The sequence below is a fragment of the Janthinobacterium sp. GW822-FHT07A03 genome, from assembly GCF_058798815.1.
Genome location: NZ_JBXAKW010000008.1, coordinates 228225 through 284565 on the forward strand (window position 1 = coordinate 228225; position 56341 = coordinate 284565).

The 56341-nt window shown below is 64.1% G+C and carries 49 protein-coding genes and 2 tRNA genes (2 of these 51 only partly in view); 30 read left to right on the forward strand and 21 right to left on the reverse strand.

Features of this window, described 5'->3' with window-relative positions:
- From AC1RJW_RS22810 to fdhD, 3 genes are all read left to right on the forward strand, one after another.
- Positions 1-238: the final stretch of a Ppx/GppA phosphatase family protein gene (locus tag AC1RJW_RS22810; RefSeq protein ID WP_493047083.1), read on the forward strand. Its footprint begins 1220 nt before the window's first position; the window shows 238 of its 1458 coding nt (coding positions 1221-1458); its start codon lies beyond the left edge, outside the window; its stop codon occupies positions 236-238.
- Between the two features lie 93 nt (positions 239-331).
- Positions 332-1003 carry a hypothetical protein gene (locus AC1RJW_RS22815; RefSeq protein WP_493046988.1) on the forward strand — a complete coding sequence of 224 codons (672 nt, stop codon included), beginning with the start codon at positions 332-334 and terminating at the stop codon, positions 1001-1003.
- Positions 1004-1084: 81 nt separating this feature from the next.
- Positions 1085-1912, forward strand: coding sequence for a formate dehydrogenase accessory sulfurtransferase FdhD (gene fdhD / locus AC1RJW_RS22820; protein WP_493046989.1), 828 nt, complete (start codon positions 1085-1087; stop codon positions 1910-1912).
- On the opposite strand, the gene AC1RJW_RS22825 is transcribed toward fdhD, so the two are convergent.
- Positions 1909-4212: an FdhF/YdeP family oxidoreductase gene (locus AC1RJW_RS22825; RefSeq protein WP_493046990.1), complete on the reverse strand. Its 2304-nt coding sequence runs from the start codon at positions 4210-4212 to the stop codon at positions 1909-1911. The two genes, fdhD and AC1RJW_RS22825, sit on opposite strands and share 4 nt — an antisense overlap.
- Before the next feature lie 144 nt (positions 4213-4356).
- Between AC1RJW_RS22825 and AC1RJW_RS22830 the strand changes: the two genes are divergently transcribed.
- Positions 4357-5118 (forward strand): GNAT family N-acetyltransferase, encoded by a 762-nt coding sequence (locus AC1RJW_RS22830; RefSeq protein ID WP_046683713.1) that lies wholly within the window; start codon positions 4357-4359, stop codon positions 5116-5118.
- Here AC1RJW_RS22830 and AC1RJW_RS22835 read toward each other — a convergent pair.
- The 3 genes from AC1RJW_RS22835 to AC1RJW_RS22845 all read right to left on the reverse strand — a co-directional run bounded on the left by AC1RJW_RS22835 (position 5051) and on the right by AC1RJW_RS22845 (position 11979).
- Positions 5051-10528, reverse strand: coding sequence for a CHAT domain-containing protein (locus tag AC1RJW_RS22835; RefSeq protein ID WP_493046991.1), 5478 nt, complete (start codon positions 10526-10528; stop codon positions 5051-5053). The two genes, AC1RJW_RS22830 and AC1RJW_RS22835, sit on opposite strands and share 68 nt — an antisense overlap.
- A gap of 289 nt (positions 10529-10817) precedes the next feature.
- Complete coding sequence (locus tag AC1RJW_RS22840) at positions 10818-11105, reverse strand: hypothetical protein (RefSeq protein WP_034757399.1); 288 nt, start codon at positions 11103-11105, stop codon at positions 10818-10820.
- Between the two features lie 181 nt (positions 11106-11286).
- A complete protein-coding gene (locus tag AC1RJW_RS22845; RefSeq protein WP_034757401.1) occupies positions 11287-11979 on the reverse strand; it encodes an ABC transporter ATP-binding protein in 693 nt (230 codons plus the stop codon).
- 322 nt (positions 11980-12301) lie between these two features.
- On the opposite strand from AC1RJW_RS22845, the gene egtD reads away from it, so the two are divergent.
- A complete protein-coding gene (gene egtD / locus AC1RJW_RS22850) occupies positions 12302-13294 on the forward strand; it encodes an L-histidine N(alpha)-methyltransferase (protein ID WP_493046992.1) in 993 nt (330 codons plus the stop codon).
- A 10-nt stretch (positions 13295-13304) separates the two neighbouring features.
- Positions 13305-14549, forward strand: a complete 1245-nt coding sequence (gene egtB, locus AC1RJW_RS22855; protein WP_493046993.1) for an ergothioneine biosynthesis protein EgtB — start codon at positions 13305-13307, stop codon at positions 14547-14549.
- A gap of 12 nt (positions 14550-14561) precedes the next feature.
- Here the strand turns inward: egtB and AC1RJW_RS22860 are convergent, their stop codons facing one another.
- From AC1RJW_RS22860 to AC1RJW_RS22875, 4 genes are all read right to left on the reverse strand, one after another.
- A complete protein-coding gene (locus tag AC1RJW_RS22860; RefSeq protein ID WP_493046994.1) occupies positions 14562-16166 on the reverse strand; it encodes a methyl-accepting chemotaxis protein in 1605 nt (534 codons plus the stop codon).
- A gap of 167 nt (positions 16167-16333) precedes the next feature.
- Positions 16334-18040 (reverse strand): 2-isopropylmalate synthase, encoded by a 1707-nt coding sequence (gene leuA, locus AC1RJW_RS22865; RefSeq protein WP_493046995.1) that lies wholly within the window; start codon positions 18038-18040, stop codon positions 16334-16336.
- Positions 18041-18392: 352 nt separating this feature from the next.
- A complete protein-coding gene (locus tag AC1RJW_RS22870; protein ID WP_493046996.1) occupies positions 18393-18680 on the reverse strand; it encodes a barstar family protein in 288 nt (95 codons plus the stop codon).
- Positions 18677-19339, reverse strand: a complete 663-nt coding sequence (locus tag AC1RJW_RS22875; protein ID WP_493046997.1) for a hypothetical protein — start codon at positions 19337-19339, stop codon at positions 18677-18679. The genes AC1RJW_RS22870 and AC1RJW_RS22875 overlap by 4 nt, the downstream gene beginning before the upstream one ends.
- A 166-nt stretch (positions 19340-19505) precedes the next feature.
- Here AC1RJW_RS22875 and AC1RJW_RS22880 point away from each other — a divergent pair, with 166 nt between their 5' ends.
- The 6 genes from AC1RJW_RS22880 (at position 19506) to AC1RJW_RS22905 (ending at position 26664) form a co-directional block, all read left to right on the forward strand.
- Positions 19506-20417: a patatin-like phospholipase family protein gene (locus AC1RJW_RS22880; RefSeq protein WP_493046998.1), complete on the forward strand. Its 912-nt coding sequence runs from the start codon at positions 19506-19508 to the stop codon at positions 20415-20417.
- 59 nt (positions 20418-20476) lie between these two features.
- Complete coding sequence (locus tag AC1RJW_RS22885) at positions 20477-20884, forward strand: GlcG/HbpS family heme-binding protein (protein ID WP_070219521.1); 408 nt, start codon at positions 20477-20479, stop codon at positions 20882-20884.
- Positions 20885-21179: 295 nt separating this feature from the next.
- Positions 21180-22358: a glutamine-hydrolyzing carbamoyl-phosphate synthase small subunit gene (gene carA / locus AC1RJW_RS22890; RefSeq protein ID WP_071077946.1), complete on the forward strand. Its 1179-nt coding sequence runs from the start codon at positions 21180-21182 to the stop codon at positions 22356-22358.
- A complete protein-coding gene (carB, locus tag AC1RJW_RS22895; RefSeq protein ID WP_493046999.1) occupies positions 22351-25581 on the forward strand; it encodes a carbamoyl-phosphate synthase large subunit in 3231 nt (1076 codons plus the stop codon). Before carA ends, carB begins: the two co-directional genes overlap by 8 nt.
- A gap of 163 nt (positions 25582-25744) precedes the next feature.
- The gene (gene greA / locus AC1RJW_RS22900) at positions 25745-26221 is read left to right on the forward strand and encodes a transcription elongation factor GreA (RefSeq protein ID WP_493047000.1); all 477 of its coding nucleotides are present in this window, start codon (positions 25745-25747) and stop codon (positions 26219-26221) included.
- Positions 26221-26664, forward strand: a complete 444-nt coding sequence (locus AC1RJW_RS22905) for a DUF4149 domain-containing protein (RefSeq protein ID WP_493047001.1) — start codon at positions 26221-26223, stop codon at positions 26662-26664. The genes greA and AC1RJW_RS22905 overlap by 1 nt, the downstream gene beginning before the upstream one ends.
- Positions 26665-26770: 106 nt before the next feature.
- On the opposite strand, the gene AC1RJW_RS22910 is transcribed toward AC1RJW_RS22905, so the two are convergent.
- Entirely contained in the window at positions 26771-27241 is a 471-nt protein-coding gene (locus tag AC1RJW_RS22910) for a YhbY family RNA-binding protein (protein ID WP_010397237.1), read from the reverse strand.
- Between the two features lie 42 nt (positions 27242-27283).
- On the opposite strand from AC1RJW_RS22910, the gene AC1RJW_RS22915 reads away from it, so the two are divergent.
- The 6 genes from AC1RJW_RS22915 (at position 27284) to AC1RJW_RS22940 (ending at position 32792) form a co-directional block, all read left to right on the forward strand.
- Positions 27284-27967, forward strand: a complete 684-nt coding sequence (locus tag AC1RJW_RS22915) for an RlmE family RNA methyltransferase (RefSeq protein WP_034757436.1) — start codon at positions 27284-27286, stop codon at positions 27965-27967.
- Between the two features lie 200 nt (positions 27968-28167).
- Complete coding sequence (ftsH, locus tag AC1RJW_RS22920; RefSeq protein ID WP_035817778.1) at positions 28168-30048, forward strand: ATP-dependent zinc metalloprotease FtsH; 1881 nt, start codon at positions 28168-28170, stop codon at positions 30046-30048.
- 114 nt (positions 30049-30162) lie between these two features.
- Positions 30163-30996, forward strand: a complete 834-nt coding sequence (folP, locus tag AC1RJW_RS22925) for a dihydropteroate synthase (RefSeq protein WP_493047002.1) — start codon at positions 30163-30165, stop codon at positions 30994-30996.
- 39 nt (positions 30997-31035) lie between these two features.
- Positions 31036-32373 carry a phosphoglucosamine mutase gene (glmM, locus tag AC1RJW_RS22930; RefSeq protein ID WP_493047003.1) on the forward strand — a complete coding sequence of 446 codons (1338 nt, stop codon included), beginning with the start codon at positions 31036-31038 and terminating at the stop codon, positions 32371-32373.
- 173 nt (positions 32374-32546) lie between these two features.
- Positions 32547-32623, forward strand: a tRNA-Pro gene (locus AC1RJW_RS22935).
- A gap of 94 nt (positions 32624-32717) precedes the next feature.
- A tRNA-Arg gene (locus AC1RJW_RS22940) sits at positions 32718-32792 on the forward strand.
- Between the two features lie 85 nt (positions 32793-32877).
- Here the strand turns inward: AC1RJW_RS22940 and AC1RJW_RS22945 are convergent.
- The 3 genes from AC1RJW_RS22945 to AC1RJW_RS22955 form a co-directional block, all read right to left on the reverse strand.
- Positions 32878-33057 carry a hypothetical protein gene (locus tag AC1RJW_RS22945; RefSeq protein ID WP_493047004.1) on the reverse strand — a complete coding sequence of 60 codons (180 nt, stop codon included), beginning with the start codon at positions 33055-33057 and terminating at the stop codon, positions 32878-32880.
- Positions 33058-33229: 172 nt separating this feature from the next.
- Positions 33230-33796 (reverse strand): PEP-CTERM sorting domain-containing protein, encoded by a 567-nt coding sequence (locus AC1RJW_RS22950; protein WP_493047005.1) that lies wholly within the window; start codon positions 33794-33796, stop codon positions 33230-33232.
- 310 nt (positions 33797-34106) lie between these two features.
- Positions 34107-34658 carry a GbsR/MarR family transcriptional regulator gene (locus AC1RJW_RS22955; protein ID WP_175444744.1) on the reverse strand — a complete coding sequence of 184 codons (552 nt, stop codon included), beginning with the start codon at positions 34656-34658 and terminating at the stop codon, positions 34107-34109.
- A gap of 137 nt (positions 34659-34795) precedes the next feature.
- Here AC1RJW_RS22955 and cydD point away from each other — a divergent pair, with 137 nt between their 5' ends.
- The 5 genes from cydD (at position 34796) to cydX (ending at position 41345) form a co-directional block, all read left to right on the forward strand.
- Positions 34796-36496, forward strand: coding sequence for a thiol reductant ABC exporter subunit CydD (cydD, locus tag AC1RJW_RS22960; protein ID WP_493047006.1), 1701 nt, complete (start codon positions 34796-34798; stop codon positions 36494-36496).
- On the forward strand, positions 36493-38175 hold the full coding sequence (locus AC1RJW_RS22965; protein WP_493047007.1) for an amino acid ABC transporter ATP-binding/permease protein: 1683 nt from the start codon (positions 36493-36495) through the stop codon (positions 38173-38175). Before cydD ends, AC1RJW_RS22965 begins: the two co-directional genes overlap by 4 nt.
- A 125-nt stretch (positions 38176-38300) precedes the next feature.
- Complete coding sequence (locus tag AC1RJW_RS22970; protein WP_493047008.1) at positions 38301-39878, forward strand: cytochrome ubiquinol oxidase subunit I; 1578 nt, start codon at positions 38301-38303, stop codon at positions 39876-39878.
- Positions 39879-39891: 13 nt separating this feature from the next.
- Positions 39892-41046, forward strand: coding sequence for a cytochrome d ubiquinol oxidase subunit II (gene cydB, locus AC1RJW_RS22975; protein ID WP_493047009.1), 1155 nt, complete (start codon positions 39892-39894; stop codon positions 41044-41046).
- Between the two features lie 173 nt (positions 41047-41219).
- Complete coding sequence (gene cydX, locus AC1RJW_RS22980; RefSeq protein ID WP_070222085.1) at positions 41220-41345, forward strand: cytochrome bd-I oxidase subunit CydX; 126 nt, start codon at positions 41220-41222, stop codon at positions 41343-41345.
- Here the strand turns inward: cydX and AC1RJW_RS22985 are convergent.
- A complete protein-coding gene (locus AC1RJW_RS22985) occupies positions 41342-41716 on the reverse strand; it encodes a hypothetical protein (RefSeq protein WP_493047010.1) in 375 nt (124 codons plus the stop codon). The genes cydX and AC1RJW_RS22985 overlap by 4 nt on opposite strands.
- A gap of 21 nt (positions 41717-41737) precedes the next feature.
- Between AC1RJW_RS22985 and AC1RJW_RS22990 the strand changes: the two genes are divergently transcribed.
- The gene (locus AC1RJW_RS22990; protein WP_493047011.1) at positions 41738-43306 is read left to right on the forward strand and encodes a methyl-accepting chemotaxis protein; all 1569 of its coding nucleotides are present in this window, start codon (positions 41738-41740) and stop codon (positions 43304-43306) included.
- Between the two features lie 51 nt (positions 43307-43357).
- On the opposite strand, the gene AC1RJW_RS22995 is transcribed toward AC1RJW_RS22990, so the two are convergent.
- Positions 43358-43537, reverse strand: a complete 180-nt coding sequence (locus AC1RJW_RS22995) for a hypothetical protein (protein WP_493047012.1) — start codon at positions 43535-43537, stop codon at positions 43358-43360.
- A 165-nt stretch (positions 43538-43702) separates the two neighbouring features.
- Here AC1RJW_RS22995 and AC1RJW_RS23000 point away from each other — a divergent pair, with 165 nt between their 5' ends.
- Positions 43703-44422, forward strand: coding sequence for a hypothetical protein (locus tag AC1RJW_RS23000; RefSeq protein WP_493047013.1), 720 nt, complete (start codon positions 43703-43705; stop codon positions 44420-44422).
- 2 nt (positions 44423-44424) lie between these two features.
- Here the strand turns inward: AC1RJW_RS23000 and AC1RJW_RS23005 are convergent, their stop codons facing one another.
- On the reverse strand, positions 44425-44796 hold the full coding sequence (locus AC1RJW_RS23005) for a DUF1294 domain-containing protein (RefSeq protein ID WP_493047014.1): 372 nt from the start codon (positions 44794-44796) through the stop codon (positions 44425-44427).
- A gap of 59 nt (positions 44797-44855) precedes the next feature.
- Positions 44856-45422 (reverse strand): methylated-DNA--[protein]-cysteine S-methyltransferase, encoded by a 567-nt coding sequence (locus AC1RJW_RS23010; protein ID WP_493047015.1) that lies wholly within the window; start codon positions 45420-45422, stop codon positions 44856-44858.
- A 95-nt stretch (positions 45423-45517) separates the two neighbouring features.
- Between AC1RJW_RS23010 and AC1RJW_RS23015 the strand changes: the two genes are divergently transcribed.
- Positions 45518-46279, forward strand: coding sequence for a nucleotidyltransferase domain-containing protein (locus AC1RJW_RS23015; RefSeq protein WP_493047016.1), 762 nt, complete (start codon positions 45518-45520; stop codon positions 46277-46279).
- 9 nt (positions 46280-46288) lie between these two features.
- On the opposite strand, the gene AC1RJW_RS23020 is transcribed toward AC1RJW_RS23015, so the two are convergent.
- Complete coding sequence (locus tag AC1RJW_RS23020) at positions 46289-48523, reverse strand: TonB-dependent siderophore receptor (protein ID WP_493047017.1); 2235 nt, start codon at positions 48521-48523, stop codon at positions 46289-46291.
- A gap of 341 nt (positions 48524-48864) precedes the next feature.
- Between AC1RJW_RS23020 and AC1RJW_RS23025 the strand changes: the two genes are divergently transcribed.
- Positions 48865-49734 (forward strand): hypothetical protein, encoded by an 870-nt coding sequence (locus AC1RJW_RS23025; RefSeq protein WP_493047018.1) that lies wholly within the window; start codon positions 48865-48867, stop codon positions 49732-49734.
- 7 nt (positions 49735-49741) lie between these two features.
- Here AC1RJW_RS23025 and AC1RJW_RS23030 read toward each other — a convergent pair whose 3' ends face one another.
- The 4 genes from AC1RJW_RS23030 to AC1RJW_RS23045 all read right to left on the reverse strand — a co-directional run bounded on the left by AC1RJW_RS23030 (position 49742) and on the right by AC1RJW_RS23045 (position 53591).
- The gene (locus AC1RJW_RS23030; protein ID WP_493047019.1) at positions 49742-50140 is read right to left on the reverse strand and encodes a bacteriohemerythrin; all 399 of its coding nucleotides are present in this window, start codon (positions 50138-50140) and stop codon (positions 49742-49744) included.
- A 300-nt stretch (positions 50141-50440) separates the two neighbouring features.
- Positions 50441-50596 carry a hypothetical protein gene (locus AC1RJW_RS23035; RefSeq protein ID WP_175445243.1) on the reverse strand — a complete coding sequence of 52 codons (156 nt, stop codon included), beginning with the start codon at positions 50594-50596 and terminating at the stop codon, positions 50441-50443.
- Positions 50597-50736: 140 nt separating this feature from the next.
- Positions 50737-50922, reverse strand: a complete 186-nt coding sequence (locus AC1RJW_RS23040) for a hypothetical protein (protein WP_070222074.1) — start codon at positions 50920-50922, stop codon at positions 50737-50739.
- Positions 50923-51056: 134 nt separating this feature from the next.
- Positions 51057-53591 carry a PepSY domain-containing protein gene (locus AC1RJW_RS23045; protein ID WP_493047020.1) on the reverse strand — a complete coding sequence of 845 codons (2535 nt, stop codon included), beginning with the start codon at positions 53589-53591 and terminating at the stop codon, positions 51057-51059.
- A 267-nt stretch (positions 53592-53858) separates the two neighbouring features.
- Between AC1RJW_RS23045 and AC1RJW_RS23050 the strand changes: the two genes are divergently transcribed.
- The 3 genes from AC1RJW_RS23050 to AC1RJW_RS23060 form a co-directional block, all read left to right on the forward strand.
- Positions 53859-54371: a sigma-70 family RNA polymerase sigma factor gene (locus AC1RJW_RS23050; RefSeq protein ID WP_493047021.1), complete on the forward strand. Its 513-nt coding sequence runs from the start codon at positions 53859-53861 to the stop codon at positions 54369-54371.
- Entirely contained in the window at positions 54361-55368 is a 1008-nt protein-coding gene (locus tag AC1RJW_RS23055; RefSeq protein WP_493047022.1) for a FecR domain-containing protein, read from the forward strand. The genes AC1RJW_RS23050 and AC1RJW_RS23055 overlap by 11 nt, the downstream gene beginning before the upstream one ends.
- Before the next feature lie 87 nt (positions 55369-55455).
- Positions 55456-56341: the start of a TonB-dependent siderophore receptor gene (locus AC1RJW_RS23060; RefSeq protein WP_493047023.1), read on the forward strand. Its footprint extends 1520 nt past the window's final position; 886 of the gene's 2406 nt are visible here — the first part of the coding sequence; it begins with the start codon at positions 55456-55458; its stop codon lies beyond the right edge, outside the window.

Sequence of the window (56341 nt, forward strand, 5' to 3'; positions counted from 1 at the left end):
GCTGTCCGACCCCGATTTCGCCAAGGCCGTGCTGGCGCTGCGCCTGTCGATTCTGCTCATGCATGCGCGCATCGAGGCCGATTTCAGCGAGCTGCGCCTGCGCATGAAGAACCGTATCGAACTCGATATCAAGCGCGGCTGGGTGGCGCACCATCCCACCGTGTCGTTCTGGATCGAGAAGGAGCAGGAATTCTGGGATGAGGTCGGGGTCGATTTCACCATCCGTGCCAGCGCCTAGAGGGTCATGACATGCGCATGACTTGATGTGCAGCAAGCAAGATTTCAAAAAACAGTATATATTGTTTATATTATTTATTAAATTGGAAAATCCATGACCAAAACCATCCCAGCGAAAAAGGCCGACAGCGCGCCCGTGTCGATGTTCCCTACCAGCGCATCGATCAATGCGGCAGCGGCCAAGGCCGCACCGGCCGCCAAGCCTGCCGCGAAGCCGGCAGCCAAGCCGGTGGCCAAAGCCGCCGTCAAGCCAGTGGCAGCCAAGCCGGCCGCTGCGAAGCCGGCGGCAGCGAAACCTGCTGCCGCCAAGCCTGCCGCTGCCAAGGCGCCGGCTGCCAAGCCGGCGGCCAAGGCCGTCGTGGCCAAGCCTGTCGCCAAGGCGGGAGTAAAAGCCGTTGCCAAGCCAGCGGCCAAGGTTGCCGCGAAGCCTGCCGCCAAGCCGGCAGCGAAAACCGCCGTCAAACCGGCCGCCAAGGCCGCCGCCAAGCCTGCGCCAGCGAAAAAAGCACCGGTCGCCAAGGTTGTCGCCGTCAAGGAAAAAGCCCGCAAGCCGAAACTGGTGCGCGACAGCTTCACTATGCCGGAAGCGGAATACGAGGTATTGGGCCAGGTCAAGAAAGCTTGCCTGAAAGCCGGTTTCGAGATCAAGAAAAGCGAATTGCTGCGCATCGGCGTGGCGCTGATCAGCCAGATCGACCTGGCCACGCTGCAAAACGTGCTGGCTGGCTTGCCGCAGCTGAAAACGGGCCGTCCGAAGAAGGATTGATGGCGCGGGCGGGGCAGTCCTGCATGGACTGCCGCCTGCTTGCCCATTCTGGTTTACCATGGGGCCTGTGATAGTTCCCCCATGGTTGCCATGTCAGAAGATACCCATACCGAACGCGCCGGCTTCGTCGAGCGTTCCATCATCCGCCACCGCGCGGGCGAATCCACTGCCGCCATCGACCACGTCGCCGAGGAAATCCCCGTCGCGCTGGTCTTCAATGGCATTTCCCACGTCGTCATGATGGCCACGCCGCGCGACCTGGAAGCATTTGCGTATGGCTTCGCGCTGACGGAAGGCGTGGTGGCATCGGCTGCCGCCATTTTCGACTGCGAAGTGTTCCTGCGCCCTGATTCCGCCGAAGTGGCCTTGAGCATCGCCCAGGAGGATTTCGTGCGCCTGAAGGACCGGCGGCGCCAGCTGACGGGCCGCACGGGCTGCGGCGTGTGCGGCATCGACAGCATCGACATGCTCGATTTGCGGCCCGCGGCGCTGCCGCCACCCCTGATCCACGTCGACTTGCCCGCCGCACTGGCGCGCGCATCCGCCGGCTTGCGCGAGCATCAGACGCTGATGCGGGAAACGGGCGGCGTGCACGCGGCCGCGTGGTGCACGCCCGACGGCGACATCGTGCACGTGTTCGAGGATGTCGGCCGGCATAACGGCCTGGATAAACTGATCGGCCACCTCGCGCTGAATGGCGCCGACATGCGGCGCGGCTTCGTCTTCCTGTCCAGCCGCGGCAGCTACGAGCTGGCGCGCAAGGCGGCGCGCATGCAGATCCCCTTGCTGGCGACGATTTCCGCCCCCAGTTCGCTGGCCATTTCCATCGCCACGCAGGCGGGCATGAAGCTGGCGGGTTTCTGCCGTCAGGACGCCTTCGTCGATTACACGCCAGGCATCAGCATCTAAGCGGCAGAACGCTGCAGCAGCACCGGCACGGATTTCGACGTGGGCGTGCCGGCGCCGTCGGCCGTGCTGGCCAGCGGCACCAGCGCATTCGTCTCGGGGTAATACGCGCCCAGGCAGCCGCGCGGGATGTCGTAGGCGACCAGGCGGAAACCGTCGGCGCGGCGCGCCACGCCGTCGTCCCAGGCGCCTATGATATCGATCATGTCGCCGTCCTTAAAACCCAGCATGGCGATATCGGCCGCATTGGCGAAGACCACCTTGCGCGTGCCGTACACGCCGCGGTAGCGGTCATCCATGCCGTAGATGGTGGTGTTGTACTGGTCGTGCGAGCGGGTGCTCATCAGCACCATCAGGCGTTCGCCATGGCGCGCGCGGGCGCGGTGCAGCGGGGTATCGAGGTCCAGCGGGGCGACGAGGAAGCTGGCCTTGCCGCTGGCCGTCTTCCACACGCGTTCGCGCGAAGCCACCGTCAGATGAAAACCGCCCGGCTGCGCCACCCTGGCGTTGTAGTCGTAAAAATCGTCGAACACCTTTTCGATATCGTCGCGGATGCGCGCATAGTCGGCTGCGTACGCGCGCCAGTCCACCAGGCCGCTACCCACCGTCGCTTCGGCCATGCCGGCCACGATGGCCACTTCCGAGCGCAGCTGCGGCGAGGCGGGCGCATTGCGGCCGTACGAGATATGCACCATGCTCATCGAGTCTTCCACCGTCACGCCCTGCGCCACGCCGTGCTGCAGGTCGATCTCCGTGCGGCCCAGGGTGGGCAGCAGCAGAGCTTCCCTGCCGATGACCAGGTGGCTGCGATTGAGCTTGGTGGCCACCTGCACCGTCAGCGCGCACTGGCGCAGCGCGGCAAAGGTCAGTGGCGTGTCCGGCGTGGCGGCGGCGAAATTGCCGCCCAGCGCGATGAAGACCTTGACGTCGCCGCGCCGCATGGCTTCGATGGTGGCCACCACGTCGTGGCCGTGCGCGCGCGGCGGAGTAAAACCGTACACCTGGCCCAGGCGGTCGAGGAAGGCGCTGGTGGGCTTTTCCTCGATGCCCACCGTGCGGTCGCCCTGCACGTTGGAGTGGCCGCGCACGGGGCATAATCCGGCGCCCGGCTTGCCGATCTGGCCGCGCAGCATCATCAGGTTCGACAGCATGCGGATGGCCGCCACGCTGTGCTTGTGCTGCGTCAGCCCCATGCCCCAGGTGGCGATGATGCGCTGGCCCTTGACGACAATGTCCGTTAATGCCTCGATCTGCGCGCGCGCCACGCCCGACTCCCGCAGCAGCAGTTCCCAGCTTTCTGCACGCAGGTCGTTGCGGAAAGCGTCGAAGCCGCTGCAGTGTTCAGCGATGAAAGCGTGGTCGATGACGGCGGGCGCGCCGGCAGCCTGCGCCGCGTCGTCATGCTCGACGACGCGCTTGGCGACGGCCTTGATCAGGGCAAAGTCGCCGCCCAGGGTGGGCTGCACGAACAGGCCGGCCAGGCGCGTGCTGCCCAGGGTCGCCATTTCCAGCGCGCTTTGCGGGTCCATGAAGCGCTGCAAGCCCCGCTCGCGCAGGGGATTGATGGAGACGATGCCGCCGCCGCGGCGCGCGCAGTCGCGCAGTTCGCCCAGCATGCGCGGGTGGTTGGTGGCGGGATTCTGGCCGAAGATGAGGATGGTATCGGCCAGTTCGAAGTCGGCCAAAGTCACCGTGCCCTTGCCGATGCCGACGGTGGCCGGCAGCCCGCGGCTGGTCGCCTCGTGGCACATGTTGGAGCAGTCGGGGAAGTTATTGGTGCCGTACAGGCGCGCCATCAGCTGGTACAAAAAGGCCGCTTCGTTGCTGGCGCGGCCCGAGGTGTAGAACGCGGCCTGGTTGGCATCGGGCAGGGCGCGCAGGTGGCGCCCCACGAGGGCGTAGGCTTCTTCCCAGGCGATGGGCACGTAACGGTCGCTGGCTGCGTCGTACACCATCGGCTCGGTCAGGCGGCCGTGCTGCTCGAGCGCGTAGTCCGACTGTTCCAGCAGCTGCGTGACGGTGTGGCTGGCAAACAGTTCCGGGCCGGCGCGGCGGCTGGTCGCTTCCGCGGCGACGGCCTTGGCGCCGTTTTCGCAAAAGGCGAACGTGGACGCGTGGTTGCGGTCGGGCCAGGCGCAGCCGGGGCAATCGAAGCCGTCCGGCTGGTTTTGCGCCAGCAGCGCCTTCAGATTCCCGGGCGCGACCCGCTCCTGGCGCAGGCTGATGGCCGCGTGTTTCAAGGCGTCCCAGCTGGCGGCCGGCTTGGTGTAGGGCGTGATGTGGACGGCGTCGGTGTCTTTCATGGGCTCTTTCGGCTGGGCGAGTGTGGTAATTATGCATGATCCCCGCATGGCATTGACTTGCGTCATGGAAATGACATTCGGCTGTCATTTTCCTGACATATTAGGCAAGTACGCTGGAGTCGTCTTGATCACAGGGATGAAACCATGCAAAACATAATCGCATCAAACGAAGCCAAGGCCCGGCCGGTCCAACTGGTGCTGAGCCAGGCCACTACAGCGGCGGAATTGCGCGAAGTCCAGCGTTTGCGTTACAAGGTGTTTATCGAGACCATGGGGCTGACGTCGCTGGCAAACGCCGATGGCCTCGACAGCGACGAATTCGACGCGCACTGCGATCACCTGATCGTGCGCGACGCCGATACCCTGAAAGTGGTGGGCACCTATCGCGTGCTGAGCGCGGCCAAGGCAGCCAAGATCGGCCGGCTGTATTCGGAAAACGAGTTCGACCTGAGCCGCCTGAAGAACCTGCGCGGCCGCATGGTCGAAGCGGGCCGCGCCTGCATCCACCCGAAATACCGGGGCGGCAGCGTGATCATGCTGCTGTGGTCGGGCCTGGCCGAGTACATGCGCCGCGAGCGCTGCGACTACCTGGTCGGCTGCGCCAGCATCAGCCTGGCCGATGGCGGCCATAACGCCGTCGCCGTGTACCAGGCGCTGGCCGAAAAGCACATGGCCCCCAGCGAATACCGCGTCACGCCGCACCTGCCTTTCCCCATCCACCAGGTGGAAGCGGCGCACAAGCCGCAAGTGCCGCCGCTGATCAAGGGCTATCTGCGTTCGGGTGCCTGGATTTGCGGCGAACCGGCCTGGGATCCTGATTTTGAAAGCGCCGACATGTTCATGATGATGCCGCTGGCGAATCTGGACGAGCGCTATGCGCGTCATTACGGGGTAGTGCCAGGCTAACGCTGCCAGGACTCATGCCGGGCAGCGAGGCTTGCAGCTGGCTGGCCAGCGCCTGCACGGCGCAGCGCAAGCCGCCGTCCGGGCTGTCGGACGGCAGCAGTTCGAGCAGGAAGTGCAGCGGCGCCGTGATCGTTTCGGGTTCGCCGATGCTGCCGTGGCGCCGCACGGCGTCCTGGTACAGCGCCAGGAAGGCGGCGCGCGCGGGCGTGTCGAAGGGCTGGCCGTCCGGCACCTGCCACAAGGCCGCCAGCAGGGCGGCGCGCACGGGGGCGCCGGCGTCGATGGCGCGGTGTTCGTCCGCGTGGCGCTGGCGCGCATAGGCGATGGCGTCGTGCAGCAAGTCGCCCAGCTGCGGATCGAGAGCGCGCCAGACGCCGCCGTCGCCATGGGCTTTCAGCAGCAGGGCGCCCGCCAGCACCTGGAAAATCAGGTCGCAGTCGGCCGCGCCGCTGCGCCGCCGCGCTTCTTCCAGCGCGGCCAGGCAGGCATCCGTCATGGCGCGCAGGGCCGGCGCGCCGGAGCTTCCCTCGCGGCAGGCCAGGCGTGCCTGCAAGGCCCAGTAGCGCCCCAGCAGGGCCAGGCGCTGCGCCGTGGGCGCCAGCGCCACCAGCAGGTCGATATGCTGTTTTCCATCCTGCAGCAACTGGCGTCCCTGGGCCGGGTCGGGCACGGCAGGCACCTCGATGCCGGCGCCCGCATCGAGGCCGCACAGGGCCGCGCCCTGGCGTATTTCCAGTTCTGCCCAGTGTGCCAGCGCGCGCAAGCCCACCTTGCCGTCGGCCGCGCTGTGCGCCGCCCGGTAATGTTCGATGGCGCGCAGGGTATTCTCCAGTCCCCCCAGGCCGGCGCGCGTGGCGGCCATGTTTTCGCGGATGTCGGCGCAGCCGAAGAAGCGCGCCCGCACGGCTTCCTCGATGCTGTCCAGCTTTTCCTCGATGGATGCGCGGCGCGCAGGATCGGCGCCCGCCAGGCGCGCGTGCAGGGTTTCCAGGTCGGCCAGCAGGTGGCCGTGGTAGTGGTAATCGGGCGCTTGCCAGGGCCGGCTCTGGGTGTTCGGGAAGCGGTAGCGGTCGTCGCCATACGCCTGGTAGGCGCCCCAGGTGTTCGAAGCGGGGAACTGCAGATAGGCCGCCTCGCGCGCCAGGCGCACGGCGTCGCCGAAGTATTCGCCGCTCAGCATGGCGTGATAGAAGCTGTGCGCGAAGATGCTGGCCGCCTGGTCGTCGATGCGCCAGCCGGCCGCGATCACGGCCTGCGAGCCCATTTCAATGAAGGCCGTGGCCAGGCTGGCGGCCAGTTTCGACCATGGCGCGATGGCGTCCGGGCGCATGTCGCCCAGGTGGCAGCAATTGATGAAGACGAATTGCGGCACGCGTTTTAATTTCCCCACCTGCACCGCCGTCAGCCGCGTCTTCGGTCCCAGCACCAGGCCCGTATGCGCGATGCCGGGGCCGGCCACTTCGCCATGGCCGGCCAGATGGATGGCGAAATAGCGCTCGTCGAACAGGTGTACCAGCACGCGCTGCGCCTGCGGGCGCAGCAGCTCGCGCACCTGGTAGCCGTACGCGCTGAACATGCGCGCCACGTCCTGCGCCTCGGCCTGCGCGGCGGGCAGCTCGGGCAGGCCGGAATCGGTGTCGCCGATCACCAGCACGCTGTTGCTGGGCGGGCTGACGGCGGACGGCTGCTCGCGCAGGCTGGCCAGCTGGCGCACCATGCCGATGCGCGTCGACAGCGGGCTTTCTTCGCTGCCTGCCTCGTCGCGCATCAGTTCCCACGGATAGATGGCGGCGCTCTGGTCGACGGCCAGGATCAGGCCGCGCATCTCGGGGATGGCCGCCTTCAGGCCATTGGGCAGCATCAGTTCGTACAGCGCGCGCGACAGGCCCGGCTGGTCGGTGGTGTTGTCGGTGGCATCCATGATCAGGCCATCGACGGCTTGCCGCTGGTTCGGCTCCTCGTCGACGCTGTTGTGGGCGCGGTCCGTCAGCACCGTGAAGCGCAGGGCGCCGGACAGATCGGCGGCGACGATCTGCACGCGGCGCCAGCCGTTGTCGCCGCTCAGGCTGGGCAGGATGCGCCGGTAGCCGCCGGGACTGTGGCGGATGCGCCGCTCGAACGTGAAGCTGCCCTGGTAGCGCGCTTCGGCCATGATCTGTTCGATGGCCACGGCGGCGGCGATGGCGCGCGCCTCGGACTGTTCGTAGATGGCGATGTGGCCGATGCGGCACGCCATGCCCGCGTCTTCCAGGCGCCGGTTGGCGCTGCGCGCGCCGTCGATCAGAGCCCGCGCGCACAGGGCGATGCTCAAGCCGCCGTAACCGGAACCGGACAGCAGGCTGGCCACGCGCAAGCCGTGTTCTCCCATCGGCGGCGCGGCCACGTGGCCGGCGGCGCGCACCTGCAGGCAGACGCACGCGTATTCGAGCAGGCCGCCGGCAAAGGCGCGCGCCAGTTCGCCCGGCGTCAGCTCGCCCAGCGCGCCCAGGCCGATGACGATGGCGCCGCCGGGCCGGCGCGCCGCATCGGGCTGCAGCACCACCAGGGCGGAGTCGGGGCGTTGCGGAAAGCGCCCGAGCGCGTGGATTTCCTGCAGCTTGCCCGCCAGCAGACGGTCGAGAAAACTCATGCTGCCGCGCAGCGATTCTGAGGCGTAGCAGCCGCTCATGACGGGCGCATCGGCCGAGGCCATGCTGCCGTGGATGACCGATAGGCTCAGCTGCGGCGCGCGGCTCTCCGGCGCGCTGGCGGGGCCGGTGGCGCCGATGGCCGCGTCGAGCAATTCCTGCGGCTGCGGGTACAGCGGCGTGGCGTCGGGCACGTAGGGATGGAAGCGGGGCGGGGCGCCGCCGGGCACGTGCGGCGGGTGCCGGGGCAGGGCGGCGCCCTGGCCGCCGTCGAGCAGCTGCGCGATGGCCGGGTAGTATTCCTTTTGCAGCAGCAGGTCGCCATGCGCCACCGGCAGGTAGCAGGCCGCCACGCCGTCCGGTACCGCGCCTTGCCAGGCCGTGCGGCCATCGCCGTCCGGCGACCAGGCCGTCTCGATGGCGCCGTCGCGCAGGCGCAGCGCCACCGGCGTGTCGGCGCAGCCGGCCAGGTAGCTGCAATGGCGCGCGTCGAGCGGGGCCGCTTCCAGCAAGGCCACGGTGGCGCGCGCCGCGGCCAGCGCCGGCGCCTCGGGCGCCTGCCAGCCGCCGGGCAGGTTCGCTTGCGCGTCGCCGGCGGCCAGCTGCGCCCAGGCGCCGGCGTCGAAATAATCGATGCCGCCCGCCTGCGGCCACGGCAGCATGTCGAGCACGCCGGGAAAGGCGCGCACGAAGCCGAGAAACTGGCGCCGCGTGTGCTTCCAGCCGATCCAGCAGGCCAGCATCTGCACCAGCCGGTCGCGCCCCAGCAGCACTTGCACCATCGCCTGCGTGCCCCGGTTGGCCGTGCCCACCTGCAGCAATCGGCTGCCGGGCAGGGCGCCGAAGCGTTGCCAGCGGTCTTTCAGGGCCAGGCGCGCCACCAGTCCGCCCATGCCGTGGGCAACGATGCGCAAGGGCTGGCCGCGCTGTTCGGCGTCGCGCATGGCGTCGTCGAGCACGGGCAGGAAGGCGCGGCACGACTCCTGCAGCGACAGACGCCAGTCATAGGTAAAGGGCCGCACTTCCTGGCTTTGCGCGAGAAAGCGGGCAAACGGTTCATAGCAGGACTCGAGCCAGCCGGCGCTGACGATGTGCGGCTGGCCCACGGCCAGGCGTTCGATGCGCCCTTCGACCAGGTTGACGGGGTCGAACCAGATGCGGTTGCTGCCCACTTGCAGGTGGCTGCCCATGATGTCGGGCAGCAGCAGCGCGATGGGCGCGTGCGCGCGCCGTTTCGGCACTTCGCCGCCGCGCGCCAGCGGGCCGTGCTCGATGCCGGGCAGCGGCTGGTAGGCGCTCTCGTCGCCGGCGAGCGCCTGCACGGCGGCCTGGCTCGATGGCGCGCGCTCGAAGTAGCTCAGGTGGTGCGTGTGCGGCCCGCGCAGCAACAGTTGCCGCACGGGCGTGCTGCGCGTGGCGCCGCCCGCCATCGAGGCGCAATTGACCACCAGGTCGTTCTGCCCGCCGTACAGCTGGTCGTCGAGGCAGTCGCCCAGCCAGCCCAGCAGGCCGTCGCCGCTGCACGCGCCGGCCAGCACGTGCAGGGGGCTGGCCACGCGCACGTCGGGTGCGTTGAGCAGCGCCACCAGGGGCGAGTCGGGCATCATCGCTTCCAGGCCCGGCAGGATGCGCGCATCGCAGCGCTGCTGCACCACGGCCAGCAGGAAGGCCATGGCGCCATCGGGAACGCCGCCGTGCAGCAGCAGGTTGAACATCACGCTGGCCCAGCGGTCCAGACGGCCCGACATCAGGGTGGTGCCGCGCGCGGGGCAAGCCACGCGCACGAAGCGGGCGATGCGGATGGCGCGCGTTTTCAGTTCCACGCTCAATTCGCGCAGGCGCGCCGCATCCGCGTCGTAGCCGCCGCGTCCGCCCAGCCGTGCCTGCGCCGTGAAGTGCTCGATATCGTGGCTGTTGAACGCTTCGCCGCCCACCGTGTTTTCGCTCAGCCGTTCCAGGCCGTCGCCGGCCAGGTCGACGGCGCCGCGGCTGTCGATGCGCTGCGCCCGGGCCAGCAATTCGCCCACCAGGCCGCCGCGCGAATGGGTCAGCAGGTGCAGCACGGCGCCGTGCGCCAGCTGGCGCACGAGGGCCAGCGCGTTCTCGATGGGGCTGTCGCTGAGGCTGCGGTGCTCGTAGCCGTAGATGCGGTTGCCGTACTGCGCCGCCAGCTGCGGCGCCAGGCCGTTGCGCCACAGGCCGGCAAAGCTGCGCTGGGTCGACGAGGCCGTGCCGTGCAACAACAGCAGCACCGGTTCCGGCCCGGCGGGCAGGCTGGCGACGGCCGTCATGCTGCCCGCTTCGATGCCGCAGCGGTACAGGCCCAGCCGTTGTTCCAGCTGGCGGTCCTGGAAGGCGCCCGCCGCCGCCAGCGCCGTCATGGCGGCGGCGCCGCAGCGGTACACGCGCACGGCCCGCAGCATCCAGGCGCCCAGGCCGTCGCGGCTGGCGCCGGGCGGCTGGCGTGCCGCCTGCGGGCGCAGGGCCAGCCCCACTTCGATGCTGGCGGGCGCGCCGTCGCGTGCCAGCGTGGCCGGCCCCAGGTAGCGTGGCAGATCCAGGCTGCCTGCCAGCAGCGAGCTGCCGTCGCACAGCAGCAGCTGCACCACGTCGGCCGGGCCGATATCGAGGGCGATGCGGCAGCTGCCGATGCCGCGCGCGCTCGACAGCACGTGGGTTTCGCTGTGCCAGCCGGGCGCGGCGGGGCAGTCGCCGGCGCTGGCGAGGGGATCGCGCGTGAGCGTCAGGCGCAGCACGGGCGGCGCAAGGGGGGCGCTGGACATGCGGTTGAGATCACTGGTTAAAAGCTGACCTTGATGCCTGCGGGGACTATGCGTGTTGTGTCAGATCAAGTATGCGTGGAAATGCTGGCTGGCAGGGGCAATGCAGGGGGAAGACGGGGAGGGTAGCGCTGGAGCGGAAGGGCAGAGAAACGGTCAGCATGGTTTGGGCTGGGTCTCTTCGCTATCGTGCTCGGATGTTGTGCGGTGAGCGAACTACGCGAATTGTATGGCAAAAGTTCATGGCGCCGGGGACCTGGGTGCCTGGCATGGCATTACAACAGCGGGTGCTTCAATGGACTGGCGTGGCGGACAGTTCCTTCAGTTCGCGGATGGTGATGTCCGATTTTTCATGCATGCGCAATAAAATCGTTGCACCGACCGACAGTTTGCCGTGTCGAATCTTGCTGATGATGGGAGGCTGAACTTCCAGGACACGGCACAGTTCCGCATCATTTTTCAAGTTCAACTTCTCGATCAGCGTATCGAGCAGCTTGTTGGGCACAAAACTCGATGGTTCGAGCGCGCGCGCCCGGTTCATCGCTTCAATCATTTCCAGCTTCTTTTGCCGAACGTTCATTTACTCCTCCTTCAGGTTATGCAAGGGACGAGACCACTTTAGGCGGTCCCGGCTATAGTTCGTCATCGCAGTACGGCTGTCTGGGTGACGTAGTACAACATTCGCGTTACAACATTGATAACCAGGCAAGTGTTTTCAATAATACTACGATAACAAAACTTGTGACAGATGGTCAGTTAAATTAACTGATTGTTTGATCAATTTGGTTGACGATTGTTGTATTTTGTAAGCCGCTTTTCGTCAGGATCATGGTCCGGTCCGCCATTTCGGCGGCGGCCAGCGAATGCGTGACCATGATCGCGCAGCTGCCGTTGGCCTTGATTTCGGCGCGCAGCAATTGCAGGATGCTGTGCGCCGTGTCCGGGTCGAGGTTGCCGGTGGGCTCGTCGGCCAGCACCAGCGCCGGCTTGTGCACGAGCGCGCGGGCAATCGCCACGCGCTGCATTTCGCCGCCGGACAGTTGCTGCGGAAAGTCGCCGCCGCGTCCGCCCAGGCCGACCGCCTCGAGCATGCTGGCGGCACGCTCCTGGGGCAGCCCGTTGAGCAGCAGCGGCAGGGCCACGTTTTGCAGCAGGGTCAGGTGCGGCAAGACGTGGAAGGCCTGGAAGATAAAGCCCATGCGGGCGCGACGCAGCCGGGTCGCGGCGGCGTCATCGAGGCTGGACATGGCAATGCCGTCCACCAGGATAGGGTGCGCTTCGGCACCCGCATCGGGCGTGTCGAGGCCGGCGATCAGGTTCAGCAAGGTCGACTTGCCCACGCCCGAATCGCCCATGATGGCGATGAATTCCCCCGCCTTGAAGCGGCAGGAAATGTTGGCCAGCACGGGACGGGCATTGGCATAGGACTTCGACAGATGGCGCAATTCGAGCATGGTGATCTTGATTAATAACGGCTATCGTAAAGGGAGGCACGCGGGGGAGAGGGGGGCCTGGGAATTGCAAAGGGGCGCGGATTGTTTGGCCGGCAATGTGTAGTATACGACAGGCTTATCCTTTTTGCTTGGCAATACCAATTTTGTGTGCACGCCGGCTGTTTGACCTTAAGTTACCTGCCGCACGGCTGGCTTGCGCGGATTCCGCTATGATGGAAAAAAGTCATCGGCAAGGCGCCCGCAAACCGCTATGGCAGGGGCGGCGCGCCCGGTGGCTGACCGTGCAAGCCCTTCGTGAACCTAACATTGACGACGCCAGCCCATGACCATGCCACTCGCGCAACAGCAGTCTGATTTGTATCCCGCCAGCAACGCCAGCGCGGCCAGCGCCACTCCTGCCACGATAGCCGAGATCAGCGGCGGCTTGCTGGCGCGCGATGCCTGGACTTCGCCCAAGTACCTGTACGACGCGCTCGGTTCGAAACTGTTCGAAGCCATCTGCGCCTTGCCCGAGTACTATCCGACGCGCACCGAGGCGGCCATCTTTGCCCGCCACGGCGCCGAAATCGCCCACGCCGTGGGGCCGGGCAGCACCCTGATCGACCTGGGCGCGGGCAATTGCGCCAAGGCTGCCAGCCTGTTCCCCCTGCTGCACCCGGCCCAGTATGTGGCCGTGGATATTTCCTACGAGTTCCTCAGTGAATCGCTGAGCCGGCTGCAGCAGCGCTTTCCGCACATCGAGATGACGGGCCTGGGCCTGGATTTCTCCAGCCGCCTGGACTTGCCCGACAGCGTGCGCGACGCGCGGCGCCTGTTCTTCTATCCCGGCTCGTCGATCGGCAATTTTGCGCCTGAACAAGCAATCGCCTTCCTGCGCCGCCTGCGCGCGAATGCGGACGGCGATGGCGGCCTGCTGATCGGCGTCGACCTGATCAAGGACGACGCCATCCTCGACGCCGCCTATGACGACGCGCTGGGCGTCACGGCCGCCTTCAACCTGAACATGCTGCGCCACGTGAACGGCTTGATCGGCGCCGACTTCGACGTGCGCGCCTGGCAGCACCACGGCTTTTTTAATGCGGACGAGCACCGCGTCGAAATGCACCTGGAAGCGCGCAGCGAGCAGTTTGTCCACTGGAAAGGTGGCCAGCGGCGCTTCGCGAAAGGCGAACGCATCCATACGGAAGACAGCTATAAATACACGCGTCCGGCCTTCGTCGGCTTGCTAGAGCAGGCAGGGTTTTCCACCGTGCAAGTCTGGACGGACCCGCAGCAGTGGTTTGCCGTCATTTACGCTAGAGCGATTAGGGATTAAGAAGGAAAAGATGCTGATCGATCATTACAATAAAGTGCGCCAGCACTCGCTGCGGCTGGCCGAGCCCCTGTCCGACGAGGATTGCGGCGCCCAGTCGATGCCGGACGCCAGTCCCGTCAAATGGCACCTGGCGCATACCACCTGGTTTTTCGAAACGTTTATCCTGGAAAGCATGGAAGCGGCGTTTGCGCCATTCCACCCCGCCTTCCGCGTGCTGTTCAATTCCTATTACAACGGCGTGGGCGAAAAGCACCCGCGCGCCCAGCGGGGCTTGCTGACGCGTCCCGGCATGGCGCAGGTGCGTGCCTACCGGGCCAACGTCGATGCGCGCATCGCGCGCCTGCTGGCGGGGGAACTGGCGCGCGACGAGCGCGAACGGCTGACCATGCTGCTGGCGCTGGGCCTGGAACACGAGCAGCAGCACCAGGAATTGCTGTTGACGGATGTCAAACACCTGCTGGCGCAGAGCGCCCTGTTTCCCGCTTACTTGGACAATGCGCCGGACGGCGCGGTTGCGCCAGCGCAAGAACACGCGCAGCCCACGGCCTGGCTCGCCTTCGACGGCGGCCTGGCGCAGATCGGCCACGCGGGCGACGGTTTTTGCTTCGACAACGAATTGCCGCGTCATCCGCAATACGTGGCGCCGTTCGAACTGGCCAGCGCCCTGGTGACGAATGGCGAATTCCTCGCCTTCATCGAGGCGGGCGGCTACCGCACGGCGCACCTGTGGCTGGCCGAGGGCTGGGACTGGGTGCGCACGCAGCAGCTGGCATGTCCGCTGTACTGGCAGCTTGATGAGGCGGGGCACTGGCAGGAATTCACCTTGTTTGGCTTGCGCCCGCTCAACCTGCGGGCGCCGGCCACGCATCTGTCGCTGTTCGAGGCGGACGCGTATGCGCACTGGGCCGGCGCGCGCCTGCCGACGGAAGCGGAGTGGGAAGTGGCGGCGCAGGGTGTCGACATGCAAGTCGGCCGGCTGCATCCGGCGGCCGCGACGCCAGGAACGGGATTGCGGCAGATGTTCGGCCACTGCTGGCAGTGGACCAGCAGCAGCTACGCGCCGTATCCCGGCTACCGCACGGCGCCCGGGGCGCTCGGTGAATACAACGGCAAGTTCATGCTGAACCAGTATGTGCTACGCGGCTCGTCGTGCGCCACGCCGGCCGGCCATGCGCGCGCCAGCTACCGTAATTTCTTTCCGGCAAGCGCGCGCTGGCAATTTACGGGCATCCGCCTGGCGCGCCAGGTGGAATAAAGGTGAAATAACTTAGTGCAGGCGCGGGACGGCGGGCGGGTCAGGGCGGGGCGGTGCCTTGGCGACGGCGTTCTGTTCCAGCTTGAACTGGCTGACGAGGGTTTCCAGTTCGCCCGCCTGTTCATGCATGGCGGCGGCTGCCGCGGCTGCTTCCTCGACCAGGGCCGCATTTTGCTGCGTCGTCTGGTCCATCTGCATGATGGCGGCATTGATCTGCTCGATGCCTTCGCTTTGCTCGTGGTTGGCGACGCTGATTTCACCGACGATGGCGCTGACCCGGCCCACGCTGGCCACCACTTCATCCATCGTGGCGCCTGCCTGGCTGACCAGTTGCGCGCCCTGGCCGACCCGCTTGACGGAGTCGGCAATCAGTTCCTTGATCTCTTTTGCCGCCGCCGCCGAGCGCTGCGCCAGGTTGCGCACTTCCGACGCCACGACGGCAAAGCCGCGTCCTTGCTCGCCGGCCCTGGCCGCCTCGACAGCCGCATTCAGGGCCAGGATATTCGTCTGGAAGGCGATGCCGTCGATGACGGCGATGATGTCGACGATCTTGCGCGACGAGGCATTGATGGCGTCCATGGTGCCGATGACCTCCGCCATGGCCGTGCCGCCGCGCTGCGCGATGGCGGACGCCGAGCGGGCCAGACTGTCGGCCTGGCGCGCATTGTCGCTGTTGCTGCGCACGGTGCCCGTCAGTTCGATCATCGACGAGGCCGTCTCTTCCAGCGCGCTGGCCTGCGCTTCCGTGCGGGCCGACAGGTCGGCATTGCCGCTGGCGATCTGGCTCGACGCCACGGCAATCGTACCCGTGCCGCCGCGTACTTGCCCCACCAGGGTGGCCAGGTTGGTATTCATGTCGCGCAAGGCTTGCAGCAGCTGGCCCGCTTCATCCTTGCCGTCGGCCACGATTTTACTGCTCAGGTCGCCTCCAGCCACGGCTTGCGCCACGCGCAGCGCATACGCGATGGGCGTGGTGATCGAGCGCGTGACCCACCAGGCAAAGAGCACGCCCAGCAGCAGGGCGGCCGTGCCCAGGCTGGCCATCAGCACATTCGCCGCGGAAATATTCTGCTGGATTTGCTGGCCGCCATGCACGACCACGCCGCGCTGGATTTCATTCAGGCGGTTCACCGTCTTTTGCAGCTGGTTCAGGGCGGGCAGGGTATCGTCGCGCACGTGCTTGGCCGCTTCCGCGCGCTGCCCCGCCACCAGCAGCTTGTCTGCCTGGCTGAACGAGACGACATAGGCCTTGCGCTGCTGTTTCAGGGTGGCCAGCAGTTCCTTGCCTTCAGGCAGCACGATCAGGCGGTCGAGCACGACCAGCGCATCGCTGATGGTGGCCTTGTTGGCATCGATTTCGCCGTGGATGGCGCTGGCGCGGGCCGGATCTTCATGGATGAACAGTTCCAGCACCAGCGCCGCGTTCGAACGGGTGGTGCTGCGGATGGTGGCGATGGCGTCGGCCTTGGCCCAGTCCTTCTCGATGATGGCTTCGCTGAGCGTGCCGATCTTGTCCAGGCGCAACAGGCCCGTACCCACCAGCACTGCCATCAGCAGCAGCACCACGCCAAAACCGGCGCCCAGGCGCACGCCTATCTTCATGTCCGTCAATTTCATACTGATTCCCTCGGTAGCTAATGATCTGTCTCCGGTGGTCTTGTTATGAAACAATTATACGGTCGGCGATACCTGATTTGCACTACTAATTGCCCAATAGAAATGAAAAAGCGGCACGGCGATCAAGCCGTACCGCTTTTTCTCCCTATGGAGCGCGCCGAAAAGACTCAGGCGGCGCTGGCAGCCACGTCGGCCGCTGTTGTTTTTTCGGCGTCCGTCTGCCCGATGCGGCGGTTCACGGCCGACAGGACAGCCTTGAACGAGGCGGTGACGATATTGCTGTCGATGGCGGCGCCGAACAGGGTCGGGCCGTTATCGAGGCGCAATTCGACGTAGCACGCCGCTTGCGCGTTGGCGCCGGAACCGATCGAGTGCTCATGGTAATCCATCAGCTTGATGTCGAGACCCAGTGCATTGACGAAGGCGTCGATGGGGCCGTTGCCGCCGCCCTGCAGGGCCAGCGGCGTCTGGCGGTGCGACAGGCTGATGTCGATCTGCACGGACTCGTCGCTGCTGGTGTCTTCCACCATGCGGTGCGAAGCGTAGGCGTACGGCGCCGTCTGCTCCAGGTATTCCTTCTGGAAGATTGCATGGATATCCTGCGCGGCGATTTCGCGGCCCGTGGCGTCGGCCACGGCTTGCACGGCGCGCGAGAATTCGATCTGCAGGCGGCGCGGCAAGACCAGGCCGTATTCCTGTTCCAGCAAGTACGCCATGCCGCCCTTGCCGGACTGGCTGTTGACGCGGATCACGGCGTCGTAGCTGCGGCCCAGGTCGGCCGGGTCGATCGGCAGGTACGGCACTTCCCAGATGCTGTCCGGTTGCTGCTTGGCAAAACCTTTCTTGATGGCATCCTGGTGCGAGCCGGAGAAGGCCGTGAAGACCAGGTCGCCCGCATACGGGTGACGCGGGTGGACGGGCAGCTGGTTGCACTCTTCCACGCACTTGCGCACGGTGTCGATATCGGAGAAATCGAGGCCAGGGTGCACGCCTTGCGTGTACAAGTTCATCGCCAACGTGACCAGGTCGACGTTGCCGGTGCGCTCGCCATTGCCGAACAAACAGCCTTCGACGCGGTCGGCGCCCGCCATCACGGCCAGCTCGGCCGACGCGACGGCCGTGCCGCGGTCGTTATGCGGATGCACGCTGATGATGATGGAATCGCGGCGCGCCAGCTTGCGCGACATCCATTCGATCTGGTCCGCATACACGTTGGGCGTGCTGCATTCGACGGTCGACGGCAGGTTGATGATCATCTTGTTGGCCGGCGTCGGCTTCCAGATGGCGCTGACGGCGTCGCAGATATGCTTGGAGAAATCGAGTTCCGTCGTCGAGAACGATTCCGGCGTGTATTCAAAGCCCCATTCCGTTTCCGGATGCTGGGCCACCAGCTGTTTTACGAGGGTGGTGCCGGTGGTGGCGATAGTCGTGATTTCTTCGCGCGACATGCCGAACACGACCTTGCGGAACACGGGCGCCACGGAGTTGTACAGGTGGACGATGGCGCGCTTGGCGCCGACGACCGATTCCACCGTGCGGCGGATCAATTCTTCGCGCGACTGGGTCAGCACGATGATGGTGACGTCGTCCGGGATGCGGCCTTCATCGACAAGCTTGCGCACGAAGTCGAAATCCGTCTGCGATGCCGATGGGAAACCCACTTCGATTTCCTTCAGGCCGATGGCGATCAGCATCTCGAAGAAGCGCAGCTTCTTTTCCGCGCTCATCGGCTCGATCAAGGACTGGTTGCCGTCGCGCAAGTCGGTGCTCATCCAGATGGGCGGCTTGCTGATGATCTGGTTCGGCCATTGACGGTCGGTCAATTTAACGGGAGGAAAGGCGCGGTATTTGGAAGCTGGGTTCTGCAACATCATGATCGGGTACTCCTGAAGATAGGGGGAAATCAAGGGTTGTGGCGCAAGCTTGCCGGGCGGCCACGCAACACTAGGCCAGGCAAGCGATCGGTAGCGGTAGCAGAGCGGCCGCGATGCCGGCAGGGGCGGTCGCAGCGGGAATTACGTGTACGTATGGGGATGGTGCAAACATCATCAAACCTTCCAGGGTTTTTGAAACACGCCGGCGTGTGGCCAGGCGAAGCAATGCGGCAAACTTATGCGCGTGCTAGTAGTAGTCGCGATAGCGACAGCAGGGAAGGGGAGGAATGTTTGAAGGAGGACATGCACTCAATGTAAGGGATGTCGGGCGGGGCTGTCAAGCGTTTCCGTTTTACATGTAGTGCACGTGTGATGCCGCGTCCGGCATTTCCTGCCGCGCGCGCTCCAGGCAGCGCCGCAACAAGGCCGCATCGTGGGGCAGGCGCGCCGCCAGCCCCTGCCAGCCGCGCAGCTCCAGCTGTTGCGGCATGTCCACCAGGCCCGTGATGGCATCCCAGAACGCATCCCAGTTCATGCCATAGAAGGAAGGGAAACCGAGCGCGGCGGCCAGGGCGGCGTGCAACTGGCGCGGCGAGTTGATCTCGCTCAAGTCGATTGTTACAAGGGCGCGCCTGTTCACAGTATGCCCTTGAGCAAGTTTTGCAGGTTTTGCCGCATGCCGCCGACCACCGCCTCGTGCTGCTCCAGGATGGCGGATGCATCCTTGAACGGTGCCGGGTCGAGGTACAGGCGCGGCAGGTCGGCCACGGCCACGCCGCGTGGGCCGCCGCGCAGGATCTCGTCCACATGCTTGTTGATCGAGTTGATGGCAGCCTGGATGCGCGGCGTGGAAGATGCCGCCAGGCAGGCGGCCAGTGCGGCGTCGAGCTCGGCGCGCGCGGGCGCTTGCGGCAGCACGGGGGCGGCGATCTGTTCCAGCGGCGACATGTTGACGGCGGGCTTGCGGTACGCGAGCAGGGTATCGAGCGCCATCAGCCGGTGCGCGCCGCCCCGCTGCAGCCAGTCAACGATTTGCGGCCACGGCGTGGCCAGCAGGGCCGCCGCCACGCCCCATTGCCCCGCCACGGGCGAACCGGCATTGGCGTCGATCCAGGCGAGGGCGGCCGGATTGCCCGTGTAGGCCAGCAGGATGGCGTTCGACGCGCGCAGCGCGGGCGCCTGCGTGGCGAGGATGGCGGTCAGCCAGGCGAGGGCGCCGTCGGGCGGCTGCTGCGATAACCGTTGTGCGAAGGGGGCGCCCAGGGCGCGGCTGTCGGCAAATTGCAATTGTTCTGGCATGGGGGATAGCGAGTAAGAGACCAGGCGCCAGTCTAGCAGCCGGCGTGGCGCGCACGAGCCTTGTCACTATAAACATTTAAGGCCGCCTTCAGTGCGGCCGGCCCCGCTTGCGCTACAATCGGCTCTCCTTTGTTGCCACTGCCGCGCGCGGTTTCCCCTCCCCACCATGTTCCCTAAACGCCTGACTCTGCTTGCCCTGGCCGCCTTCGTGCTGGCCGGCTGCGATACCACCGCCCCGAAACCCGTCCAAGTATTGACGCCGCCCGAACCCATCGCCGTCACGCCGCGCAAGATCAAGATAGGCCTGGCCCTGGGCGGCGGCGCGGCACGCGGTTTCGCCCATATCGGCGTGATCAAGGCGCTCGAATCGCAAGGCATTCAGGCCGACATCGTCACCGGCACCAGTGCCGGCAGCGTGGTGGGCGCCCTGTACGCGGCGGGCAACTCGGGCTTCACCCTGCAAAAGATGGCCTTCGACATGGACGAGGCCGCCATTTCGGACTGGGCCTTGCCCCTGTTCGGCAAGTCGTCCGGCGTGCTGAAAGGCGAGGCGCTGCAAAGCTATGTCAACAAGGCTGTCGGCGGCGTGCCGCTGGAAAAACTCAAGATTCCGTTTGGCGTGGTGGCGACCGATTTGAAAAATGGGCAGCCGATCCTGTTCCAGCGCGGTAACACCGGCATGGCCGTGCGCGCCTCGTCGGCCGTGCCGGGCGTGTTCCAGCCCGTGACGATCGCCGGCCACACCTATGTCGATGGCGGCCTGGTCGCTCCCGTGCCCGTGCGCTTTGCGCGCGACATGGGCGCCGATTTCATCATCGCCGTGAATATCTCGTCGCAAACGGATACGCAAAAAGCCATCAGCTCGATGGAAGTCATCATGCAAACCTTCGCCATCATGGGCCAGCGCATCAACCAGTTCGAACTGAAGGATGCGGACGTGGTGATCCAGCCCAGCCTGGGCACCATGAAGGGCAACGATTTCAACAGCCGCAACCAGGCCATCCTGGCGGGCGAGCAGGCGACGTTTGCCGTCATGGCGCAACTCAAGCAAAAGCTGAAAGCCAGGCGCGAGCAGTAAGGGTTAGCGCCGCTGCGCATTTCGTATACAATTTTGCTTCAACATAACAAGGATGTCTCATGCAATCGAAACCGATTTTGACCCTGGACGACGTAAAGAAAATCGCTGCCGCCGCCGAAGCGGAAGCGGTCAAGAATAACTGGGCGGTCACGATCGCCATCGTCGACGACGGCGGTCACCTGGTATGGCTGCAGCGCATGGATGGCGTGGCGCCGATCTCGTCGCACATCGCTCCATCGAAAGCCAAGACGGCCGCACTGGGCCGCCGCGAATCGCGCATCTATGAAGAGATGATCAATGGCGGCCGCGTGTCGTTCCTGAGCGCACCGGAAATCGACGGCTTGCTCGAAGGCGGCGTGCCCATCGTGTACGACGGCCACTACGTGGGCGCCGTCGGCGTCTCGGGCGTCAAGTCGGCGGAAGATGCGCAAATCGCCAAAGCCGGCATCGCCGCGTTGACGGCCTAAGTAGTAGCCACAGTTGCAGAACCAGCCGCCCCGCGCAAGCCGGGCGGCTTTTTTCATGGGGCGCCGGTTTTATGTTGCTGCGCAAAAAAATGCCGCCCATTCCACATTTTCTTCCTTGTGGAAAAGCTTCCTTTTGGTTATAATTCAAAGGTTTAGCCAATCACACATATACCGTAGCGACTACCCATCCCCTCATTCAAAATGACCGTTGAAACACCCTGAGTGCATCTGGCTCGGGTAACTAGGCGGTCGGTCTGACGTGGCGCAGCTACGGTAACTTTATCAGGAGTTGCCCTTGCCGCCATTTTTTTCTGGCCCTGCCGTTCCAGCCATATTAGCGCTTGCTGATGGAACGATCTTTAAAGGTTTTTCGATCGGTGCCGCCGGTCATACCACGGGCGAGGTTGTTTTCAACACCTCGATGACCGGGTATCAGGAAATCCTTACCGACCCAAGCTATTGCCGCCAGATGGTCACCCTGACCTATCCGCATATCGGCAATACGGGCGTCAATCCGGAAGACGTCGAGTCTTCCAAGGTACACGCCGCTGGCCTCATCATCCGCGATCTGCCATTACTGGCATCCAATTTCCGTTCCACGCTCTCCCTGTCCGATTACCTGAAAGCTGAAAATATCGTCGCCATCGCCGGCATCGATACACGCAAGCTCACGCGCATCCTGCGTGAAAAAGGCGCGCAGGGCGGTGCCATCCTCGTCGGCACGCAAGGCAACGAGCCATCCGCCGCGCAAGCGCTGGAACTGGCCCGCTCCTTCCCCGGCCTGGCCGGCATGGACCTGGCCAAGGTGGTATCAAGCAAGGCCGCCTACGAGTACCGCGAAACGGAATGGACCCTGGGCGAAGGCTATGGCCAGTTGGCCGACGCCGATGCGAAATACCACGTGGTCGCCTTCGACTATGGCGTCAAGCGCAACATCCTGCGCATGCTGACGGCACGCGGCTGCAAGGTCACCGTGCTGCCGGCGCAAGCGACGGCTGCCGACGCCCTGGCACTGAATCCGGACGGCATCTTCCTGTCGAACGGTCCCGGCGACCCGGAACCGTGCGACTACGCCATCGCGGCGACCAAGGAGCTGATCGAGAAGGGCATCCCGACCTTCGGCATCTGCCTCGGCCACCAGATCATGGCGATCGCTTCCGGCGCGAAGACGCTGAAGATGAAGTTCGGCCACCACGGCGCCAACCACCCGGTGCAAGACCTGGAAACGAAACAGGTCTTGATTACCTCGCAAAACCACGGTTTCGCAGTCGACGCGGCAACTCTGCCCGCGAATTGCCGCGTGACCCATGAATCGCTGTTCGACGGCTCCCTGCAAGGCTTTGCCCGCACGGACAAGCCGGCCTTCTGCTTCCAGGGCCACCCTGAAGCGTCGCCGGGCCCGATGGATGTTGCTTACCTGTTTGACCGCTTCATCAACCTGATGGCTGCGGAGGAGAAAAAGAAAAATGCCTAAACGTTTAGATATCAAAAGTATTCTGATTATTGGCGCTGGCCCGATCGTGATCGGCCAGGCCTGCGAATTCGATTATTCCGGCGCGCAAGCGTGCAAGGCCCTGCGCGAAGAGGGCTACAAAGTCATCCTGGTCAACAGCAATCCTGCGACCATCATGACAGATCCGGAAATGGCCGATGTGACCTATATCGAACCGATCACCTGGTCGGTCGTTGAACGCATCATCGCCAAGGAGCGTCCTGACGCCATCCTGCCGACGATGGGCGGCCAGACGGCGCTGAACTGCGCCCTGGACCTGTTCAACAATGGCGTGCTGGCGAAATACAACGTCGAGCTGATCGGCGCGTCGCCGGAAGCCATCGACAAGGCGGAAGACCGTTCCAAGTTCAAGGACGCGATGACCAAGATCGGCCTCGGTTCGGCACGCTCCGGCGTGGCGCACTCGATGGAAGAATCGTGGGCCGTGCAGCGCACCCTGGGCTTCCCGACCATCATCCGTCCATCGTTCACCATGGGCGGCTCCGGCGGCGGCATCGCCTACAACGAAGAAGAATTCGAAACCATCTGCAAGCGCGGCCTGGAAGCATCGCCGACGAAAGAGCTGCTGATCGAAGAATCCTTGCTGGGCTGGAAAGAGTACGAGATGGAAGTGGTGCGCGACAAGGCGGACAACTGCATCATCATCTGCTCGATCGAAAACCTCGACCCGATGGGCGTGCACACGGGCGACTCCATCACGGTTGCGCCGGCGCAAACCCTGACGGACAAGGAATACCAGATCATGCGCAATGCCTCCCTGGCAGTGCTGCGCGAGATCGGCGTCGACACGGGCGGTTCGAACGTGCAATTCTCGATCAACCCCGTCGATGGCCGCATGATCGTCATCGAGATGAACCCGCGCGTGTCGCGTTCGTCGGCGCTGGCCTCGAAAGCGACGGGTTTCCCGATCGCCAAGATCGCCGCCAAGCTGGCCGTCGGTTTCACCCTGGACGAGCTGCGCAATGAAATCACGGGCGGCGCCACGCCGGCTTCGTTCGAACCGTCGATCGATTACGTCGTCACCAAGATTCCCCGTTTCACGTTCGAGAAATTCCCGACCGCTGACCACCACCTGACGACGCAGATGAAATCCGTCGGCGAAGTGATGGCCATCGGCCGTACCTTCCAGGAATCGTTCCAGAAAGCCTTGCGCGGCCTGGAAGTGGGCGTGGACGGCATGAACGAAAAGACCAAGGACCGCGAAAAGATCGAAGAAGAACTGGGCGAGCCTGGTCCTGAGCGTATCTGGTACGTGGGCGACGCGTTTGCCCAGGGTTTCACTTTGGAAGAAGTACACCAGCTGACCAAGATCGACCCATGGTTCCTGATCCAGATCAAGGAAATCGTCGACCTGGAACTGTGGCTGGATACGCAAAAGCTGGAAAACCTGGACAAGAACACCCTGTACAAGTTGAAACAGAAGGGCTTCTCGGACCGCCGCCTGGGCTTCCTGCTGCAAACGACCGACACGGCCGTGCGCCAGCAGCGCCATGCGCTGAACATCCGTCCCGTCTACAAGCGCGTCGACACTTGCGCAGCGGAATTCTCGACCGACACGGCGTACATGTATTCCACGTACGACGAAGAGTGCGAATCGAATCCGACCGACAAGAAAAAGATCATGGTGCTGGGCGGTGGCCCGAACCGTATCGGCCAGGGTATCGAGTTTGACTATTGCTGCGTCCACGCGGCCCTCGCCATGCGCGAAGACGGCTACGAAACCATCATGGTCAATTGCAACCCGGAAACGGTTTCCACCGACTACGATACTTCGGACCGCCTGTACTTCGAGTCCTTGACCCTGGAAGACGTGCTGGAAATCGTCGCCATCGAAAAACCGGTGGGCGTGATCGTGCAGTACGGCGGCCAGACGCCATTGAAACTGGCGCTGGACCTGGAAGCAAATGGCGTGCCGATCATCGGCACCTCGCCCGACATGATCGATGCGGCCGAAGACCGCGAGCGTTTCCAGCAAATGCTGCACAAGCTGGAGCTGCGCCAGCCGCCTAACCGCACCGCGCGCACGGAAGCCGACGCTTTGGCGCAGGCGCAGGAAATCGGCTACCCGCTGGTCGTGCGTCCATCGTACGTGCTGGGCGGCCGCGCCATGGAAATCGTCCACGAGCAACGCGACCTCGAGCGCTACATGCGCGAAGCCGTCAAGGTTTCGCACGATTCGCCGGTGCTGCTGGACCGCTTCCTGAACGACGCCATCGAGTGCGACGTCGATTGCATCTCCGACGGCGAAACGACCTTCATCGGCGGCGTGATGGAACACATCGAACAGGCTGGCGTCCACTCGGGCGACTCGGCTTGCTCCTTGCCGCCATACTCTCTGGCAGCGGAAACCATTGAAGAACTGAAACGCCAGACGGCGCTGATGGCCAAGGGTTTGAACGTGGTCGGCCTGATGAACGTGCAATTTGCGATCCAGAAACAGGAGATCGATGGCGAAATGAAAGACGTCGTCTTCGTGCTGGAAGTCAACCCGCGCGCGTCGCGCACCGTGCCTTTCGTCTCGAAAGCCACCGGTCTGCAACTGGCGAAGATCGCCGCCCGCTGCATGGTCGGCCAGTCGCTGGCCTCGCAAGGCGTCACGCAGGAAGTCGTGCCGCCTTACTTCAGCGTCAAGGAAGCCGTGTTCCCGTTCGTCAAGTTCCCGGGCGTGGACACCATCCTGGGCCCTGAAATGAAATCGACGGGCGAAGTCATGGGCGTGGGCCTGACATTCGGCGAAGCGTTTGTGAAATCGCAACTGGGTGCCGGCGTGAACCTGCCAAAATCGGGCAAGGTCTTCATCAGCGTGAAAGCGTCGGACAAGCCGCGCGCCGTGCAAGTGGCGCGCGACCTGGTCGAGTCCGGTTTCACCGTGGTCGCCACCAAGGGCACCGCCGCCGTGATCGCTGCTGCCGGCATCGCCGTCACGCCAGTGAACAAGGTGATCGAAGGCCGTCCGCACGTGGTCGACATGATCAAGAACCATGAAATCGTGCTGGTGATCAACACCGTGGAAGAAAAGCGCAGCGCCATCGTCGATTCGCGGGCCATCCGCACCTCGGCCCTGGCCTCGCGCGTGACGACCTACACCACCATCGCGGGCGCGGAAGCGGCCGTCGAAGGCATCCGCCATCTGGACGAGTTGCGTGTGTATGATTTGCAAGGTCTGCACAAGACCTTGAACTAAGTGCGTTTGCAGTGACCGCCGTTAGGCGGTACACTGCATGCTTATCAACCACAGAGTTCCGTGCAGAGCAGCGCGCGGCCTCTGTGGTTTTCACTTGGTAAGTCCGTTAACCGTGGCAAAACACGGACAACGGCGCCGATAACTAGCAGATAGTAGAGATAACATGACCTCAGTCCCATTGACCAAATACGGCGCAGAACTCCTGAAGGAAGAGCTGCATCATTTGAAGACCAAGGAACGCCGCATCGTCATCGATGCGATCGCCGAAGCGCGTTCGCACGGAGATTTGTCGGAAAACGCCGAGTACGATGCTGCCAAGGAACGCCAGGCCTTCGTCGAAGGCCGCATCGCCGAGCTCGAAGGCACGCTGGGCGCGGCGCAAATCATCGACCCGACCGCGCTCGACGCGGAAGGCCGCGTGGTGTTTGCCTCGACCGTGAACCTGGAAGACCTGGAATCGGGCCAGAAAGTCACGTACCAGATCGTCGGCCTCGATGAAGCCGACCTGAAAATGAACAAGGTTTCCGTGACGTCCCCGATCGCCCGCGCGCTGATCGGCAAGTACGCCGGCGACGTGGTGGAAGTGCAGGCGCCGTCCGGCCCGCGCGAATACGAAATCCTGGAAGTACTGTACATCTGATGCTCAGCCGCGTGCGTCTCCTCGTTGCCACCCTGTGGGCGGGCAGCCTGTGGACCATCGGCTTCATCGTGGCGCCCACCCTGTTCGGCACCCTGAGCGACCGCGTGCTGGCCGGCAATATTGCCGGCAGCATGTTCCGCGCCGAGGCCTGGCTGTCCATCGCCTGTGCGCTGGTATTGCTGGCCTTGCTGCAATGGAGCCCCGGCGCGCTGGAGCTCAAGCGCCGCCGCCTGCTGGGCGCGCTGGTGCTGTCCATGCTGGTGTGCGCGCTGCTCAGCCACTTCGGCATTTCGCCGCTGATGGCCGACCTCAAGGCGCAAGCGCCGTCGGGCATCATGGACGAGGCCATGCGCAGCCGCTTCGGCATGCTGCATGGCGTGTCGACCGTGATCTTTGCCGTGCAGAGCCTGCTGGCGGGCGTATTGATCTGGAAACAGCAGTAATTTGATGTAGGTAAAGTAATTGCATGAAAAAAGCGGAGCAGGGGATATCCCGTGCTCCGCTTCTTGTTTCAAGCCCGGCCGCCTTGCGGTGGCCGGGTGAACAGGCTTACTTGCTGCCCAGTGCGCTTTTCTTGGCGCTCTTCTGACGTGGCTTGGCACGCTTGATGGAACCGCCTTCGGTAACGCGCTCATTGCCCTTGATCATGACTTTCGTCACGCTGGGGCGCTTGGTGCCGCTGGCGCTGGCCTTGACGATGGTCACTTCGCGCATGCCTTTGCCGGCGCTGACCTTCTCCTTAACCACTTCTTTTTTCGGACGGTAGATTACCAGCAGTTTGCCAATATGTTGTACCGGGGCGGCGCCGAGATTGCCGCAAATCGTATCGTACATTCCGACGCGGGCTTCGCGGTCGTCGCCGAACACGCGGACTTTAATCAGGCCGTGCGAATCCAGGCCAAGGTCGATCTCTTTGAGGACAGCAGGTGTCAAGCCCGCTTCGCCAATGATGACGATAGGCTTCAGCGCGTGTGCTTCGGCGCGCAGTGCGCTGCGCTCTACGGGTGTAAGTTTTAGCATAATAATATTTAGTAATTCCCTTAAAAGCAGTATTCTACGCGAATGGCAAAGAAGAAATTAAACAAAAACTGGTTGCACGACCACATAAATGATCCTTATGTGAAGTTGGCGCAAAAAGAGGGCTACCGCGCCCGGGCAGCATACAAGCTCAAAGAAATCGATGAAGACGAGAAACTGATCAAACCTGGCCAGGTGATTGTCGACCTTGGTTGCACTCCCGGCAGCTGGGCCCAGTATACGCGGCGCAAGCTGGCCGGCAAGGACGGCGGCGGGGTCAATGGTACCCTGATTGGCCTGGACATGCTGGAAATGGAGCCGATTGCCGATTTCCACTTCATCCAGGGCGACTTCCGCGAAGCGCGCGTGCTGCGCCAGCTGGAAGTGGTGTTGCAAGGACGCAAGGTCGACCTGGTCCTGTCGGACATGGCGCCCAACCTGTCGGGCATCGCCACGGCGGATGCTGCGCGCATGGAGCATTTGATCGACCTGGCCATCGAATTTTCGCAATTGCACCTGAAGCCGTCTGGCGTGCTGCTGGTGAAATGCTTTAAAGACATGGGTTTCAGCCAGATCGTGGAGAAATTCCGCGCCGAATTCAAGGTCGTGGTGCAGAAAAAGCCCAAGGCCAGCCGCGATAAATCGTCGGAAATCTTCCTGATGGGCCGTGGAATCAAGAATCCGCTGAAAAATGCCGTAGAAGAAGATGATTCCGCCCTTGATATTTAAGCGGGAATCCGCACATGGGAACGAGAAGTGCAGTAGCGCTGATGGTATAAAAGCCTAAATTGTTTATACTGCATTTTTTGCGTGAACGCGGTTTTTTCGCGCGCACGGATCGGCGGGCTTTGGCACGGCCCGCTTATTGCGAGTAAAATCGTGTTTCTAGCTATAGGTAAAGAGATGCGCACTGCATCCAAGGAGTCTTCGTGAATAACATGTTTTCCAAATCTGCCATCTGGGTAGTCGTATTGCTGCTGTTGTTCATGCTGTTCAAGCAATTCGACAGTCATGGCGCCACAGGCGGCAGCAAGGCCATCGCTTATTCCGATTTGCTGGATGAAGTCAAAGCCAAGCGCGTCAAGGATGTCGTGATCGAAGGTTCGTCGATCACCGCCAAGCTGATGGACGACACCAAGGTGCGTACCACCGCCACCAGCCTCGACAAGGGCCTGATCGGCGACCTGCGCGACAATGGCGTACATTTCGATGTGCGTCCGCCCGAGGAAGCGTCTTTCCTGCAAACTATTTTTGTTTCCTGGTTCCCCATGCTGCTGTTGATCGGCGTCTGGGTCTTCTTCATGCGTCAGATGCAAGGCGGCGGCAAGGGCGGGGCATTCTCGTTCGGCAAGTCGAAGGCGCGCATGATGGATGAAGCCAGCAACACCGTCACCTTCGCCGATGTCGCCGGTTGCGACGAGGCGAAAGAAGAAGTCAACGAAGTGGTCGACTTCCTCAAGGATCCAAGCAAATTCCAGAAACTGGGCGGCCGCATTCCCCGCGGCGTGCTGATGGTCGGTCCTCCGGGCACGGGTAAAACCCTGCTGGCGCGCGCCATCGCCGGCGAAGCCAAGGTGCCGTTCTTCTCGATTTCCGGTTCCGACTTCGTGGAAATGTTCGTCGGCGTGGGGGCTAGCCGCGTGCGCGACATGTTCGAAAACGCCAAGAAACACTCGCCGTGCATCATCTTCATCGATGAGATCGACGCTGTCGGCCGTCACCGCGGTGCCGGCATGGGCGGCGGCAATGACGAGCGCGAACAGACCCTGAACCAGTTGCTGGTCGAGATGGACGGTTTTGAAGCGAACTCCGGCGTCATCGTCGTGGCCGCCACCAACCGCGCCGACGTGCTCGACAAAGCCTTGCTGCGTCCGGGCCGCTTCGACCGCCAGGTTTCCGTCGGCTTGCCCGATATCCGCGGCCGCGAGCAGATCTTGAACGTGCACATGCGCAAAGTGCCTATCGGCACCGACGTGAAAGCCGATATCCTGGCCCGCGGCACCCCGGGTTTCTCGGGCGCCGACCTGGCCAACCTGGTCAACGAGGCAGCCCTGTTCGCCGCCCGCCGCAGCAAGCGCCTGGTGGAAATGGCTGACTTCGAAGATGCGAAAGACAAGATCTACATGGGTCCCGAGCGTAAATCGATGATCATCCGCGAGGAAGAGCGTCGCAATACGGCTTACCATGAGTCCGGTCACGCGGTGGTGGCGAAACTGCTGCCGAAAGCCGATCCCGTGCATAAAGTGACGATCATGCCGCGCGGCTGGGCCCTGGGCCTGACCTGGCAGCTGCCGGAACACGACAACTTGTCCGCCTACAAGGACAAGATGCTGGAAGAAATTTCCATCCTGTTCGGCGGCCGTATCGCCGAAGAGATTTTCGTGGGACAAATGTCCACCGGTGCGTCGAACGACTTCTCGCGTGCCACCAAGCTGGCCCGTTCCATGGTGACCCGCTTCGGCATGTCCGACAGCATGGGCGTGATGGTCTACGAAGACAGCGAAAACGAAGGTTTCTTCGGTGGCGCCACCAAGACGATCTCGGAAGCGACCCAGCAAAAGGTCGATGCTGAAATCCGCAACATTCTCGACAAACAATATGCTTTGGCGCGCACCCTGCTGGAAGGCAACCGCGACAAGGTCGAAATGATGACGAAAGCCTTGCTTGAATGGGAAACCATTGATGCAGAGCAAATCAATGACATCATGGCCGGCCTGGAGCCGCGTCCGCCGAAAGTCATCCCGCCACGCCGCAACGCGGGCGACAGCGGCACGGGCGGCATTTCGCCGAACGTGACGGCGCCAGCCTGATAACGGCCGCCCTGACGGGCAGCACGCAAGGGTATGGCAAGAACGAGGGTAAGGAGCGATCCTTGCCCTTTTTCGTTGGCGCACCAGATTTCCCTGACGACTACAAAGATTCACATGCGACACTATTTGCAATTCGGCCGTTTCGGCTTCAACCTGTCCGGCGCGCAGGCGCTGGTGATGGGCATCCTGAACATCACGCCCGACTCGTTTTCCGATGCGGGCCAGTACCAGCACCTGGAATTTGCCCTGTCGCGCGCCGAACAGATGATACTCGACGGTGCCGACATCATCGATATCGGCGGCGAATCGAGCCGTCCCGGCGCGCCGCCGCTGCCGCTGCAGGACGAGTTGCAGCGCGTCATGCCGGTGCTGTATGCCTTGCGCGACTGCGGCAAACCCCTGTCCGTCGACACGTACAAGCCTGAAGTGATGCGCGAAGCCATCCTGGCAGGCGCCGACATGATCAACGACATCAACGGTTTCCGCGCGCCGGGCGCCATCGACGCCGTGCGGGACAGTGACTGTGCGCTGTGCATCATGCACATGCAAAGCGTGCCGCAAACCATGCAGGATCAGCCGCAATACGAGGACGTGGTGCGCGAAGTCATCGATTTCCTGCGCGAACGCATAGCAACGCTGACGGCGGCCGGCATCGCCCGCGAACGCCTGTGCGTCGATCCCGGCTTCGGTTTCGGCAAGACGGTGGAACAGAACTACGCTTTATTGCGCGCCACGCGCCAGCTGCGCAGCGAACTGGACCTGCCCGTGCTGGCGGGCCTGTCGCGCAAGTCGATGATCGGCGCCGTGACGGGACGTCCCGTCGAGCAGCGCCTGGCCGGCAGTGTTGCCGGTGCGCTTGCTGCGGTAGCGCAAGGCGCAGAAATTATCCGTGTGCATGATGTAGCAGAAACCGTCGATGCCCTGAAGGTCTGGCGCATGGCGCACTGACGCTGTAAGATTCATTATAAACAACAAAAAGAGAAATTTATGACGCGTAAATATTTTGGCACCGATGGCATCCGCGGCCTGGTGGGCACGGCTCCGATCACCCCCGATTTCGTCATGCGCCTCGGCTATGCGGCCGGCAAGGTGCTGGCCAAGTCGCAAGGCGGCAAGGCGCGCCCCACTGTGCTGATTGGCAAGGACACGCGCATTTCCGGCTACATGCTGGAAGCGGCGCTGGAAGCGGGCCTGTCGGCCGCCGGCGTGGACGTGATGCTGGCCGGCCCCATGCCGACGCCGGCGATCGCTTACCTGACGCGGGCGCTGCGCCTGTCGGCCGGCGTGGTCATTTCCGCCTCGCACAATCCGTATCACGACAATGGCATCAAGTTCTTTTCCGGCCAGGGCACCAAGCTGCCTGACAGCGTGGAACTGGAAATCGAAGCGGCGCTCGACGAGCCCATGGCTTGCGTGCCGTCGGAAAAGCTGGGCCGCGCCAAGCGCCTGGACGACGCCCAGGGCCGCTACATCGAATTTTGCAAGGGTACCTTCCCGAACGAGCTGGACTTACGCGGCCTGAAGATCGTCGTCGATTGCGCGCATGGCGCCGCCTACCATATCGCGCCGCACGTCTTCCATGAACTGGGCGCGGAAGTCATCGCCATCGGCAACAAGCCCGATGGCTTCAACATCAATGCGGGCTTTGGCGCCACGGCAACCAAGGCCATGGCCGAAGCCGTCGTCGAGCACGGCGCGGACCTGGGTATTGCCCTCGATGGCGACGCAGACCGCCTGATCATGTGCGATGCCACGGGCCGCTTGTATAACGGCGACGAGCTGTTGTACGTCATGGTCAAGGACCGCCTGGCGACGGGACCCGTGGCTGGCGCCGTGGGCACGTTGATGACCAACATGGCGCTGGAAGTGCTGTTCAAGCAGCAGGGCATCGGTTTCGCGCGCGCCAAGGTGGGCGACCGCTACGTGCTGGAAGTCATGAAGGAAAAGGGCTGGATACTGGGCGGCGAGGGCTCGGGCCATCTGCTGTGCCTGGACCGTCACACGACGGGCGACGGCATTGTGTCCGCGCTGCAAGTGTTGTCCGCGCTCAAGCGCAGCGGCCAGAGCCTGCAGCAATGCCTGGCCGAACTGGTGCTGTTCCCGCAAACCCTGATCAACCTGCGCGTGGCGCCCGGTTTCGACTGGCAGAAAAATGCCGCCATGGTGGCCGAGAAAGAGCTGGTCGAGGCCGAACTGGGCGACACGGGCCGCGTGCTGATCCGCGCTTCGGGCACCGAGCCGCTGATCCGCGTGATGGTGGAAGCGAAGGACAAGGAGAAGGCCGAATCGATGGCGCGCCGCATCGCCGACAAGGTCGGCAGCTGAAAACGCCCAGGGCGGTGTTGCACTGCCTTGCCGTACTAGCGTACTGTCTTCGGCAGCGCGCCTTGCCCTGAACGTTTTCAGCAAGCCTCTTCAAGCAAGCGCCGATAGTTATTTCCACCTAATTCGTCTATGGCAATTGACGAAATTGTGGGGAAGCGTTATTATCTTGTCTTCGGAGTGTGGCGCAGCCCGGTAGCGCACCTGGTTTGGGACCAGGGGGTCCAAGGTTCGAATCCTTGTACTCCGACCAAAGTCATAAGCGGGCTGTCAGAGATGACAGCCCGTTTTCTATTCTGCGGCGCCTTGGCATTGCTGGCGCGCATAGACTAAAATGCTGCACCTTTCCGCCCATCGTTCAACGGATAGGACAACGGTCTTCTAAACCGTGAATGGGGGTTCGATTCCCTCTGGGCGGACCAGTCCTTGCTGGTCTTGCAGGCGACCGGCTGTCGCATTGCCATCATTCTCCATCCCTGATCATTTTTTGCCTGTCTGCCGGCCGTGTCACGGCTGAGCAAACAGCACCACGCTCAGCAAATACAACAGCGGCGCCGCGCACAGCAGTGTCGAGCATACGGAAACGATTTTTCTGTTGGCCAGCCGGGCCAGGCGCAGCCGTTCCCGCACGGGCAAGTGCTGGCGGATCACGCTGCGCGTGCGTGGCTGAAACGGTTGTTCGTGCATGAGATCTCCCTTGTCGATCAGCAGTTGATGCCGTCGAGCATAGCGAGGGGGATCTAAAAATGGTGTAAACAGTGGGCCTGGCGCCGCAAGCGCGGCGTAAACATGCGGCTGGTATGGAAAACGGCAGCGGGCGATGCTGCGCCGCTGCCGTGATGAGGCGGAATGACGAGGCTTACTTTCCCTGGCGGCGGCGTGCCAGGAAGCCCAGCAAGCCCAGGCCGGCCAGCAGCATGGCATAGGTTCCAGGTTCCGGCACGGCGGAAGTGAAGGCCCTGTAGTTGCTCAGATCCTTGGGCAGGCCCGCTACCGTGAAGGTGGTGCCGGCGGCCACGGGTGCGGCCCAGTGGAATACCAGTTCGCCCTGGCCGAAATGGATGGCCAGATAGTCATAGGCGGCCGCGCTCGTATAGGAATTGACCCCGCCGCTCAAGCCTGCCGTGGTGCCGGCGCTGCAGCCCGAGGTGGGATTGTCGCAAATCGAGACGGCGGCGCCCAAGCTGGTGCCGAACACGCCATTGATATAGCCCTGGATGTCGGAGGGGCTCTGCGGCACCAGATTATCGTCATAATATTTCACCTGCAGCGCCGGCGATGGCGAATAGGTGACGGTGCTGCCGGCGATGACGAAACCGCTGGCCGGCCCCACATCGACCCAGGTGGCCGCTTGCGCCGCACTTGCCAGTACAGTCATTGCGGCCAGCATGGATGCCTTGACGGCAATGCTTTTTATGCTTTTCATGAAAATCCCCTTGTGCTTGAGACAGTTGCTTCATCGTGTAGGGATGCGTCCCTGCCTGCCGGGGAAGTCATCCCATTGCCCGTTTTTAGCTGCTTTTAGTTATTTCCTGCGCGTAGCGAGTACGCAAATGAAAGCTTACTCTTGATGCAAATTAATACAATTTTAATAATTCTATTGAGTTGGTTGACAACATCGCATACGGCTATGTCTGACTGTGCCAGCGATCGCCAGCATGACGTTGCGAAATGGCGTGACAAGGCGCGCCAGCTTGTGCTAGCGGTGTCTTGCGTGGGAAGAGGGGAGGCGGGTTTCAGTCGCTGTTGTTGCTGACGCCAAACAGGCGATCCTTGGCGTTGAGCAGCTTTTGTACCTTGGCGCCCATTTTCATCAGTTGCGCCATCGATTCGGGCGACAGGCGCTGCAAGTCGTCGAACCAGGTATTGGCCAGGTCGACCAGTTCATACATTTCGCGCATGCGCTCCTGCGCATATTGATCCACCGGTTCCGTGGCCGGCGCCAGCAGCGCTTCGCGCAGCACCGTCAGGGTAGGAGCCACCTCGCGGCGGCGGCGCTCGGCGGCCACCACGCGGAAGATTTGCCACACGTCGCCCAGCGAGGAAAAATATTCGCGCCGGTCGCCGGGAATGCGCGACTGGCGGATCAAGCCCCAGCCCTGCAATTCCTTCAGGCCGATGCTCACGTTCGAGCGCGAGAAACTCAGGTGTTCCGCGATTTCATCCGCGTGCAAAGGATGCTCCGCGACAAACAACAAGGCGTACACTTGCCCCACCGTGCGGTTAAAGCCCCAGCGGCTGCCCATCTCGCCGAAATGGCTGACGAAGGTCAGGATCAGCGGCGTCATTTGGATATTTTGAGTTTTCATAATTATCTGAATTTTTTCACGCCAAACCGCCAGGGTCAATTGATATATGTCATGTTTCGCAGTATTATACAAAAAATCGAATTTACAGAAAATTCTGAAAACTCAAAAAGTATAAGATGCCGACCTCGCCACTGTCCTTGCCCCGCTTTATTCTTCCCCGTGCCGCCAGCCTGGCGCAAGGCGGCGCCGCCTTGCTGTGGCTGCCGCAAGCGGCCTTGCTGGCCTGGGCCGTGCAAGCCATGCAGGACGGCGTACCGTGGCGCGCGGCCCTGCTGCCGGCCGCCGGCGTGCTGCTGCTGGGCGTGCTGCGCGCCGGTTGCGAAGCGTGGGGCGCGCGGCGCATGTATGTGGCGGCGCGCGAGCACCTGTCCACCTTGCGCGGGCAAGTGGCGCAGGCGCTGGCGCGCCGTTCGCCGCTGGACCGCCAGCGCGCGCAGTCGGGCCAGGCGGCCAGTGTCATCGCCGAGCAGGCCGAAGCCATCGTGCCGTATCTGGTGCGCTACAAGCCCGCGCGCTGGAAGGTCATGCTGGTGCCGCTCGTGATCCTCGCCGTGGTGACGCCGCTGTCGTGGATCGCCGCCTTGATCCTGCTCATCGCCGCGCCCCTGATTCCCGTCTTCATGGCCCTCGTGGGCATGGGTGCGCAGGCGGCCAGCCGCGCGCAGATGGTGGAAATGGGCAGCATGAACGCCTTCCTGCTGGACCGCCTGCGCGGCCTGGCCACCTTGCGCGCGCTCGATGCCGTCGATGCCACGGCCGCGCGGCTGGACGCCTCGTCGCAATCCGTGCGCCGGCGCACGATGGTGGTGCTGCGCATCGCCTTTTTGTCGTCCGCCGTGCTGGAACTGTTTTCCGCGCTGGGCGTGGCCATGGTGGCCGCCTTTATCGGTTTCTCGCTGCTGGGCAGCCTCGATTTCGGCACCTGGGGCCGCGAACTGAGCCTGGGGCAGGGCTTGTTCATCCTGCTGCTGGCGCCCGCGTTCTTCGAGCCGCTGCGCGAACTGGCCGCCGTCTGGCACGACAAGGCGGCCGGCGAGGCGGGCCTGGCCGGACTGCACGACCTCGCGGGCGAGGGTGTGCCCCTGCCGGGCTTTGGTGCGGAAGTTGCCGCCGTCTCCGCCGCCGCCATGGCGGTGGCGCCGCCGCCCGCCATTGACATCCATCAACTGCGCTTTGCCCATCCCGGCGAAGCACCCGTGTTCGACGGCTTTGACTTGAGCGTGCGCGCCGGCGAACACGTGGCCCTGCTGGGCGCCAGCGGCGCCGGCAAGACCACCTTGCTGTCCTTGCTGGCCGGCCTGCTGCCCGCCAGCGGCGGCGACATCCGCATCGGCGGCGTGCGTCTGAATGACGGTACCGTTAATACCTTGCGCCAGCGCATGGCGTGGATGGGCCAGCGTCCGCACGTGTTTGCCGCGTCCGTCAGCCAGAACGTGACCCTGGGCCGCGCAGGCGCGCAGGCCGCACAGGTGACGCAGGCGCTGCACCTGGCCGACTTGGCCAGCGTGGCGCAGGCGCAGCCGGCCGTCATGCTCAGCGATGGCGGCCAGGGCTTGTCCGGCGGCGAAGCCGTGCGCCTGGCGCTGGCCCGCGTGGCCCTGCATCCGCATGCGGACTTGCTGCTGGTGGATGAACCGACGGCGCACCTGGACAGCGAAACGGCGGCGCGCGTCACGGATGCCTTGCTGGAATTGGCGAAAGGCAAGACGATGCTCGTCGCCACGCACGATCCCGTGCTGGCCGGCCGGCTGCAGCGCACGGTGCAAGTTGATGCCCAGGCGCATGCGCAGACGCAGAAAGCAGAGGCGCGCGCATGAAAACATCGCTGATATCGCACCCCGTCCTGCGGCAATTGCTGCTGGCCCAGCCCCGCAAGCTGATCGGCGGCGCCCTGCTGGCGGCCCTGACGGCGGTGGCCGGCATGGCCTTGCTGGGCTTGTCCGGCTGGTTTATTACCGCCACGTCGATCGCCGGCTTGCACGCTTCCACCGCCATCGTCTTCGACGTGTTCGGTCCGTCGGCCGGCATCCGCCTGCTGGCCATCGGCCGCACGGGCTCGCGCTATGCGGAACGGCTCGTCACGCACGACGCCACGTTCGCCGCCCTGGCGGCCATCCGCGTGCAGCTGTTTCGCGGCTGGTCGCGCCCGGAAGCGGCCAGCCGCTTGCTGCGCCAGCCCGCCAAGCTGCTGTTCCGCCTGACGGCCGATATCGACGCGCTCGAAGCGCTGTACCTGCGCCTGCTGGTGCCAGCCTTCACGGCACTGTGCGCGGCCTTGCTGGCCGGCGTGGCGCTGGGCGTGATGCAGTGGCAGCTGGGCCTGGGCCTGGCCGCGTGGCTGCTGGCCGCCGGCGGCGGCATCAGCTGGATCGTGGCGCGCCGCGCCCGCCGTCCCGCCATCGTGCGCTCGCGTGCCATCGAAAAGTTGCGCTCCGGCACCATCGACCTGGTGGCCGGCCAGACGGACCTGGTGATGGCGGGCCGCATCGGCGCTCAGTGCGCGGCGCTGGGACAGATCGACCGCTCGCTGGCGCAGGCCGATTTCGTCTTGCTGCGCCTGGAGACGGCGGCCGGCGCCGCGTATGGCGTGGCCGGCAGCGCGACCCTGGCAGGGGTGCTGCTGGCCGTGGCCGCGCTGGTGCAGCAGCAAACGCTGAATCTGCCGCTGGCGGCGCTGGCCCTGCTGATCGCGCTGACGGCCGTGGAACCGTTTGCGGGATTGCGCCGCGGCGCGCTGGAGGCGGGCCGCATGCTGCTGGCCATGCGCCGCCTGGCGCCGCGCCTCGACGCTCAGGAGATCGCAGTGCCGCCGGCTGACAGCGCACCGGGCTTGCGCCTGGAGCAGGTCAGCGCCGCGCATGCGGGCAGTAATGTTGCCATTTTGCATGACATATCGCTGCATATCGCCGATGGCGAGCGCGTGGCCTTGATCGGCCCCAGCGGCGCGGGCAAGTCCACCTTGCTGGCCATCGCCGCGCGCGAGCTGGCGCCCCTGTCGGGGAGCGTCAGCGCGCCGCGCGCCTGCCTGTTCACCCAGAAGACGGAACTGTTCCAGGACAGCTTGCGCGACAACCTGCGCCTGGCCGACCCGTCCGCCAGCGATGCGCAGCTGTGGGCGGCGCTGCAGGCGGCCGGCCTGGACGACGAAGTGCGGGCTTTCGCGGGCGGCCTGGACACCATGCTGGGCGAGGGCGGCCTGGGCTTGTCGGGCGGCCAGGCGCGCCGCTTGGCGCTGGCGCGGCTGTTCCTGCATGCATCGACCTTGTGGCTGCTGGACGAGGCGACGGAAGCGCTCAATGCGCAGACGGCCAGCGATGTCCTGCAGCGCCTGGCCGCGCGCAGCGAAGGGCGCAGCTTGCTGATCGCAACCCACTTGCGGCGCGAAGCGGCGCTGGCGGACCGGCTGCTCAGCCTGCGCGATGGCCGCATCGTCGGCGACGCGCGCCGTGGCACGCCAGCCTTCGAGGCGGCGCTGGCGGGCTTGCGCGCAGATTAAGGAATCAAGGAAAGACGGGAGACAAAGGCGGTCCGCATGCCAGCGTGAGGGCGGCGGAACCAATCGAATCGCATCAGATAGATACCAAGTTTACAATTACAGTAGGGAAACACCAAGGAAATCATATGGACTTCGATATTGTCGCTTTATCCAGACTGCAGTTTGCGCTGACAGCTCTGTACCACTTTATATTCGTTCCGCTGACGATCGGCCTGTCAGTGATCCTCGCCATCATGGAGACGGTCTATGTGATGACGAACCGCCCCATCTGGCGCGACATGACCAAGTTCTGGGGTGTCTTGTTCGGCATCAACTTCGCCATGGGCGTGGCGACGGGCGTCGTCATGGAATTCCAGTTCGGCATGAACTGGAGCTATTACAGCCATTACGTGGGCGACATTTTCGGCGCGCCGCTGGCCATCGAGGGCTTGATGGCTTTCTTTCTGGAAGCGACCTTCGTCGGCCTGTTCTTCTTCGGCTGGGACAAGCTGTCGAAGCGGGGCCACCTGGTCACCACCTGGCTGGTGGCCATCGGCTCGAACTTCTCGGCCCTGTGGATCCTGATCGCCAACGGCTGGATGCAAAATCCCGTCGGCGCGGCCTTCAATCCGCAGACCATGCGCATGGAAGTGACGGATTTCGGCGCCGTGCTGACGAATCCCGTGGCACAGGCGAAATTCGTGCACACGGTGTCGGCCGGCTATACGGCGGCATCGATCTTCGTGCTGGGTATTTCCGCCTGGTATCTGCTGAAGGGCCGCCACGTGCAGCTGGCCAAGCGCTCGATGACGGTGGCCGCCTCGTTCGGCCTGGCCGCCACCTTGTCGGTGGTGGTGCTGGGCGATGAAAGCGGCTACCTGTCGTCCGAACATCAAAAGATGAAGCTGGCCGCGATCGAAGCCATGTGGACCACGGAGCCGGCGCCCGCCGCCTTCACGGCCATCGGCTTTCCTGACGCGAAAGCGCGCGAGACGCATTACGCCGTGCACATCCCGATGGTGATGGGCCTGATCGGCACGCGTTCGCTGACGACGGAAATCCCCGGCATCGAGCAATTGGTCGACCGCGGCGAGCTGCTGATCCAGGATGGCATCAAGGCGTATGACGCGCTGCAAACCATCCGCAGCGTGGCGCCGGGCAGCCCCGTGCCGCAAGAGGCGAAGGACGTGTTCGAGTCGAAAGGCCAGTCCATGGGCTATGCCTTGTTATTAAAACGCTATGTCGACGATCCACGCCAGGCCACGCCCGAGCAGATCCGCAAGGCCGCGCTCGACACCGTGCCGCCCGTGGGGCCCTTGTTCTGGTCCTTCCGCGTGATGGTGGGCCTGGGCATGTTCTTTATCTTGTTGACTGGCACCTTCTTCATCCTGTCGACGCGCCGCACCCTGGACAAGCACCGCTGGCTGCTGAAACTGGCCGTGTTCGCCATCCCGCTGCCGTGGGTGGCCATCGAGGCGGGCTGGATCGTGGCCGAAGTGGGCCGCCAGCCGTGGGTCATCGAAGGCGTGCTGCCGACGGCCGTGGCCGTCTCCAACCTGGGGGCGTCGACGCTCCTGATTACCATCGCCGGCTTTGCCGCCATCTACACCGTGCTGTTGATTATCGAAATGAAGCTCATGCTCAAGGCCATCCGCAAGGGGCCGGAAGAGACGCCGCGGGCCCCTGTGCCAGCGGCCGCAGCCATTCATACTCAACGCGCCTGAGGAGGGCCAGACCATGATTTTGCATGAAATGATTTCGTATGAAACCCTGCGCCTGATCTGGTGGCTGCTGATCGGCATCCTGCTGGTGGGCTTTGCCATCACGGACGGCTTCGACCTGGGCACGGGCATTCTGCTGCCGTTTGCCGGCAAGACGGACCTGGAACGCCGCGTCATCATCAACAGCATCGGCCCCGTATGGGAAGGCAACCAGGTATGGCTGATCCTCGGCGGCGGCGCCATCTTTGCCGCCTGGCCGCAGCTGTACGCCGTCTCGTTCTCGGGCTTTTACCTGGCCATGTTCGTCATCCTGGTGGCGCTGATCGTGCGTCCCGTGGCCTTCAAATTCCGCAGCAAGCGCGAAGACCCCCGCTGGCGCGCCCGCTGGGACGCGGCCCTGTTCGTGGGCGGCTTCGTGCCGGCCCTGATCTGCGGCGTAGCCATCGGCAACGTGCTGCAGGGCGTACCGTTCCGTTTCTCGCCGGACATGCATATCTTCTATGACGGTACGTTCTTTGCTTTGCTCAATCCGTTCGCGCTGCTGTGCGGCCTCGTCTCGGTGGCCATGCTGGTGATGCATGGCGCCACCTGGCTGCAAGTGAAAACGGACGGTGCCGTGGCGGAACGTTCGCGCCGCTACGGCAGCGTGGCGGCAATCGCCACGGTCGTGCTGTATGCGCTGGCCGGCGTGGCCCTGTGGCTGTGGGTCGATGGCTACCGCGTCACCAGCGCCGTCGTCGTCGATGGCCCGTCGAACCCGATGCTGAAAACGGCGCAAGTGCACGTGGGCGCCTGGTTCCTCAACTTTGCCGCCCATCCGTGGACCTGGATCGCCCCAGCGCTGGGTTTGCTGGGCCCCTTGCTGGCCTTCGCCTTGCTGCGCGCGCGCCGCGAAGTGCCCGCCTTGCTGGCCAGCGCGGCCAGCATCGCCGGCATCATCCTCAGCGTGGGCGCGGCCATGTTCCCGTTCATCCTGCCATCGTCGATCGACCCGCGCGCCAGCCTGACCGTGTGGGATTCCTCGTCCAGCCACATGACCCTGTTCATCATGCTGGTCGTCACCGCCGTCTTCATCCCCCTCATCGTGGCGTACACGACGTGGGTGTATAAAGTGCTGTGGGGCAAGGTTGACGGCAAAGCCATCGAGGACGACACCGGTCACGCTTATTGAGAACACCTGACTAAACCTACTGCGCGTCGCCCTTTGCGGCCGGCGATGCTCACCGTACTGGAGTACGGTTGCGCTTCTCGGCCACAAATCGCTGCCGCTCGCTACGGTTTTGTTAGGTGGCGTTAGTTTGATAGTAAAAACGATCAAGCTGGAATTGAAGAAAGGAAATAATTATGTGGTATTTCGCCTGGATACTGGGTCTTCCGCTGGCGGCGACGTTCGCCGTGCTCAATGCGATGTGGTATGAAGTCGCCGATGGCGACACGACGCCCGAGCAATACCGCGACACGCCGAACTAGGCGCGTGGCGGCTTGACTGGCCCCGCCCGGCGTGATGGTTTTGCCATCGCTGCCCGGCGGGGCATTTTTATGGTTTCCGCGGATTGCCGAAAAGCAACCGCAGCAATAAGAATGCTGTCAAGTAAGGATAGAGTTGTTGTGCGAGCAACATGGAACTCGTCGCCGTACCGGTAATTTATGTATTTTGTTTTATTTTTGTTGTTTTCATTTATTTTTATTAAATTCGTTTTAATTGCTGAGAATGCGCTGTAAAATAAGTTGCTTTTTATAAAAAATAAAATGATTATTTGGCAATGCATTCGGCTTCGAATGATCGCCTGCCACGCATGCGATAGCAGTGTCACCTCAGTAGCTGAACCAGAGGCAAGCATAGTTAATCTAAGGAAAACATCATGAATATGCTAAGAGGACTCAAACTATCGCACCGGTTAGCTGTGCTGATTGTGATCTTTTCAGTCGGCTTCATCCTCTATGGCCTATGGTCCTTCAAGACTTTGCAAGAATGGAAAGTGAATGGCCCTGTCTATCAGAAGATCGTGCAAAGCAAGGATCTGATTGCGGACGTGTTGCCACCGCCGGAGTACATACTGGAATCCTATCTGGTCAGTTTTCAGCTGCTGGCGACCGAGGATCGTGCCGAACAGGCGCAGTTAATCGCACGATTCAAAACGCTCAAACATGATTACGATGAGCGCCATGCATTCTGGAACGACGCGAAACTGGATGCCGATATCGCCGGGCTGTTGCTGAACAAGGCGCATGCGCCGGCGCTGGACTTCTATACAGTTGCACTGCAACAATTCATTCCCGCAATTGAGGCACAGGACAAGGCTGGCGCTACTGTTGCGATGAAAAAAATGACGATGAGTTACGCCCAGCATCTGCAGGCAATCAAGCAGCTGGTCGAGATGACCACCCAACGCGCATCGGCGATAGAGGCGGAGTCGGGCGCGCGCATCACGGTGGCGAGCAGCTTGCTGCTGGCGATACTGCTGCTCTCGCTGGGCACGGCGATTGCGGTGGCCGTGCTCATCAGCAAGAGTATTACCAAGCCACTGCAGGATGCCGTGCACATTGCCCGCATTGTCGCTTCCGGTGACCTGCGCAGCCATATCGCGGCCGACTATCGCGACGAGCCGGGCGAATTGCTGCGTGCTCTGAAAAGCATGACGGAGAGCCTGCGTCATACGGTGGGCCGTGTGCGTGGCGGTACTGAAACCATTTCGACTGCCTCGCAGGAAATTGCTGCTGGAAATCTGGACCTCTCGGCCAGAACGGAGGCTCAGGCCGGTGCACTGGAGCAAACGTCGTCGGCGATGCAGCAGTTAACCAGTAATGTGCAGCAAAATGCCGAAAGTGCTCAGCAAGCCAATCAACTGGTCTTGTCGGCTTCAGCGGTAGCGGTGCAGGGCGGGCAGGTGGTCGAGCGTGTCGTCGCGACCATGGTATCCATCAAGGACAGCTCGAACCGTATCGTCGAGATCATTTCCGTGATTGACGGCATAGCGTTTCAGACCAATATTCTGGCCCTGAATGCGGCTGTCGAAGCGGCGCGCGCCGGTGAACTGGGGCGCGGTTTTGCTGTCGTCGCATCGGAGGTGCGCGCCCTGGCGCAACGTTCCGCGAGTGCCGCCAAAGAGATCAAGCAGCTGATTGCCGAGTCGGTCGAAAAAGTCGAGCTTGGCAGCAATCTGGCCGATGAGGCGGGCGGCACGATGAAGCAAATCGTGTCCTCTGTCCAGCAAGTCGCGGGCATCATGGGGGAAATCGCCGTCGCCAGCCACGAACAAAACGATGGCATCAAACAGGTGAATCAGGCCATCAGTCAGATGGATGCAGTGACCCAGCAGAATGCCGCCCTGGTCGAGCAGGCAGCAGCGGCAGCGGCCAGCATGCAGGAGCAGGCGCACAACATGATGCAGGACGTGCGCATGTTTACATTGCTGGCGTGTCCTGATTGACCGGCCTTTGCCCCCAGGGCAGCGCCTGGCCGGCCAGGCAAGGCATGGGACTCAGGGCGGCGTCTTGCTGACCGGTTTGGGGGTGGCAACGGCGATCGGGTCGCTGGCCGGAAAGCTTTCCTTCAGCGCTTCATCGAGCGCTTCCTCGGCATGGCTTTCGCTGGCCGGCGTGGGCGAATCGCGCTCCGGTGGCGGGGCGGGCGTGGTGGCGGCGTTGGTGCTGGAATGCATGATATTCCCCTCGCGGTGGTGCGCCATGGGGCCGGGGTGGCCTGGGCGCGGACTGATGCATCCAGCCTAGCACATCGCGCAGGAATGGCGCGCCGGATGCGCCTGCCGCAGGGGCGGATGGCGGCGTCTGCTACACTGCGCTCCACTTTTATCGACGGAACCGCCATGACCTCCCCATCCCTGCCATACCGCGCCACCGCAACCGAAGCTTGTGCCTGGCTGGCGCAACAGACGGGCACTCCGTGGACCCTGGCGCGCCTGCTCGAACAGGGCGGCTTGCCGTATGTCTGGCTCGATTACAGCGAGCAGTGGAGCGAGCTGTTCCATGACGGCGTGACGCGCTACGCGGCGCCCGTGGTGTTCATTGAGGACAAACAACACCTGGCCGCGGGCGCCGGCGACGTGTGGCTGCGTTTTACGCGCGACTCGGGCAACATCGCCATCGAACTCAAGGCGCCGGGACTGCGCGTGCCGCTGGACGGCTTGCACTTCCAGGAGCGCGATCTCTTGCGTTTGCTCAAGGAGTTGCAGCACCCGGCGCCGGCCGACACGGCAGCGGACAAGGCGCCCGTCGTCTTGCCCAGCGCTTTGAAGGGCCTGGGCCGCGAACAGATTTTGACCGCCTTTGCCGGCGTGGGCAAGGTCGACCTGGACCAGGGACTGGCCAGCGGCGTGGGCATCTTTGGCGACGATGGCGCGCGCGTGCGCAAGAATTCGCGCGGCGGCAAGAACAGCCATGTGTGGCATCCCGTCACCCTGGCGTTCGGCTTGCACGACGTGCACCGCGTGCCGATGACGCACCTGAAGAAGGCCTTCGCCACGCAACCGTTGCTGCGCGAGTGGAAGGCGGACTGGCTGGAATCGCTGCGCCTGCTGGGCGAGTGAGCTTATAACTCGATGGGCGCCACCTCGGTGCCGATATCGGGCGCCGCGTAATGCATGCTGAAGTACACGAAAGCGCCGATATTGAGGGCGACCGTGATCCAGAACACGATGCGGAACGAGCGCTTGCTCGACTTGTGGCGCAGCCATTGCTGGGCCAGCACGGCGCCCGGCCAGCCGCACAGCAGCCCCAGCAGCAGGGTGCGTTCCGGGGTGCGCCAGCGGCCCCCTTTTGCGGCGGACTTGTCGATCGCATAGGCAACGAAGCAGCTGAGGCTCAGCACGCCATACACGAGGGCGACCAGGGCGGGAATGTGGAAAAAGAACGTGGCCAGCAAATACAGGACGACAAAAAACAGGATGACAAGGTAGGGCATAGGATGTGGTGGCTTGAGCGGAGGGCGTGAGTATCCCACACGGGGCGCTTTGCCGCCGTCTAAAATAAACAGCCTTGCGCCGTATCGATGTGCACGGCGCGGCGGCGGGCGTGGCCCGTTTTCAGTGCTTCGCGGTCGCTCGACAGGGAAATGCCTTCCAGCGCCAGCAAGGTTTCCTTGGCATGCAGGCCGCCCGCAAAGCCCGTCAGCTCGCCCGTGGCGCCGATGACCCGGTGGCAGGGGGCGATGATGGAGATGGGATTCTTGCCGTTGGCGGCGCCCACGGCGCGCACGGCGGCGGGGCGGCCGATCTGGCGCGCGATCTCGCCATAGCTGCGCGTCTGGCCGTACGGTATCGTCAGCAGCGCGCGCCAGACTTCCTGCTGGAAGGCGGTGCCGGCAAAATCGAGCGGCACGTCGAATTGCTGGCGCGTGCCGGCAAAATACTCGCCCAGCTGACGCGCCGTTTCCTGCAGCACGGCGCAACCGTCATCGACGCGCATCGCGCCCAGGCGCACGCGGTTCGGTTTGTCGTTTTCCCACAAAATCGCGGCCAGGGCCGCGCCGCGCGCCACCAGGGTCAGCTCGCCCACGGGCGAGGGCACCACGATGCAGTCGTATTCCATGTTGGTTCCTTGATCAGATGGCGCCAGTGTAGCAGGATGGCGGCAGCCTGCGTATTGCGTGTAGGATAGTGTTTTATCGACATGGAGCACCGGCTTTGACGACGATCCCCACCTATGAGACCATCCGCGCGATTGCCGCGCGGCTGGTGCAAGAACGCTATCCCACGGCCGTGGCGGCCATCATCGGCGGCTCGTTCGCCACGGGCCGGCAAACGGCCAGTTCCGATATCGACTTGCTGCTGCTGTTCGACCACGTCGACTGCGCCTGGCGCGACACCATCGTGGCCGAGGAGCGCACGGTGGAACTGTTCGCGCACGATCTGGCCACGTTCACGTATTTCTGCAAGGAAATGGATGCGCCGGGCGGCACGGTGCCGCTGGCGATGATGGTGATGGAAGGGGAAAACATCCTCGCTGCAAGCGAGCATTCCGCGCAGTTGCTTGCGCTGGCGCAAGCATTCGCCGCCGCCGGGCCGCCCGTGCTCGACGCGGAAAACCTGCAGCGCCGCCGCTACGCCATCACCACCGCGCTGGAAGATCTGGTCGACAGCACGCACCCGGGCGAGGCGCTGGCCGTCGCTTGCCAGCTGTACCAAGCGCTGGCCGACCTGCACCTGCGCGCGGCGGGGCAGTGGAGCGGCGGCGGCAAGCACCTGTTCCGCCGCCTGCAGGCCTTCGATCCCGTCATCGCCGGCCAGCTCGATGGCGCGCTGCGCCTGGTCGCCAGCGACTTGCCGGCCGGCCAGCGCGCGTTCGGGCAAGTCGCCGCCGCCGTGCTGGCGCCCGTGGGCGGTCCCTTGCTGGACGGATTTACCCTGCCGGCGCCCGCGCACTGGCGCAGTGCGCCGGCAGACTAGCTTGCACGCTTAAAACGCCGTGCGCACGGCCAGGCTGATGTTGCGCGGTTCGCCCCAGAAGACGCCGTCGAAGAAGCCCACGTTGCGGTAGTACTTTTTATCGAGCAAGTTATTCACGTTCAACTGCACGCTGGCGTGGCGGTTGAGGGCATAGCTGGCCATGGCGTTGACCAGCGCGTAGCCCGCTTGCGGGATGTCGGTGATGGTTCCCGATGGCGGGCGGCCGTACCACGATTCGCTGTAGGTGGCGCTTTGCGCCGTCATGCTGGCGCCCGCCCTCAAGCCGGCCAGGCGGCCGTCGAAGCGGTAGCTGGTGGCCAGGCGCAGCAAATGGCGCGGCTGCGTGGTGGCGGCGCGGCGGCCATCGGCCTCGGCCGCGTGCAGATAGGTATAGCCGCCGCTCGCTTCCCAGGCGGGAGACAACTGGCCGGAAACGTCGAATTCCACGCCCTTGGCCGTCACGCCGGTGCCATTGGCCACCATGGCCTGGCCGCCGTCGGGCAGCAAAAAGCCGGGCGGCACCGTGCGGTCGAGCTCCGCCAGGTTCTTTTTCTTCGTATGGAACAGGGCGGCCGACGCGTTCAGCTTGCCTTCATAAAATTCGCCCTTGATGCCCAGTTCCGCATTGTCGCCCGTTTCCGGCGCCAGGAACTTGTCGTTGCGGTCCTTGCTCGTTTGCGGGTTGAACAGCTGCGTGAAGCTGGCATACGCGGAATATTGCTTGTTGATGTCGAACACGGCGCCCACGTAGGGCGTCACTTCATTGCGCGTCTCGGCAAAGTCGCCGCTGCCCGTGTACGCGCCTTGCGTGTTGTAGCTGCGCGTATCCGTGCGGTAAGTGCTGCTGCGTGCGCCGATGATCAGGTGCAGCGGGTCGGCCAGGCTCAGGCGCGTGGCCACATAGCCGCCTGCCAGGCGGGTCACCGTTTCCGTGTGCGAGCCGTCCGGGCGGAACACGGGGCGGGGGATGTTGCCCGTCCAGCTGCGGTAATCGGGGACGAAGTTCGGGTAGTTGATTTCCGCCTCGCCGCCCAGCGAGCGGGCGCGCTGGTTGCCGCCGTTCCAGCCGACGATGGCCGTGTGCTTGCGCCCCAGCAAGGTGAATGGGCCGCTGGCGTAGACGTCGAAATTGTCGCCCGTGGTCTTGCCCGGGCCATAGGCGCCTGTCCACAGGAACATGCCTTCGCCCGTGGCCGGATCGGGCTTGCCGCCGCCCGCATAGGCGACGGTGGTGCGGTTCGTGCTTTCCGTGCGCGCATAACCGAGGTGCATGTTCCAGTTGCCGGGCAGGCGCTGGTCCAGCGACGTGAAGATGGTGTGCTGCTTGTTGGCCCAGGTGCTCCATGGCGTCGTGAGGCTGGTGTTGCGCGGCAAGTTCGCCAGGCTGCCATCCGCATTCCAGTAGGGCACGGCGCCCCAGGTGGCGCCCGTGGGCTGGTTGTCCTGGAAGTCGACGCCGGCCGTCAGCAGGCTGCCGGGGCGCAAGTCCGCCTCGACGATGAGCATGCCGACCGTCTTGCGTTCGTGATACATGTCCAGGTAGGAATCGCGTTTTTGCCAGGCTAGGGCCGTGCGCGCACGCACGCTGCCATCGGCGTTCAGCGGCGTGGACAGATCGGCCTCGATCCTCTGGTCATCCCAGCGGCCCATGATGAGGCCGGCGCTGGCCTGGAAGTCCTTCGTCGGCCGCTTGCGCACCATGTTGATGGTGGCCGACGGGTCACCCTTGCCGCCCATCAGGCCCGTGGCGCCACGGATCACTTCGATGCGGTCGTACAGGATCGTATCTTGCAGCGGCGCATTGCCGCCCCGTGGCATGCCGTCGATCTGGAGATTGTTGATGCCGAAGCCGCGCGCATAAAACGTCGTGCGCTCCGTGTCGTTCTGGCCCACCTGGATACCCGTCGTCTGCGCCAGCGCCTGGTCCAGCCGTACGGCGCCCAGGTCATCGAGCAGCTGGCGCGTGATGACGCTGACCGATTGCGGCGTCTCGCGCAGCGACAGGTCCATGCGCGTGGCGCTGCGCGCTTCGCCGGCCGTGTACGACTGCGTGCCTTCCGTCGTCGCGGTCGACTGGCCCAGCACGGTGACGGCCGGCATGGTCACGTCGGCCGGGGCGGCGTCGGCGGCCAGTGCCGGCAGCGCCACGCCAGCGGCAAGGCTGAGCAGACTGATGTGTAATAAATGGGGCAGGGGGCGCAAGGCGGGCAGGCGCGAAGAAGAGAAGACGGTGGTCGATTGCATTATTTTCCTGGAGTATTTTTAGTCGTGTGTGTTCCTATCTCGTCTGGCGAGTGGCGCAGTAGCTGGGGGGATGGCGTGACGCTGGCCCGGGATCTGGCTCGGATAGCAGTTCCATCCGCGCAGGGCAGTGGAAAGGGCGTGCATGATTCCATTCACATTATGTGAATAAGAATCATTATCAATATAAGTGGTATTTGCCAAATAATCAAGCGCGCGCACCAAATGAGTGCAAACAGCGGAGTGCAAACAGCGGAATGCAGGCAGCCCAAGAGCGGCGCATCGTCCGGCCTTCTGCGATAATGCAGGCGCTGACAAAATATTTTCCTCATTGAAAGAAATGCATGCGTATATGGATCGCTTGTGCCGGATGGTTGTGTGTCGTGTCGCTGGGCCAGGCCCAGGAACACGCGCCGCCGCCGGCTGTTCCCGCGCCGCTGCAGAGCGCCAGCGCGCCGCCCGCTGCCGCCGCCGTGTCGCCACCGCTTGTGCCGCCGTCCTTGGCGCCGGCCACGCCCGCTGCGCCGGCGCCAGCGGCGAGCGCAGAGGAAGCCTTGCCTTCGCAAACGGTGACGATCACGGCCAGCAGCGATGCCAAGGCGCCGCGCGTGCGCTTCACGGCGTACCGCGAGAGTTATCTGACGGCACGGAAAGTGTGGCAAGTGTCGAGCGGCAGCGTGGTCATGGCCCTGCGCCTGATTCCCGCCAAGCTGAGCGCCACCATCGACGACGTGCGCGTGGCCTTGCAAGGCAATGGCGCCGCCGTGCCGATCAAGGTGTCGCCCGGCGGCGTGTTTGTCGTGCCGCTCAACGATGACATCGCCGCGCAGGATGGCACGTTCTTGGTGAACAAGGGCAGGGGCGAGCTGACGGCCAATATCGTCCTGCAGCCGTCCGTGGCGCGCGATGCCTGGAACGTCACGCGCGTGGGGCAAGTCCTGCACGATGCGCGGCGCGCCGTGCGGGCCATCACGCCGTGGTACAAGCGGCCGTTCGCCAGCGACGTGCAATCGCTGGCCTTTTGCGCGGCCGAGCGGGGCAGCGCCTTGCAGTTGATGGATGGCGAACAGCTGATCGCAACCCTGCCCATGAACGAGGCGGCCGTCAACGACATCAGCCAGCCCGTGTTTTGCAAGATTTTCGACGGCGAGGACAAATACCCGGGACACTACCGCGTGGTCATGCCCGAGCAGGCGACGGTGCTGCTGCTGTAATTAATTGCTAGTTAGGCTGGCGCTGCACCAGTTCCAGTGCCGCCGCCAGGGCCAGGTCCATGGTGGCCTGGTGGAAGATCAGCCATTGCGGCAACAGCGACAGCGCATGGCGCCCCTGTTCCAGGTCGCCTTCATCGACGGCGGCCCAGGCATGGTGCAAGCCGCTGAGCACGCGCGCATGCTGTTCGCGGTGATTCGCCAGCGAGGGAAAGCCGATTTGTTCCATCAAATCCTCTTCCTCGCGGAAATCGCGTTCGACTGCCGCGATCAGCTCGCGGAACGCCACGCTGAAATGCTGGTCGCTCAACTGCCCCAGCCGCGCCAGCTCCTGAAACAGCGCCTCATGCGCCTCGTCGATGGCGGGAACGCCCAGCGCCATCTCATCCTTCCAATGCGAGTTACCCATGCCGATGCCCCCGGTTAAGTCCGTCGCGGTGCGAAGCGGACTGTTCCAGTGTGGACGCAGGGAAGGGCGAAATCCATGATCTGGATCAAAAATATGCTGAAGAGGGGATCAGGAAAGCCGCCGGCGAAGAGAACAAATTCCCACCCGCAACAAAGCGGTTTTTAAAGCTGAACACCACTAGCGAGCGCCGCTGAAAAACGCCGCTGGCAAGGCGTCTTTGACGCAGACAGTACGCTAGTACGGCAAGTCAAAGCAACGCAGCCAGCGGCGCGCTTGTTCAACTGCCCTCAGCCGCGCGTATTACTGCTTGGGCCAGTGGGCCCACATGCCCTGCGCATCCACATTCGGCACCTGCATCTGCTGCCCGGCCGACGTCTGCATCGCATCCCTCAGCACGAGGGGCACGAGCATCAGGGCCGACAAGGCAAGGCAGAGCAGCACTTTGAGCGTCAACATGGTCGTCTCCCGGTGTCCCGGCGGCGGCGCGGGGATGCGGCGCCTGCCGGTCACGTCCTATGTACTACCATGCTTGCAGTTTAGTTCATCTGATTGAAACTTCAACTAGTTGCTGTGACGCACTGCACCAGTGACGCCTCTTATTTGGCCTTGCGGCTGCGCCGCGGCTTGCCTGCGGCGGGCAGGAAAGAGTCGAACCACACTTGCGTCAATTGCCGCGTATTTTTCGCCGCTTCGCGCTTGACGGCGGCCGTGGCGTGGCCGCGCGCCGTGTTGGCGATGCGGTTGGCGGCGCTCAGGTACATGCTCATCCAGGGGTTCTTCATGGCTAGCCTCGCAGACAGTGATTGGGGACGGGCATGTTGCCATGCCGCGATGTCCCCACTGTAGTCCGATGGCTGGCGCTGACCGTGCGGCGGCCCACATAGCCAAGCGGCGCGGGAGGGCGGGTTGATGCAGATCAATACACGTCGCGGCGGTAGCGCCCGGCTGCCAGCAGGGCGTCGAGACCGTCCTGGCCCAGTACTTCTTGCAGTACAGCATCGATTCCCGCCGCCATGCCTTGCAGGCTGCCGCACACGTAGACGATGGCGCCTTGCGCCAGCCAGCCGCGCAGCTCGCCGGCGTTGGCGCGCAGGCGGTCCTGCACGTATTCGCGTTTGCCGCCATCGTTGCCATCGCGCGAAAAGACCAGGTCCAGGCGCTCCAGGTGGCCAGCGTCGAGCCAGCCTTGCAACTCTGCGCCGCAGACGCTGTCAACAGCTTGCTGCCGCTCGCCGAACAGCAGCCAGTTACGGGCCAGCCCCGCCCGCTGGCGCGCGCGCAGGTGGGCCCGCAGGCCGGCCAGGCCGGAACCGTTACCGATATAAATGCAGGGCACGTCGACCAGCGCGGGCGCGAAGGCGGGATTGGCTTGCAGGCGCAAACGGATGCCGGCGCCCAGCGGGGCGAAGCGCGTGAGCCAGCCGGAACAGAGGCCGTAGCCCTCGTTTTCCTCGCCCGCATGGCGCTCCTGGCGCACCAGCAATTGCAGTTCGCCATCGGACGGCAGCGAAGCGAGCGAATAGCTGCGCGGCGCATGCCGGGCACTCTGCGCGTCGCCTTCGCTGCCGTCCGCGTTGCATCCGATGATTTCCGCCAGCGCGCCCGCTTCCCAGGCAGCATCGGCGGGGCCCGTCAAGGTGATTTCATGCAGTTCGCCGCCCAGGCTGCCCGGGTTCAGCAGCACGCGGCGCGCCAGGCGCCATTCGGCGTACGACGCCTCTTCCTGCACGCCGATGGCGTCGATGGCGCTGCCGCTGCAGCGGGCCAGCGCTGTGGACCAGGCGGCCAGGGCGGCGGGGTCATGTTTGTCCACTTCGATCAGCGGAAATAAAGGCGTGGCGCCCAGCGCTTGCAATTGTTGCGCCAGCGCATGGCCGAAGCCGCAGAAGGCGCTGTAGTGGCGGTCGCCGAGGGCCAGCATGCCGAATTCCAGGCCCGCCAGCGGCGCGCCCGCCGTTTGTTGCAGCAGGCGCGCGAAGCGGCGCGTGCCGTCCGGCGCCTCGCCTTCGCCGAAGGTGCTGGCGACGATCAGTGCCCGTTCGTACTGGCGCAATTGCGCTGGATCAAACTGCTCCAGCGACTGCACGTCGACGGCCACACCCGCCTGCTGCAGGGCGCGCGCGCTTTCCAGCGCCAGGCGTTCGGCCTGTCCCGACTGGCTGGCGTAGGCCACCAGGGTGGGCAAACCCGTGTTCGTCTCGCCGGGCTTGCCTGCGCCCAGCAGCGCGCGCTGCGCCTGCACGGCCCGCTTGGCCTTGCGGCGGCCCAGGTACAGCATCCAGCCCGTGACGGCAAACAGGGGCAGGCCCAGGCTTGCCAGGGTGACGATGATGCGGCCGGGCAAGCCAAAATACGTGCCCATGTGCAGCGGATAAATGATGTTGACGAGGCGCGGCCCCAGCGCCTGCTGGCTGTACGGCTCGTTTTCCGTGAGCGTGCCATCGGCCGGCGCAATGCTCATGCGGCTGCGCGCCCGTTCGTGCGGCGCATCGCTGGCCAGCCACGTGAATTGTACTGCTTCGCCGGCGCGCGTGGGCAGGCGCACCGTTGCCAGGGTCCAGCCGGGGGCGTGCTGCTGGAAGCTGCTCCAGGCCAGGCCGATGTCGACGGGAGGCGCATCTTTCTTCGCTGAACCCTTTTTCGCGGGCGCCTGCGCTGTTCGGGGCGGCTTGCCGGCCCAGGCGTCGATATTGTCGCGCACTACGTCATAGCTCCAGTAAATGCCCGTCAGGGTCAGCGCCACGTAGACGACCAGGCACCAGGTGCCGGCCACGGCGTGCAGATTCCACAAAAAGGAGCGGCCTTTTAATGCCGGGTCGAAGGTCAGCCACGTGCGCCAGTCCAGCGGGCGGCGGGGCCAGCGCAGGTACAGGCCGGAGAGTGCCAGGCCCAGCAGGCACAGGGCCAGCGCGCCCGCCACTTGCCGGCCCGGATCGCGGGGCAGCAGCAGCCAGCGGTGCAGCGATTCCGTCCACTCGAAAAATTCCGCGCCCGCCAGCGCAGGCTGGGTGGCGCCCGTGTACGGGTGCATATAAATGGATACACCGCGCCGCTGGCCATGCTTCGGCGCAAAAAACAGCCGGGGCGCCGCGCCCGCTTGCGCATACATGGTGATCGAGGCCACGCGCTGGCCGTGTTCGTTAGCGGCAATGCTGCTCAGCTTGGCCGGCGTCAGCGGCGCGCGCGTTTCCACGGGCACATGGCGCACGCCCGGGTTCATGACATCGAGCAATTCATCCTTGAAGGCCAGGGTGGCGCCGCTCAGGCCGATGATCACCAGCACCGTGCCGGCCGTGATGCCGATAAACCAGTGCAATTGGAACCACAGCTGCTTCCAGCTCCAGTGCCAGCGCCGTTGTTGCGGGGCGGCAAGCTGACGCTGCTGGAGGGTGTCCGGCGTCTCGTCGGCGCTGGCGCGCGGCAGGGGGGATGGAAGGGCGGAGGTCGTCATTGCGGCTTTCAATAGCGCTGCCATGCGGGGCGTCAGGCGTGGCAGGGAAGAAGGAAGGCTGACATAGTAACGCAAACGAGAATCATTCGCAAATGATGGCACGGTGATATTGTTGCGCAAAATGCCCACGCCGGGCGGGGATGATGACTTTGATAATTTACATCACCGTGAAATTGTGTGAAAATGAAAATCATTCTCATTCGTGATCATGATGCAGTGCTGACCCACTTGACCGGCAAGTTTGGCAGCCCCTTTGTTTGTTTGCCCGTGTCCACCATTTCTCCCTCCCTCGATATCTTTAGCGACCTGTACACCAGCCACCATGGCTGGCTGGTCAACTGGCTATGGCGCAAGCTGGGCTGCCGCGATGGCGCGGCCGACCTGGCGCAGGACACCTTCGTGCGCATGCTTGCCACACAATCGGCCGACAGCCTGCGCGAACCGCGCGCCTACCTGAGCACGGTCGCGAATGGCTTGCTGGTGAATCACTGGCGCCGTCTGACCCTGGAGCGCACTTTCCTGGCAGCACTGGCCAGCCATCCCGAATTGACGGCGCCATCGCCCGAGGAGCGGGCGCTCGTGGTCGAAGCCCTGTGCCGCATCGACGCCATGCTCGATACCCTGTCGCCGCGCGCGCGCCAGGCCTTCCTGCTGGCGCAGCTCGACGGCCTGACGTATGCGCAGATCGCCGGCCAGCTGGAGGTCTCCGAACGCATGGTGAAAAAATACATGGCGCAAGCCATGCTGCAATGCATGCTGTGCATGGACGATGCCGCCTGAACCGACTCCCGCCCCGTCGCCAGCCGACTACGCCATCCTGCAGGAAGCGGCCGAATGGTTCGCCGTCTTGCGCGCGGAAGATGCCGAGCCTGCCGACCAGCAAGCGTGGGAGCGCTGGCATGCCAGTTCGTCCGCCCACCGCGCCGCCTGGCGCAGGGTGGAAGCCGTCAGCGCCGAATTTCGCCAGCTGCCAGCGGCGCCGGCGCGCGAGGCGCTCGACGCTGCCGCTTCCCGCGAGGGGCAAGCGCGGCGCCGCGCCGTCGTCAAGGGCTTGCTGGCCCTGTGCCTGACGGCGGGCATGGGCGGCGCCGCGCTGCTGCGGCGCGATACGCGCAGCTGGATCGCCAGCCTGAACGCGACCGAAAAGACGCCCGTCGGTACGATACGCCAGATGGCGCTGGCCGACGGCTCGCAGCTGTGGCTGAACACGGCGACCTCGCTCGACATCGATTACAGCGCCAGCTTGCGCCGCATCACCTTATATGGCGGCGAAATCCATATCGTTTCGGCGCCCGACCGCCAGCAGCCGGCGCGGCCGCTGGTGGTCGACACCGTGCACGGCCGCCTGCGCGCGCTGGGCACGCGTTTCAGCGTGCAGCCGCAGGGCGAGGTGACCTTGCTGGCGGTCTACGAGGGCAGCGTGGAAGTGGCGCCGCGCGATGGTGGCGTATCGCGTATCGTGCCGGCCGGCCAGCAAGTGCGCTTCGGCGATGGCAGTATCGGCGAACCGTTTGCGGCCGACCCGAACGGGGCCGCCTGGATCGAGTACCGCTTGCAGCCCGAGCAGATGCGGCTCGACGATTTCCTCGCGCAACTGTCGCGCTACCGGCGCGGCCACCTGGGCTGCGCGCCCGAAGTGGGCCATCTGCGACTGGTGGGCAGCTATCCGCTGGCCGACACGGACCGCATCCTGGCGGCACTGGAGGCGACCTTGCCCGTGAAAGTCCACCGCCTGCACGACTGGTGGGTGACGGTCGAAGCGCGGTCAAAACAGTAAATAAGAATTATTTCTCAAAAGTGGTTCCCTTTTTGAAAAGTTGTTTGGCAAGGTAACAGTACATGCTCAACATCAATAAGGAATGCCGTGCCGCTGTCCCCGTCCCGTCTGCCGTTTGCCCGCCGCCTGCTGCCGCTGTCCCTGGCTGCCGCGCTGCTGGCCGTGCCTGCCATGTATGCGATGGCAGCGGCGGCGGACGATGCGCCGCACAGCTTCCGCATCGCCGCCGCGCCGCTGGGCCAGGCGCTGCGCCAGTTCGCCGGGCAGGCGGGGATCTTGCTGTCGGCCGAAGGCGGCTTGACGCAGGGCAAGCGCAGCGGCGGCTTGAATGCCAGCGTGTCCATTCCCCAGGGCTTGCAGCAATTGCTGACGGGCACGGGCCTGGTGGCCGTGTCATTGCCGGACGGTAGTTATATCGTGCGCCTGGCGCCGGCGCCCTTGCGCGCCGATCTGGCTGGCGAGGGAGAGGGTTTGCAGGTGCTGGCACCCGTTACCGTACAGGGCGCCAGCGACGCTGGCTACCGCCGGACCAGCTCGTCCGCCGCCAACCGCAGCGAGACAGCCTTGCGCGACACGCCGCAAGCCGTCAGCGTGGTGAGCAGCGAACTGATACGTGACCAGGACATGCGCACCCTGGCCGACGCCATGCGCTACATGCCGGGCGTGGGCACGGCCGCGGGCGAGGGCAACCGCGACACCATGGTGATGCGCGGCAACAGCTCCACCTCGGATTTCTACCTGGACGGCATGCGCGACGACGTGCAGTACTATCGCGATTTCTACAATATCGAGCGGGTCGAAGCCATCAAGGGGCCGAACGCCCTGGTCTTTGGCCATGGCGGCGGCGGTGGCGTGATCAACCGCGCCACCAAGCAGCCGCAGTGGACGGACGACAAGGAAGCAACGCTGAGCCTGGGCGCCTGGCGCAACCGGCGCGCCGCCCTTGATGTGCAACAAGTCGCGGGCGCGCAGG

Excerpts from the sequence above, each read along its gene's own strand:
- glmM (WP_493047003.1), top strand. The coding sequence starts at position 31,036 with ATGACGCGTAAATATTTTGGCACCGATGGCATCCGCGGCCTGGTGGGC.
- AC1RJW_RS22840 (WP_034757399.1), bottom strand. The coding sequence starts at position 11,105 with ATGAACGTTCGGCAAAAGAAGCTGGAAATGATTGAAGCGATGAACCGG.
- AC1RJW_RS23025 (WP_493047018.1), top strand. The coding sequence starts at position 48,865 with ATGCGTATATGGATCGCTTGTGCCGGATGGTTGTGTGTCGTGTCGCTG.
- AC1RJW_RS22845 (WP_034757401.1), bottom strand. The coding sequence starts at position 11,979 with ATGCTCGAATTGCGCCATCTGTCGAAGTCCTATGCCAATGCCCGTCCC.
- AC1RJW_RS22825 (WP_493046990.1), bottom strand. The coding sequence starts at position 4,212 with ATGAAAGACACCGACGCCGTCCACATCACGCCCTACACCAAGCCGGCC.
- AC1RJW_RS23045 (WP_493047020.1), bottom strand. The coding sequence starts at position 53,591 with ATGACGACCTCCGCCCTTCCATCCCCCCTGCCGCGCGCCAGCGCCGAC.
- AC1RJW_RS22915 (WP_034757436.1), top strand. The coding sequence starts at position 27,284 with ATGGCAAAGAAGAAATTAAACAAAAACTGGTTGCACGACCACATAAAT.
- AC1RJW_RS22910 (WP_010397237.1), bottom strand. The coding sequence starts at position 27,241 with ATGCTAAAACTTACACCCGTAGAGCGCAGCGCACTGCGCGCCGAAGCA.
- AC1RJW_RS22875 (WP_493046997.1), bottom strand. The coding sequence starts at position 19,339 with ATGCCAGAACAATTGCAATTTGCCGACAGCCGCGCCCTGGGCGCCCCC.
- AC1RJW_RS22950 (WP_493047005.1), bottom strand. The coding sequence starts at position 33,796 with ATGAAAAGCATAAAAAGCATTGCCGTCAAGGCATCCATGCTGGCCGCA.
- AC1RJW_RS23055 (WP_493047022.1), top strand. The coding sequence starts at position 54,361 with ATGCCGCCTGAACCGACTCCCGCCCCGTCGCCAGCCGACTACGCCATC.
- AC1RJW_RS23010 (WP_493047015.1), bottom strand. The coding sequence starts at position 45,422 with ATGGAATACGACTGCATCGTGGTGCCCTCGCCCGTGGGCGAGCTGACC.
- AC1RJW_RS22970 (WP_493047008.1), top strand. The coding sequence starts at position 38,301 with ATGGACTTCGATATTGTCGCTTTATCCAGACTGCAGTTTGCGCTGACA.
- AC1RJW_RS22860 (WP_493046994.1), bottom strand. The coding sequence starts at position 16,166 with ATGAAATTGACGGACATGAAGATAGGCGTGCGCCTGGGCGCCGGTTTT.
- cydX (WP_070222085.1), top strand. The coding sequence starts at position 41,220 with ATGTGGTATTTCGCCTGGATACTGGGTCTTCCGCTGGCGGCGACGTTC.
- AC1RJW_RS22815 (WP_493046988.1), top strand. The coding sequence starts at position 332 with ATGACCAAAACCATCCCAGCGAAAAAGGCCGACAGCGCGCCCGTGTCG.
- folP (WP_493047002.1), top strand. The coding sequence starts at position 30,163 with ATGCGACACTATTTGCAATTCGGCCGTTTCGGCTTCAACCTGTCCGGC.
- leuA (WP_493046995.1), bottom strand. The coding sequence starts at position 18,040 with ATGATGTTGCAGAACCCAGCTTCCAAATACCGCGCCTTTCCTCCCGTT.
- AC1RJW_RS23005 (WP_493047014.1), bottom strand. The coding sequence starts at position 44,796 with ATGCCCTACCTTGTCATCCTGTTTTTTGTCGTCCTGTATTTGCTGGCC.
- AC1RJW_RS22945 (WP_493047004.1), bottom strand. The coding sequence starts at position 33,057 with ATGCACGAACAACCGTTTCAGCCACGCACGCGCAGCGTGATCCGCCAG.
- AC1RJW_RS22880 (WP_493046998.1), top strand. The coding sequence starts at position 19,506 with ATGTTCCCTAAACGCCTGACTCTGCTTGCCCTGGCCGCCTTCGTGCTG.
- AC1RJW_RS22885 (WP_070219521.1), top strand. The coding sequence starts at position 20,477 with ATGCAATCGAAACCGATTTTGACCCTGGACGACGTAAAGAAAATCGCT.
- egtB (WP_493046993.1), top strand. The coding sequence starts at position 13,305 with ATGCTGATCGATCATTACAATAAAGTGCGCCAGCACTCGCTGCGGCTG.
- carB (WP_493046999.1), top strand. The coding sequence starts at position 22,351 with ATGCCTAAACGTTTAGATATCAAAAGTATTCTGATTATTGGCGCTGGC.
- AC1RJW_RS23000 (WP_493047013.1), top strand. The coding sequence starts at position 43,703 with ATGACCTCCCCATCCCTGCCATACCGCGCCACCGCAACCGAAGCTTGT.
- AC1RJW_RS23020 (WP_493047017.1), bottom strand. The coding sequence starts at position 48,523 with ATGCAATCGACCACCGTCTTCTCTTCTTCGCGCCTGCCCGCCTTGCGC.
- AC1RJW_RS22965 (WP_493047007.1), top strand. The coding sequence starts at position 36,493 with ATGAAAACATCGCTGATATCGCACCCCGTCCTGCGGCAATTGCTGCTG.
- AC1RJW_RS23040 (WP_070222074.1), bottom strand. The coding sequence starts at position 50,922 with ATGAAGAACCCCTGGATGAGCATGTACCTGAGCGCCGCCAACCGCATC.
- AC1RJW_RS22985 (WP_493047010.1), bottom strand. The coding sequence starts at position 41,716 with ATGCTTGCCTCTGGTTCAGCTACTGAGGTGACACTGCTATCGCATGCG.
- cydD (WP_493047006.1), top strand. The coding sequence starts at position 34,796 with ATGCCGACCTCGCCACTGTCCTTGCCCCGCTTTATTCTTCCCCGTGCC.
- greA (WP_493047000.1), top strand. The coding sequence starts at position 25,745 with ATGACCTCAGTCCCATTGACCAAATACGGCGCAGAACTCCTGAAGGAA.
- AC1RJW_RS22995 (WP_493047012.1), bottom strand. The coding sequence starts at position 43,537 with ATGCATTCCAGCACCAACGCCGCCACCACGCCCGCCCCGCCACCGGAG.
- AC1RJW_RS23035 (WP_175445243.1), bottom strand. The coding sequence starts at position 50,596 with ATGTTGACGCTCAAAGTGCTGCTCTGCCTTGCCTTGTCGGCCCTGATG.
- AC1RJW_RS22905 (WP_493047001.1), top strand. The coding sequence starts at position 26,221 with ATGCTCAGCCGCGTGCGTCTCCTCGTTGCCACCCTGTGGGCGGGCAGC.
- fdhD (WP_493046989.1), top strand. The coding sequence starts at position 1,085 with ATGGTTGCCATGTCAGAAGATACCCATACCGAACGCGCCGGCTTCGTC.
- AC1RJW_RS22955 (WP_175444744.1), bottom strand. The coding sequence starts at position 34,658 with ATGACGCCGCTGATCCTGACCTTCGTCAGCCATTTCGGCGAGATGGGC.
- AC1RJW_RS22830 (WP_046683713.1), top strand. The coding sequence starts at position 4,357 with ATGCAAAACATAATCGCATCAAACGAAGCCAAGGCCCGGCCGGTCCAA.
- AC1RJW_RS22990 (WP_493047011.1), top strand. The coding sequence starts at position 41,738 with ATGAATATGCTAAGAGGACTCAAACTATCGCACCGGTTAGCTGTGCTG.
- cydB (WP_493047009.1), top strand. The coding sequence starts at position 39,892 with ATGATTTTGCATGAAATGATTTCGTATGAAACCCTGCGCCTGATCTGG.
- AC1RJW_RS22835 (WP_493046991.1), bottom strand. The coding sequence starts at position 10,528 with ATGTCCAGCGCCCCCCTTGCGCCGCCCGTGCTGCGCCTGACGCTCACG.
- AC1RJW_RS23030 (WP_493047019.1), bottom strand. The coding sequence starts at position 50,140 with ATGGGTAACTCGCATTGGAAGGATGAGATGGCGCTGGGCGTTCCCGCC.
- egtD (WP_493046992.1), top strand. The coding sequence starts at position 12,302 with ATGACCATGCCACTCGCGCAACAGCAGTCTGATTTGTATCCCGCCAGC.